General features: G+C 42.0%; 63 protein-coding genes and 2 tRNA genes (2 of these 65 running past the window's edge). 30 read left to right on the top strand and 35 right to left on the bottom strand.

Features of this window, described 5'->3' with window-relative positions; genetic code table 11:
• The 3 genes from QXW63_01550 to QXW63_01540 form a co-directional block, all read right to left on the bottom strand.
• Positions 1-78 carry the start of a hypothetical protein gene (locus QXW63_01550; protein ID MEM3460584.1) on the bottom strand. It extends 210 nt beyond the left edge of the window, so the window shows 78 of its 288 coding nt (coding positions 1-78); the start codon lies at positions 76-78; its stop codon lies beyond the left edge, outside the window.
• Between the two features lie 96 nt (positions 79-174).
• A complete protein-coding gene (locus tag QXW63_01545; GenBank protein MEM3460583.1) occupies positions 175-705 on the bottom strand; it encodes a hypothetical protein in 531 nt (176 codons plus the stop codon).
• A 47-nt stretch (positions 706-752) separates the two neighbouring features.
• Positions 753-923 carry a ribbon-helix-helix domain-containing protein gene (locus QXW63_01540; protein MEM3460582.1) on the bottom strand — a complete coding sequence of 57 codons (171 nt, stop codon included), beginning with the start codon at positions 921-923 and terminating at the stop codon, positions 753-755.
• A gap of 144 nt (positions 924-1,067) precedes the next feature.
• On the opposite strand from QXW63_01540, the gene QXW63_01535 reads away from it, so the two are divergent.
• Positions 1,068-1,490, top strand: a complete 423-nt coding sequence (locus tag QXW63_01535) for a hypothetical protein (GenBank protein MEM3460581.1) — start codon at positions 1,068-1,070, stop codon at positions 1,488-1,490.
• Positions 1,491-1,689: 199 nt separating this feature from the next.
• On the opposite strand, the gene QXW63_01530 is transcribed toward QXW63_01535, so the two are convergent.
• Positions 1,690-1,869 (bottom strand): hypothetical protein, encoded by a 180-nt coding sequence (locus tag QXW63_01530; protein MEM3460580.1) that lies wholly within the window; start codon positions 1,867-1,869, stop codon positions 1,690-1,692.
• A gap of 200 nt (positions 1,870-2,069) precedes the next feature.
• Between QXW63_01530 and QXW63_01525 the strand changes: the two genes are divergently transcribed.
• On the top strand, positions 2,070-2,726 hold the full coding sequence (locus QXW63_01525) for a zinc ribbon domain-containing protein (GenBank protein ID MEM3460579.1): 657 nt from the start codon (positions 2,070-2,072) through the stop codon (positions 2,724-2,726).
• Between the two features lie 9 nt (positions 2,727-2,735).
• Here QXW63_01525 and gatE read toward each other — a convergent pair whose 3' ends face one another.
• From gatE to QXW63_01500, 5 genes are all read right to left on the bottom strand, one after another.
• Positions 2,736-4,637, bottom strand: coding sequence for a Glu-tRNA(Gln) amidotransferase subunit GatE (gene gatE / locus QXW63_01520; GenBank protein ID MEM3460578.1), 1,902 nt, complete (start codon positions 4,635-4,637; stop codon positions 2,736-2,738).
• A 16-nt stretch (positions 4,638-4,653) separates the two neighbouring features.
• The gene (gene gatD / locus QXW63_01515; GenBank protein ID MEM3460577.1) at positions 4,654-5,994 is read right to left on the bottom strand and encodes a Glu-tRNA(Gln) amidotransferase subunit GatD; all 1,341 of its coding nucleotides are present in this window, start codon (positions 5,992-5,994) and stop codon (positions 4,654-4,656) included.
• A 307-nt stretch (positions 5,995-6,301) separates the two neighbouring features.
• Positions 6,302-6,595: a winged helix-turn-helix domain-containing protein gene (locus tag QXW63_01510; GenBank protein MEM3460576.1), complete on the bottom strand. Its 294-nt coding sequence runs from the start codon at positions 6,593-6,595 to the stop codon at positions 6,302-6,304.
• Between the two features lie 87 nt (positions 6,596-6,682).
• Positions 6,683-6,865 (bottom strand): hypothetical protein, encoded by a 183-nt coding sequence (locus QXW63_01505; GenBank protein MEM3460575.1) that lies wholly within the window; start codon positions 6,863-6,865, stop codon positions 6,683-6,685.
• A 336-nt stretch (positions 6,866-7,201) separates the two neighbouring features.
• Positions 7,202-10,039, bottom strand: coding sequence for a M28 family peptidase (locus tag QXW63_01500; GenBank protein ID MEM3460574.1), 2,838 nt, complete (start codon positions 10,037-10,039; stop codon positions 7,202-7,204).
• A gap of 186 nt (positions 10,040-10,225) precedes the next feature.
• Between QXW63_01500 and QXW63_01495 the strand changes: the two genes are divergently transcribed.
• The 3 genes from QXW63_01495 to QXW63_01485 all read left to right on the top strand — a co-directional run bounded on the left by QXW63_01495 (position 10,226) and on the right by QXW63_01485 (position 11,842).
• A complete protein-coding gene (locus QXW63_01495) occupies positions 10,226-10,684 on the top strand; it encodes a hypothetical protein (GenBank protein ID MEM3460573.1) in 459 nt (152 codons plus the stop codon).
• A 74-nt stretch (positions 10,685-10,758) separates the two neighbouring features.
• Positions 10,759-11,049, top strand: coding sequence for a hypothetical protein (locus QXW63_01490; protein ID MEM3460572.1), 291 nt, complete (start codon positions 10,759-10,761; stop codon positions 11,047-11,049).
• A gap of 73 nt (positions 11,050-11,122) precedes the next feature.
• Complete coding sequence (locus QXW63_01485; protein ID MEM3460571.1) at positions 11,123-11,842, top strand: hypothetical protein; 720 nt, start codon at positions 11,123-11,125, stop codon at positions 11,840-11,842.
• 83 nt (positions 11,843-11,925) lie between these two features.
• Here QXW63_01485 and QXW63_01480 read toward each other — a convergent pair whose 3' ends face one another.
• Both QXW63_01480 and dapA read right to left on the bottom strand, forming a co-directional pair.
• Complete coding sequence (locus tag QXW63_01480) at positions 11,926-12,726, bottom strand: tRNA (adenine-N1)-methyltransferase (protein MEM3460570.1); 801 nt, start codon at positions 12,724-12,726, stop codon at positions 11,926-11,928.
• Between the two features lie 10 nt (positions 12,727-12,736).
• Positions 12,737-14,215, bottom strand: a complete 1,479-nt coding sequence (dapA, locus tag QXW63_01475) for a 4-hydroxy-tetrahydrodipicolinate synthase (protein ID MEM3460569.1) — start codon at positions 14,213-14,215, stop codon at positions 12,737-12,739.
• Positions 14,216-14,378: 163 nt separating this feature from the next.
• On the opposite strand from dapA, the gene QXW63_01470 reads away from it, so the two are divergent.
• Both QXW63_01470 and QXW63_01465 read left to right on the top strand, forming a co-directional pair.
• On the top strand, positions 14,379-15,311 hold the full coding sequence (locus QXW63_01470; GenBank protein ID MEM3460568.1) for a hypothetical protein: 933 nt from the start codon (positions 14,379-14,381) through the stop codon (positions 15,309-15,311).
• 37 nt (positions 15,312-15,348) lie between these two features.
• Complete coding sequence (locus QXW63_01465) at positions 15,349-16,641, top strand: hypothetical protein (protein MEM3460567.1); 1,293 nt, start codon at positions 15,349-15,351, stop codon at positions 16,639-16,641.
• Between the two features lie 17 nt (positions 16,642-16,658).
• On the opposite strand, the gene QXW63_01460 is transcribed toward QXW63_01465, so the two are convergent.
• Positions 16,659-17,345, bottom strand: coding sequence for a hypothetical protein (locus tag QXW63_01460; protein ID MEM3460566.1), 687 nt, complete (start codon positions 17,343-17,345; stop codon positions 16,659-16,661).
• 125 nt (positions 17,346-17,470) lie between these two features.
• Entirely contained in the window at positions 17,471-17,710 is a 240-nt protein-coding gene (locus QXW63_01455) for a hypothetical protein (protein MEM3460565.1), read from the bottom strand.
• 176 nt (positions 17,711-17,886) lie between these two features.
• Here QXW63_01455 and QXW63_01450 point away from each other — a divergent pair, with 176 nt between their 5' ends.
• Positions 17,887-18,363, top strand: a complete 477-nt coding sequence (locus QXW63_01450) for a hypothetical protein (GenBank protein MEM3460564.1) — start codon at positions 17,887-17,889, stop codon at positions 18,361-18,363.
• A gap of 98 nt (positions 18,364-18,461) precedes the next feature.
• On the top strand, positions 18,462-19,241 hold the full coding sequence (locus tag QXW63_01445) for a GNAT family N-acetyltransferase (GenBank protein ID MEM3460563.1): 780 nt from the start codon (positions 18,462-18,464) through the stop codon (positions 19,239-19,241).
• 9 nt (positions 19,242-19,250) lie between these two features.
• On the opposite strand, the gene QXW63_01440 is transcribed toward QXW63_01445, so the two are convergent.
• Both QXW63_01440 and QXW63_01435 read right to left on the bottom strand, forming a co-directional pair.
• Positions 19,251-19,616: a hypothetical protein gene (locus QXW63_01440; GenBank protein ID MEM3460562.1), complete on the bottom strand. Its 366-nt coding sequence runs from the start codon at positions 19,614-19,616 to the stop codon at positions 19,251-19,253.
• 12 nt (positions 19,617-19,628) lie between these two features.
• Positions 19,629-20,381, bottom strand: a complete 753-nt coding sequence (locus QXW63_01435; protein ID MEM3460561.1) for a hypothetical protein — start codon at positions 20,379-20,381, stop codon at positions 19,629-19,631.
• Positions 20,382-20,602: 221 nt separating this feature from the next.
• Between QXW63_01435 and QXW63_01430 the strand changes: the two genes are divergently transcribed.
• Positions 20,603-21,988, top strand: a complete 1,386-nt coding sequence (locus QXW63_01430) for an NADP-dependent malic enzyme (protein MEM3460560.1) — start codon at positions 20,603-20,605, stop codon at positions 21,986-21,988.
• 116 nt (positions 21,989-22,104) lie between these two features.
• Positions 22,105-22,557, top strand: a complete 453-nt coding sequence (locus tag QXW63_01425) for a hypothetical protein (GenBank protein MEM3460559.1) — start codon at positions 22,105-22,107, stop codon at positions 22,555-22,557.
• A 40-nt stretch (positions 22,558-22,597) separates the two neighbouring features.
• Here the strand turns inward: QXW63_01425 and QXW63_01420 are convergent, their stop codons facing one another.
• On the bottom strand, positions 22,598-22,891 hold the full coding sequence (locus QXW63_01420) for a hypothetical protein (protein ID MEM3460558.1): 294 nt from the start codon (positions 22,889-22,891) through the stop codon (positions 22,598-22,600).
• A gap of 93 nt (positions 22,892-22,984) precedes the next feature.
• Between QXW63_01420 and QXW63_01415 the strand changes: the two genes are divergently transcribed.
• Positions 22,985-23,410, top strand: coding sequence for a DNA-binding protein (locus tag QXW63_01415; protein ID MEM3460557.1), 426 nt, complete (start codon positions 22,985-22,987; stop codon positions 23,408-23,410).
• Here the strand turns inward: QXW63_01415 and rimI are convergent.
• Positions 23,402-23,854, bottom strand: a complete 453-nt coding sequence (gene rimI / locus QXW63_01410; GenBank protein MEM3460556.1) for a ribosomal protein S18-alanine N-acetyltransferase — start codon at positions 23,852-23,854, stop codon at positions 23,402-23,404. The genes QXW63_01415 and rimI overlap by 9 nt on opposite strands.
• Positions 23,855-24,910 (bottom strand): lysylphosphatidylglycerol synthase transmembrane domain-containing protein, encoded by a 1,056-nt coding sequence (locus QXW63_01405; protein ID MEM3460555.1) that lies wholly within the window; start codon positions 24,908-24,910, stop codon positions 23,855-23,857.
• 139 nt (positions 24,911-25,049) lie between these two features.
• On the opposite strand from QXW63_01405, the gene QXW63_01400 reads away from it, so the two are divergent.
• Positions 25,050-25,955, top strand: a complete 906-nt coding sequence (locus QXW63_01400; protein ID MEM3460554.1) for a radical SAM protein — start codon at positions 25,050-25,052, stop codon at positions 25,953-25,955.
• Positions 25,956-26,011: 56 nt separating this feature from the next.
• On the opposite strand, the gene QXW63_01395 is transcribed toward QXW63_01400, so the two are convergent.
• Positions 26,012-26,374 (bottom strand): hypothetical protein, encoded by a 363-nt coding sequence (locus QXW63_01395; protein MEM3460553.1) that lies wholly within the window; start codon positions 26,372-26,374, stop codon positions 26,012-26,014.
• Between the two features lie 143 nt (positions 26,375-26,517).
• Between QXW63_01395 and QXW63_01390 the strand changes: the two genes are divergently transcribed.
• Positions 26,518-27,072 (top strand): HDIG domain-containing protein, encoded by a 555-nt coding sequence (locus QXW63_01390; protein ID MEM3460552.1) that lies wholly within the window; start codon positions 26,518-26,520, stop codon positions 27,070-27,072.
• 3 nt (positions 27,073-27,075) lie between these two features.
• On the opposite strand, the gene QXW63_01385 is transcribed toward QXW63_01390, so the two are convergent.
• Entirely contained in the window at positions 27,076-27,939 is an 864-nt protein-coding gene (locus QXW63_01385; GenBank protein ID MEM3460551.1) for a DUF362 domain-containing protein, read from the bottom strand.
• Positions 27,940-28,137: 198 nt separating this feature from the next.
• Here QXW63_01385 and QXW63_01380 point away from each other — a divergent pair, with 198 nt between their 5' ends.
• Together QXW63_01380 and QXW63_01375 are read left to right on the top strand one after the other, a co-directional pair.
• The gene (locus QXW63_01380) at positions 28,138-28,998 is read left to right on the top strand and encodes a 3-hydroxyacyl-CoA dehydrogenase family protein (protein MEM3460550.1); all 861 of its coding nucleotides are present in this window, start codon (positions 28,138-28,140) and stop codon (positions 28,996-28,998) included.
• Positions 28,999-29,012: 14 nt separating this feature from the next.
• On the top strand, positions 29,013-29,795 hold the full coding sequence (locus QXW63_01375) for an enoyl-CoA hydratase-related protein (protein ID MEM3460549.1): 783 nt from the start codon (positions 29,013-29,015) through the stop codon (positions 29,793-29,795).
• 180 nt (positions 29,796-29,975) lie between these two features.
• Here QXW63_01375 and QXW63_01370 read toward each other — a convergent pair whose 3' ends face one another.
• Complete coding sequence (locus QXW63_01370) at positions 29,976-31,040, bottom strand: hypothetical protein (protein MEM3460548.1); 1,065 nt, start codon at positions 31,038-31,040, stop codon at positions 29,976-29,978.
• Between the two features lie 336 nt (positions 31,041-31,376).
• A complete protein-coding gene (locus QXW63_01365) occupies positions 31,377-32,822 on the bottom strand; it encodes a tryptophanase (GenBank protein ID MEM3460547.1) in 1,446 nt (481 codons plus the stop codon).
• Positions 32,823-32,971: 149 nt separating this feature from the next.
• Here QXW63_01365 and iorA point away from each other — a divergent pair, with 149 nt between their 5' ends.
• Together iorA and iorB are read left to right on the top strand one after the other, a co-directional pair.
• Positions 32,972-34,855 (top strand): indolepyruvate ferredoxin oxidoreductase subunit alpha, encoded by a 1,884-nt coding sequence (gene iorA / locus QXW63_01360; protein ID MEM3460546.1) that lies wholly within the window; start codon positions 32,972-32,974, stop codon positions 34,853-34,855.
• A gap of 13 nt (positions 34,856-34,868) precedes the next feature.
• Positions 34,869-35,477, top strand: coding sequence for an indolepyruvate ferredoxin oxidoreductase subunit beta (gene iorB / locus QXW63_01355; GenBank protein MEM3460545.1), 609 nt, complete (start codon positions 34,869-34,871; stop codon positions 35,475-35,477).
• A gap of 15 nt (positions 35,478-35,492) precedes the next feature.
• On the opposite strand, the gene QXW63_01350 is transcribed toward iorB, so the two are convergent.
• The 3 genes from QXW63_01350 to tuf all read right to left on the bottom strand — a co-directional run bounded on the left by QXW63_01350 (position 35,493) and on the right by tuf (position 37,991).
• Positions 35,493-35,840 (bottom strand): hypothetical protein, encoded by a 348-nt coding sequence (locus QXW63_01350; protein MEM3460544.1) that lies wholly within the window; start codon positions 35,838-35,840, stop codon positions 35,493-35,495.
• Positions 35,841-35,849: 9 nt separating this feature from the next.
• Entirely contained in the window at positions 35,850-36,560 is a 711-nt protein-coding gene (locus tag QXW63_01345) for an ERCC4 domain-containing protein (protein ID MEM3460543.1), read from the bottom strand.
• A 126-nt stretch (positions 36,561-36,686) separates the two neighbouring features.
• Positions 36,687-37,991: a translation elongation factor EF-1 subunit alpha gene (tuf, locus tag QXW63_01340; GenBank protein ID MEM3460542.1), complete on the bottom strand. Its 1,305-nt coding sequence runs from the start codon at positions 37,989-37,991 to the stop codon at positions 36,687-36,689.
• A 173-nt stretch (positions 37,992-38,164) separates the two neighbouring features.
• Between tuf and QXW63_01335 the strand changes: the two genes are divergently transcribed.
• Positions 38,165-39,340: a TGS domain-containing protein gene (locus QXW63_01335; protein MEM3460541.1), complete on the top strand. Its 1,176-nt coding sequence runs from the start codon at positions 38,165-38,167 to the stop codon at positions 39,338-39,340.
• A gap of 18 nt (positions 39,341-39,358) precedes the next feature.
• On the opposite strand, the gene QXW63_01330 is transcribed toward QXW63_01335, so the two are convergent.
• On the bottom strand, positions 39,359-39,946 hold the full coding sequence (locus tag QXW63_01330) for a 30S ribosomal protein S7 (protein ID MEM3460540.1): 588 nt from the start codon (positions 39,944-39,946) through the stop codon (positions 39,359-39,361).
• A gap of 5 nt (positions 39,947-39,951) precedes the next feature.
• Entirely contained in the window at positions 39,952-40,392 is a 441-nt protein-coding gene (locus tag QXW63_01325) for a 30S ribosomal protein S12 (GenBank protein MEM3460539.1), read from the bottom strand.
• 183 nt (positions 40,393-40,575) lie between these two features.
• Between QXW63_01325 and QXW63_01320 the strand changes: the two genes are divergently transcribed.
• The gene (locus QXW63_01320) at positions 40,576-41,367 is read left to right on the top strand and encodes a biotin/lipoate A/B protein ligase family protein (protein ID MEM3460538.1); all 792 of its coding nucleotides are present in this window, start codon (positions 40,576-40,578) and stop codon (positions 41,365-41,367) included.
• Between the two features lie 22 nt (positions 41,368-41,389).
• Here the strand turns inward: QXW63_01320 and cysS are convergent, their stop codons facing one another.
• The 4 genes from cysS to QXW63_01300 all read right to left on the bottom strand — a co-directional run bounded on the left by cysS (position 41,390) and on the right by QXW63_01300 (position 46,894).
• The gene (gene cysS, locus QXW63_01315) at positions 41,390-42,814 is read right to left on the bottom strand and encodes a cysteine--tRNA ligase (GenBank protein MEM3460537.1); all 1,425 of its coding nucleotides are present in this window, start codon (positions 42,812-42,814) and stop codon (positions 41,390-41,392) included.
• A 531-nt stretch (positions 42,815-43,345) separates the two neighbouring features.
• Positions 43,346-44,938, bottom strand: a complete 1,593-nt coding sequence (locus tag QXW63_01310; protein ID MEM3460536.1) for a tRNA uridine(34) 5-carboxymethylaminomethyl modification radical SAM/GNAT enzyme Elp3 — start codon at positions 44,936-44,938, stop codon at positions 43,346-43,348.
• 61 nt (positions 44,939-44,999) lie between these two features.
• On the bottom strand, positions 45,000-46,568 hold the full coding sequence (locus tag QXW63_01305; GenBank protein ID MEM3460535.1) for an amidohydrolase: 1,569 nt from the start codon (positions 46,566-46,568) through the stop codon (positions 45,000-45,002).
• Positions 46,569-46,732: 164 nt separating this feature from the next.
• Positions 46,733-46,894: a 30S ribosomal protein S30e gene (locus QXW63_01300; GenBank protein ID MEM3460534.1), complete on the bottom strand. Its 162-nt coding sequence runs from the start codon at positions 46,892-46,894 to the stop codon at positions 46,733-46,735.
• A gap of 71 nt (positions 46,895-46,965) precedes the next feature.
• On the opposite strand from QXW63_01300, the gene QXW63_01295 reads away from it, so the two are divergent.
• The 4 genes from QXW63_01295 to QXW63_01280 all read left to right on the top strand — a co-directional run bounded on the left by QXW63_01295 (position 46,966) and on the right by QXW63_01280 (position 48,811).
• Positions 46,966-47,050, top strand: a tRNA-Leu gene (locus tag QXW63_01295).
• Between the two features lie 195 nt (positions 47,051-47,245).
• Positions 47,246-47,512, top strand: a complete 267-nt coding sequence (locus tag QXW63_01290) for a cupin domain-containing protein (GenBank protein ID MEM3460533.1) — start codon at positions 47,246-47,248, stop codon at positions 47,510-47,512.
• Positions 47,513-47,932: 420 nt separating this feature from the next.
• Complete coding sequence (locus QXW63_01285) at positions 47,933-48,400, top strand: flavodoxin domain-containing protein (protein MEM3460532.1); 468 nt, start codon at positions 47,933-47,935, stop codon at positions 48,398-48,400.
• A 6-nt stretch (positions 48,401-48,406) separates the two neighbouring features.
• Complete coding sequence (locus tag QXW63_01280; GenBank protein MEM3460531.1) at positions 48,407-48,811, top strand: hypothetical protein; 405 nt, start codon at positions 48,407-48,409, stop codon at positions 48,809-48,811.
• Positions 48,812-48,859: 48 nt separating this feature from the next.
• Here QXW63_01280 and QXW63_01275 read toward each other — a convergent pair whose 3' ends face one another.
• On the bottom strand, positions 48,860-49,351 hold the full coding sequence (locus QXW63_01275; protein MEM3460530.1) for a hypothetical protein: 492 nt from the start codon (positions 49,349-49,351) through the stop codon (positions 48,860-48,862).
• Positions 49,352-49,574: 223 nt separating this feature from the next.
• Here QXW63_01275 and QXW63_01270 point away from each other — a divergent pair, with 223 nt between their 5' ends.
• On the top strand, positions 49,575-49,991 hold the full coding sequence (locus QXW63_01270) for a hypothetical protein (protein ID MEM3460529.1): 417 nt from the start codon (positions 49,575-49,577) through the stop codon (positions 49,989-49,991).
• A 95-nt stretch (positions 49,992-50,086) separates the two neighbouring features.
• On the opposite strand, the gene QXW63_01265 is transcribed toward QXW63_01270, so the two are convergent.
• On the bottom strand, positions 50,087-50,278 hold the full coding sequence (locus QXW63_01265; GenBank protein MEM3460528.1) for a hypothetical protein: 192 nt from the start codon (positions 50,276-50,278) through the stop codon (positions 50,087-50,089).
• A 130-nt stretch (positions 50,279-50,408) separates the two neighbouring features.
• Here QXW63_01265 and QXW63_01260 point away from each other — a divergent pair, with 130 nt between their 5' ends.
• The 3 genes from QXW63_01260 to QXW63_01250 all read left to right on the top strand — a co-directional run bounded on the left by QXW63_01260 (position 50,409) and on the right by QXW63_01250 (position 51,864).
• Positions 50,409-50,525, top strand: coding sequence for a desulfoferrodoxin FeS4 iron-binding domain-containing protein (locus QXW63_01260; GenBank protein ID MEM3460527.1), 117 nt, complete (start codon positions 50,409-50,411; stop codon positions 50,523-50,525).
• A gap of 36 nt (positions 50,526-50,561) precedes the next feature.
• Positions 50,562-50,834: a hypothetical protein gene (locus tag QXW63_01255; GenBank protein MEM3460526.1), complete on the top strand. Its 273-nt coding sequence runs from the start codon at positions 50,562-50,564 to the stop codon at positions 50,832-50,834.
• Positions 50,835-51,168: 334 nt separating this feature from the next.
• Complete coding sequence (locus tag QXW63_01250; GenBank protein ID MEM3460525.1) at positions 51,169-51,864, top strand: hypothetical protein; 696 nt, start codon at positions 51,169-51,171, stop codon at positions 51,862-51,864.
• 229 nt (positions 51,865-52,093) lie between these two features.
• Here QXW63_01250 and QXW63_01245 read toward each other — a convergent pair.
• Both QXW63_01245 and QXW63_01240 read right to left on the bottom strand, forming a co-directional pair.
• Positions 52,094-52,171, bottom strand: a tRNA-Ala gene (locus tag QXW63_01245).
• A 39-nt stretch (positions 52,172-52,210) separates the two neighbouring features.
• Positions 52,211-53,632: a glutamine synthetase family protein gene (locus QXW63_01240; protein MEM3460524.1), complete on the bottom strand. Its 1,422-nt coding sequence runs from the start codon at positions 53,630-53,632 to the stop codon at positions 52,211-52,213.
• A 307-nt stretch (positions 53,633-53,939) separates the two neighbouring features.
• On the opposite strand from QXW63_01240, the gene QXW63_01235 reads away from it, so the two are divergent.
• Both QXW63_01235 and QXW63_01230 read left to right on the top strand, forming a co-directional pair.
• Positions 53,940-55,415 carry a kelch repeat-containing protein gene (locus QXW63_01235; GenBank protein ID MEM3460523.1) on the top strand — a complete coding sequence of 492 codons (1,476 nt, stop codon included), beginning with the start codon at positions 53,940-53,942 and terminating at the stop codon, positions 55,413-55,415.
• Between the two features lie 333 nt (positions 55,416-55,748).
• Positions 55,749-56,000: the 5' end (the start) of a hypothetical protein gene (locus tag QXW63_01230; GenBank protein ID MEM3460522.1), read on the top strand. It continues 303 nt past the right edge of the window; 252 of the gene's 555 nt are visible here — the first part of the coding sequence; its start codon is at positions 55,749-55,751; its stop codon lies off the right edge, out of view.

The following is a 56,000-nucleotide window of genomic DNA, read 5'->3' as shown; positions in this document are numbered from 1 at the left end:
AACGCCAATTACTCCGCCGCCGCCCATAGGTGCCTCAGCCCTCTTGTCTTCGAGAAACTTCCTCAGTTTTTCAAACACTATGCTGTTTCACCTCTCTTTTTTTATGTTTAAAACTTTGACTGTTCGAAAGGTTTAAGCGTGATAGTAGTGAACTATAATACTATAGCGGCTGGTTTATGGACTATTCTCCAAAACCTTTGAAGCTTCCCTAAGCAAAACTGCACAGGCTTTGCGATACTTTGGATAAAGTATTTCCAAAGCTTCCAGGAATTCTCGGAATAAACCGTCACCTTCACATTGAACGTTTAAACTTTGCGAATGCGCCATTCTCCGCTTCAGTTTCTTCATTATCGTTGTGTGAGCTACCTTAAACCCGAACTCTTCCATTTTAGCAGCTATTTTGTAGTAGCTTAACCCTTCCCTACGAAACTTTTCAACCAGCCTTAAAGTTTCCTCGTTCCACACGATAGGCTTCAACTCTTGACGCTTAGGCTCTTCTGGAGACTTAACCGCACCATTCCCGTCGGATTTCTTTAAGAAAAAGAAAAGTTTGCCATTATAAGCTTGCTGAAAAACCTTAACGCCTTCCTTACTTAACTGTTCATTCCATTCAGGCTTAAAAAGTGCATGTGGAATTAGAAGGCAAGAACCGAACACGGTTTCCTCTAAGGGAAAAGATTCGGTTAATGATTCGTATAAGCCCATTTTACCCTTACCATAATGATGGCGTTTCCAAATTTAAACCTTAACCCTTACTGCTTCTTTTCTTTTTGTTCTTGCATTTTGTCGTAGATGAGCTTTTCAAATGCGTGGCTTCTATCCTTAAAGATTCGCTTCTCAACTTGACTGTCAATCCATTCTAGAACGTCTTTGCTTATGCTGACTGTAACTCTTTGTTTCGGCATTTCATTCTCAACATTCATACTTTCTCACATGGGTATAATTGTTATCCACTGATTTAAGAACTTTTATGTTTAAAGCATATTATGAAATTTTAAATAGTTAATCGTGTGAAAACTGCATACGCTAAGCGTCTGCTTAGCAAAACGGAGTGGAGAATAAGGAAAATGAAAACAAAAGTTAGCAAACTCACGGTTGCAGCTTTAACTATCGCTCTGCTTTGCCTCGCCTTAACCGCCTACGCTTTAGTCACTTTGAAAACCATAACGAACAACATGCAAGTCGCAGGCATAGCCGCACTGCAAGTGGAAAGTCCACCTGGAACACCTATAAGCTCGTATGATTGGGGAACGTTCAGCAATATCGGAGAAACAAAACAAGCAACATTCTACCTACATAACATCGGCAACACAGAGTTAAGCTTCAACGCAACCGTAACAGACTTGCCAGACGGCTGGACAGTCAGCATGGACAAGACAAGCTGGATTCTAAGCCCAGACGCAACAACAAACCTAACCGTGACACTTCAGCTAACAAAAGCCTTGCCAATTGGCTCGTACAGTTTCAACCTAGCCTTCTACATACCATAACTCAAAAGAACACTACGAGCATCTACCCTAACCTTCCCTTTTTTCTTTATCCAATGAGATAATACGCGGAAATATCTCACTCTAGGTTAATTTTGCATGGAAAAGCTCAATTTGAGCTTCTTTTTGCTTTACTATTTAAGTTAAGTTATTGTTGTTGTCGAGTGTGGTAAAGAAATAATGTTAATGGTTGCGTATTACTCTAAGTTATGTAGTCCCGCGGATTCCTTTTACGCTCTAACAAGAAAGCTTCCTGAGTCATGCGTGAATGAATGGTTTCGTTGTAGAGCCAAAGCTCGTTTAACGCTAACTCTCTCTCCATGATGCGCTTTTCAAGTGTTTTGCGCTTATGCTTTTTCCTTTTCACCTTTACTTTTTCCACGTTCATAATCACCTACCATAACGATAAACACTAACAACGCAAAAATCAAAAAGAGAAAATCGCCATTATCCATTAACGTTTACCTCACAATAAAAAAAGGGGTTGTGCGGGAGAAGTCACCATGGTTTTTAGATTTTACGATTGCCGATATATGTCGGTTTCAGAAATAGCGTATTAAATATTAAGATGCACTATACTACATGTTGAACCCAAACCGGGGAATCTACGTGGCAAAAAAAGGAATACTCGTATGGCTCTTCAGCACCCTAACCTTCCTATCCCTCATACACTTCATAGAAGCCATATACGCCTTAGCCTTCAACGGTCAAATCAGACTTTTAACATTATACCCGCTAATAAACGAAAAACTGCAAGCCATAACGCCAATGGTATACTGTCTCGTAAGCGCAGTTGCAACTTTCATCTTTTGGGGAATCACATGCGCAGTTGCTTTCGAAAACCCTGTTGATGCTTTCCTGAACAAGATACTTTCAGACGCTAAAACACAAACTGCGGTTGAAGCTCAATTGTTAGAAGAAAAAAGCGAGATACTTGACATGATGAACGAAACAATAGAGTCAAACAGCCAAAACTTGGCACAAGTCAAAGACATAATCTACAACGTTAGAACCGAGGTGAAGGAGCTTCAGCCACTAAAAGAGAATGTGGAGAAGATAAGAGCTGAATTGAGCAGTTTGAAGAAGGAGATTAAGAAAATTGAGGAGAAAGTGCAGTTTCCGAACATTTGTCCAGCTTGTGGAAAGCCATTGCTTCCTGAATTTAAAATATGTCCTTACTGTGGCGAACCAGTGAAGGTGCCATCAACGCCTGTTATTGCGCTTAAGGATTACAAGTAGCCGCGTAAACTATTTCGCTGCCGTCTTCAGCTTCTCCTTTAACAGTTTACTTGCTTGAGCAGCGTCGATTTTGCCACGTAAATTCTTCATTATCATGCCCATGAGAATGCCGAAACTGCCTTCGCCTCGTTCTTTAATCAATTTTTCATTTTCTGCGATTATTTTGTCGATTAGGGCTTTCAGTTCTTTTTCAGAAAGCGTCTCCAACCCCAAAGCGCTAATTGCTTTTTGTAGGCTTTCGTTTTCGTGTTTTGAAAGCCAAACGAACACATCTTGTAGTGCCTCTTTTGTTAATGTGCCTGTGGCTACGTTTTTGAAGACTTCTCTTATTTGTGTGTCAGAAACTTTGTCTGTTTCTATGCCTTCACGTTTTAGGGCTTTCAGTGTTTCTGTGAGGAATGCTGCGACTGTTGTGGGTGAAACGTTGCTTTCTGTTACTATTGTTTCGAATAATTGGCTGTATTCTGAGTCCATAATTTGTTTGGCTAGTTTTTGGTTGAGCTTGTATTCTTTCATTAGGCGTTCGAGTTTTTGTTCTGGAAGTTCTGGCAATTGCGCATTAATTTTTTTTATGTAGTCTTCGGTTATTTGTGTTGGTGGTATATCGGTTTCTGGGTACATCCTTGCTGCGCCTGGTCTGGGGCGCATGTAGCGTGATGTGCCGTCTTGGTTTGCGTTGCGGGTTTCTTCCGGCACGCCTTTTATGGCTTCTTTTGCTCTTTCTATGACTGCTTTTAGGGCGTCTTTGGCGTTTTCTGGTGTGTCTGCGACGAATACGATTGCGTCGTCGTTTTCTGCTTTGAGGGCTTTTTTTAGTGCTTCAACTTCTTGGGTTGTTATGCCGTAGGCGGGTAGTTCGTCGGTGTGGAATATTCCGCCGACTCTTCCCCAGAATCGTGCTCTGTCTGCCATTTCTGTTCCTAAGCGTAGGTTAGGCGCTAATTCTTGTTTGAGTAGGTCTTTGAATTTTGGAAGTTTCACCGCTAGGACTTGTTGTTTTTTGTCGAGGGATTTGCGGATGACTTTGCATTGGGTTTGTTGGAAGATGTGGGTTACGTTGTGAATTTCTTCTGTTAGTTGTGTCTCTTTGACTCCTTTTTTTTGGAGTTGTTGGCTTATTTTTATGAGGTTTAGTTGACGTTGGATTTCGTATTCTATGACTTGGGGTAGTAGTTCGAGTTCTTGGACTCCTTTGATTTCTATGAGTGCTCCGTTTGTGATTGATACGTTTAGGTCTTGGCGGATTGTGCCTAGTCCTCTTTTGGCTTTCCCTGTAGCTCTTAGTATTCTTCCTATTGTGAGTGCGATTTCTTCTGCTTCTTTTGGTGTGTTTATGACTGGTGCGGTTGCGATTTCGATTAGTGGTATGCCTAGGCGGTCTATGCGGTAATGTATTGTGTTGTCTTCTCGTCCCATAATTCTTGCTGCGTCTTCTTCTAGGCTTATGTGTTGGATTGGGACGGTTTTTTCTCCGATTTTGATTTCGCCGTTCAAAGCGGTTACGCATGTTCTTTGGAAGCCTGTTGTGTTTGAGCCGTCTATGACTGTTTTGCGCATTACGTGGATTTCGTCGACTGGTTTGGCTTTCATCATTAGTGCGACCGTTAAGGCTATTTCAACTGCTTCTGTATTCAATGGATGAGGTGGTTCTTCGTCCATTTCTACGAGGCATGATGTTGCGCGGTTTGCTTCGTATTGGATTTTTACGCCTTTTTGGAATTCGAAGTATGCGGCTGGGTCTACTTGTCCTAGTTCGCTTTGGGTTGGGCGTAGTCTGCGTGTGAATGTGATTTCGGGTTGTTCTTTGAAGAGTTCTGGTTTGCATTGGCAGAACAGTTTTGCGGATGTGTCGAGTTGCTGGTGGATTTCTAAGCCTACTTTTAAGCCGATTTTTTTATAGTCGATTTCCATGGGTTGTTGTTCCTCCTTATTCTATGCCTATTTTTTCTGGGATTGTTCGTGGTAAAAATTCGCCGGCTATGTTTGTTTTTAGTAGTTTTTTTGCTTCTTCCAGGTTTTGGGTTTGTCCGAAAATCCACATTAGCTTTACTAGTGCTGTTTCTGGGAGCATGTCTTCTAGTGGAATTACGCCTAGGGCGAGTAGGTCGCGTCCTGAATCGTAGACGTTCATGTTTACGCGTCCCCAGATACATTGTGAAGTCATGGCAACTACGACGTCATGTTTTATGGCGTTTCGTATGGCATTGAAACAGTATTTTCCAACGTGTCCTAAGCCTGTTCCTTCCAGAACGATTCCTTTGTATTCGTTATCCACGTAATAATCGATTAAAGCGGGGTTCATTCCCGGGTAAAATTTGACCAGTGCGACTTTTTCGTTGAATTTTGGTTTTAGCATTAATTTGTTTGTTGAGTCGCGTTTTTGGTAATTTTCTGTTAACATGGTTATTTTTTGGTCTTGTACACGTGCTAGTGGCGTTGTGTTGACTGATTTGAAAGTGTCTCTTCTGCTTGTGTGGCATTTTCTGACTTTCGTTCCTTTATGGAGTATTATGCTGTCGTCTGATGTTGTTTCGTGCATTGCTATTGAGACTTCGGCGAATGGAGCGTTTGCGGCTGCGGTTACTGCGCCGATGAGGTTGGTTGCTGCGTCTGAGCTTGGGCGGTCTGCTGAACGTTGCGAGCCTACGAGGATTACTGGAACGGGCAAGTTTTGCAGTGCGAAGCTTAGGGCTGCAGCTGTGTAGCCCATTGTGTCTGTGCCGTGGGCTATTACGATGCCGTCAACGCCTTCAGAAATTTGTTTGGCGGTGGCTTCTGCAGTTTCTGTCCAATGTTTTGGCGTGATGTTTTCGCTGAAAAGGCTGAAGAGTATGTGCGCGTCTATGCGTGCTATGTTGGCGAGTTCTGGAACGACGCTGTAGAGGTCGCTTGCTGTTAAGGCTGGGCGTACTGCGCCTGTTCTGTAGTCAACGCGGCTAGCGATGGTTCCACCTGTGCTTATTATGGCTACGCGTGGCAGTTGTGGGTTTTGTTCTGGTGGCGCTGGCGGGACGAATGTGGGTTTTGCGCCTTTGCCTATTCGTTCTATTTTTGCGTCGGGTGTTATGCGGACGCCAATGTTGTAGCCACTTTTCAATTTTATTACGATGTGCTTTTCGTCTCCATATTCAGAACGTGGAATAAGTATGCCTTCATAGACTTCATCATTTCGTGTTATACGGATTACATCGCCTATCTCAGCACCTATCTTTCTGATAGCATCTAATGCTTCACCTTTGTAGCCAGAAGACTCTTCTTCTCTACTCATTTCCGAATTCTCCAAGGTTTCAATTGGTAGAGAGAGCGGTTATTGTGTTTAACTTTATCGCATGCACAAACATTGGAAAGGGCAAGCATCATAGAACGGTAGAGTCAATAGTTGTTTCAACCTATTTATAAGGGAGGGGCTAGTCTTTGTCAAGCGTAAAACTACACGTTTACTTTAGCTTTTTTGACATGTATGCGCCTTCATAGTCAAGACCAAGCCAAAAAACGATAAAAGAACAAGCTATATTCTATGTTTTCAGAAATATACAATTTGATGAAAACTATTGTAGTTAAAAAATTTAAGATGGTTAGTATGGTACAGGTGCTCTGTTTCTTAATTCTTCAACAATTGGCAAGACTTGCTTGAGTTCGCGGAAATACTTGAGCACTGTAATGCCTCTTTGTGTTATGGCGTAGACAACTCTGCGCTTTCCGATTGTGCGTTCTTCGACAAGTTGCTGTTTTATTAAGAAGTCTAAATATTGCTTCAGCACGCTGCAATTAACATTAGCCTTGTACATAATATGCGTTAGCTTTAACGGGCCGCGGTGGGCAAGCACCTTAAGGATGTCAATATACATTTCAAGTTTGGATCGTCTCATTATCCTAAACCTCTTGGCGATATTTTCACCCTTTTTATATAAAGCTTTTATGGATTCAAACTACGTCTTTTTCCTCTTTAGTCCCCATTAGTAGCTTCTTTTTGCTTGTGCTCTGTTTAACACGTTTATTCTATTTTGGAAAGCGGTGACCATATCATCTACCAATATTTTTTGCAATTCTGTCCGAAGCCCTTTCATGTTTTCTTTGAAAACCTTAGCCATTTTTGCTTGTAGTTCTTTTCTTTGTTTTGGCGTTATGTTATGTTTCAAGGAGTTTCCTCCAACGATTATGCACACAAATAGGCTATGGGTATTTAACTGTCTTATGAACAGAAAATATGAATTCAAAATCCACATTCCTGACTATCCCTTTGCAGCCTTAGAAGAAGGATAGCCCATCCATAAATAGACAAGTCTTAATCTGAAAAACATATGCCAAACCAGTTCCAACAAGAAATATGGCATAACTGAAGAACATTTTTATTTTTGCCCTCCTAATATTTTTGTTGCCGGATGATGAGAAGGCATTAGCTTGACAATATAAGCGGATGAAATCTCAGAGTTACTCGGACGGCATTCAATTGAATTTCACAATCGCGCGAGATATCATAGATAAGTTTTTCCGAAGTTATCACATGCAATAATTATGTCGCCCATGTCTACTTTGCTGTTTCCGTCTACGTCGTAGTTTGGATTATGGGGACATAGTATGCAGGGTGGCGTGTGCCAGTACCATCCGTCTGCTCTAAGCGTTGACCCGAAAGCACCAACAATAAGCACTATATCATCCATCTTCACTTTAAAATCACCATCAACATCGCCAGGAAGCGTTATTAAAACAAAGCCATTGAATGTGCAGTTATTGTCTGTTGTGGAGGTTTCGTCTGGAAAAGGCCAAGCGTAAGCCCGTATGGTGTAATTGCCTTTTTCAAATTCTGTAGTGTTCCATGTGATAGCAACTGTAACTGAGGTTCCATTAGCGACAACAATATTCACGAGTGTCGCGATAACTGTAGCGTTTGCATACGCTGTGACATTTACATATTCTATGTATCCTCCTTGATTCTCTATCGTTACTTTAATTTGCATCAAGAAGGATTGCCCAGAAACAGTTTTACTAGGTTTAACGCTTGTTAAGGCGATGTTACGAGGCAATGGAGGAACATTAGGTGAAATACGTACTGTTGTAAGCGCGGCTATTTGAATGTGCTTTTCAAGATCCACAGCTTCAACCCAGTTTAGTGTCAACGTTGAAGTTGAATTGTCATATTCTGTGTGAATCCAGCCGGGGCTGCCCATGTACCAAGCGTCATTATAGAGAAGAGGAAATGAAATCAGCAAGACACTGGACGGAATTGGTGTCGCATCAGAAATGTTTGCATCTAAACCCCAATATTGATAATAAATGCTGTTGGCCCACAATGGGTTTCTAAAGGTCTCCTGATCGGAACCACCCGGCGATTCCAATTCACCAGATACACCAAGTTCCAAAGCAGCTTCCAACACAACTTGGTCCAAATCAAAACCGTTCACCGGCTCAGTTTCGGTAACTCGAAACTCATCACTACCTATGCAATCCAAATTAATAACTGCCTTAATATTTGCCATGTCGCTTTTGTGCTGTTTCACATAGTTTATCGAGCCTACCAGATAAAGCTCCTCACTTGCAAAAGCTACAAACAGAAGAGTATATGCGGGTTTATAGACGCCGCTTGCAACAGCATCAGCAAAAACTTTTGCAAGCTCTATTACCCCCGCAGTTCCCGCACCGTTATCACAGAAGCCCGCACACATAACAGTGTCATAGTGACCGGAAATAATTATCATTTTATCCGGGTCTATGTAGCCTTTAATTCTTCCAACAACATTATAATGAGTGCCCATACCAATAACTGAATTGATGGAAACGTTCGCAGAGACATCTATGCCACTTTCTCTATTTCGAATCCATAAGCCATCTTCATAGTTTACAGAACCTACAGGAATGCCCAAATCCCAATAATAGTCTCCAAAGGAGCTTATCGGGCGTCCGCCGGCAGAACTGTACATGGGAGGTGTGAATGACATCCATTCATACCACCACGTGTGAACGATTGCGGCTGGCGGTTGCGCCGTCAACTTATTTCTGTATGTATTATGCCAACTAGAACTCCAACGAACTTCTCTTCCAATCAATACTATCTTCCCTGTGGTGTTTATAGCGTTCCATGCGGTTGTGTTAATTGGATTCACACCTATTTCAAAATAACTTGCTGCCTCAGGCAGAGGTAAAATCACAAGATCAGCAAAGGCTCCATTTGGAGAAGTTGGCCAACTGTAATGTTCGCATTGAAAAGAACTAAGAACAGTTTGGTCATAAGTTGTATTTGGATTTCCATCATCATCAATCACGAGAGAAGGCTTACTCGTCACGTCCCAAGTTGTAAATTCAAAAGGTTCAAGCCATGCTTCTAATCCAAAGCTTTCGAATTTTTCTTTAATCCAGTATACAGTTTCGTTTGCACCAGCAGACCCGCCTGAACGGAAGGCATAATGTTCAAGTGCCATGTTCTCTAACTCTAAATCGTGGTTGTAGGCTCTTGAACCGTTAACAAGAGAGACTATTTGCTGTTCGCATGGGTCTCGAGGATAAACCAAAGGATAGCGGTCTATGTTGTTTTCGTCTATTATGCGTGGCGTGTCGCCTATTCCATCGCTTCTTGTCTCGTTTTGATAAACACCACTGTACGAATCCACGCCCCAATAATCACTCCACAAGTTGCCGCCGGATGGGTAATTATCGTCCCAAGCATTTGCTGAGTCGTAAATATCGACTTGGTTATCATTGAATAAAAAGCTGTTGTGGTGAATTGAATTGTTATAAGAAGACTGTAAATAAATGCCCGCGGAGTGTTTTGTTACATTGTTTTCGCGAATAACATTATAGTTTGACGCATGAAGTCCGATGCCTATCCAATTATCTGTTAGGTTGTTTCCAACTATAGTGTTGTAGGACGAATCAACAAGGTCAATGTTAGCTTTGCCATAAAGCATTGTTTGATGTAGGTTGTTTCCAATGATGCTGCAGTTTTGGCAAATGTCAAGTCGGATACCATAATAGAATTTCGTGATCTCCATGTTTGTTATTGTTACGTTGTGTCTAGCAACAAGGAGCACTCCTGCTTTATGGACTTCACCGTTTCCTTGAACTATGCAACCAGCCCCGTCTAACTTCATGTCGTCTCTTTCTATAACAATTCCGTCGGCATTGCTAGTGATATTGCCAATTAGGATATAGACATCTCCGTCACGTAATATTGGTGCATCAGCCGGTTCTATAGCGCCATCTGCCCTAATGTAAACAGTTCCAATCCATGCTATTACTGAATGAAAATTTGTCGCCATAACAAAAATGCCGGTGAATAATAATATGCACAAAATAACTGAAGATATTTTGTTAAACATACCCCCTCTCTCCTATCATTTTAATGAGCGAATCGGTTAAATTAATGCTACTCCTCAATTATTCTATTGATAAATACGTTTAATCTATTTTATACCAATCATTAGTACAGCATTCAGAACCACTCAAGGGGCGCCTTGATTAGGCTTTTAAATACATATTTTATTAATGCTGATAGGCGATGCTTAATGTCAAAGGCTCCACATGAATTTAATTTGGCGTTCTTGGAGTCTGAATTGAAAGGTAAAACTCTTCTTGTTTACTGGTATCTGCTGCAGCAGCCTAACCACATGGTTGGCGTTCGGGAGGTTCAGCGTGCTTTAGGCTTTTCTAGTCCCAGCATAGCAGTGCATCATCTTGAGAAACTGCAAGAGTTAGGGCTTGTTAACAAAAAAGGAACAGGCGAATATGTGTTAGAAGAAGAGGTGAAAGTGGGAATTTTGCGTTTCTTCACACGTATGGGTCGCTTTCTTGTGCCTAGATATCTCTTTTATTCTGTCTTTTTTTCTACTATGCTTGCTGCTTATTTAGCCATCTGTGTGATAAGCCAGATAACCCCCAGTTTTTACACCGTAATGTTTGGTTTAATCGCCACTGTGATTCTGTGGGTTGAGACTGTTCGGTTGTGGAGGGCTAGACCGTTATGAGCGTTTACCATGCTGTTCTAAAATGTAGAATTAAAAGACTTATGAATGTATTACTGTTTGTGGAGGCCTCTTGAATGAGAAAAGTGCTGCTTTACATAATAACCGCAGTGGTTCTTGGACTGTTAATGACGTTGGTTCCGCTAATTACGTTTGCAAAGATAACACCGACACATACAGATGCAGAAGCATATTTATTTTCCAAATCGTTGAGAGCACTGGAAGGCATACGTGCAAGTACGCCTACATATTCTCACGCAGACGTTGAAGTCTTAGTCATAAGTTTTGTAGTAGCATTGATTGTGTACATATTGTTTAAGCGGAGAACACCTCACCACGAACTCCCAACGTTTAGGCCACCGTACTAGATTTAGTACAATAATGTTCTGAAACGTAGCATTATAGCAATTAGGCGCCTATTATGTTATTCTGGTGTTAAATATGTTGATAAGAAAGAAGGAAATTGCTGCCGCAGTAGTCTTATGCACGTCTGTTTTGCTTCTGACTATTTATCTTAATACGAGACAAGTACAGCAGCATTCTGCGTCATTGTACTTACGCAGTGCGAACACTGGGAAGGATTTAAGCAGTATTCAGAGCGTCTCTCCAACATCGCAGACACAGTATCAAGTGATTACAGAAACCATAGAGGGCGAACTAGAAAAAGGCGCGTTTGAAGACGCGGTTGATAGGCTTACTGTTCTTGCTGACGAAAAAGATGGCTACGTAAAATCCTTACGCATGACTTACCAAAACGACGCGTGGAGTGGACAGATGCTTTGCAAAATTCCTCCTGCGAATGTGACATCCTTCACGTTTAACGCGAGAGCAATAATTGACTCGAATGGAACAGTAACTTACATAAACATCAGCGTTGAAACAGTAAACGCGTCAGACATTACGCCAGAAGAAGAGTTTTCATCAATTACAATAAACTTGAAAGAGAAGAAACCTTCAGATGTTAATGTAGGCGCTTCGTTAGAACCTGTCGTCAAGATTCTTTCTGCAAGCATGTTGTGGATTGCTCAAGGGCTAATAGTTGTCTTGCCGTTATGCTTTGTTTCGCTTGGAATAGTGTTGCTGTTTAACAGAGGAATTATACCAGTGTGGAAAAACGTGTTGAAAGGTTCAAAGCAAACCACTAAAAAAGAAGCGACATAATCCACAGAATCTCCTATTTTTTCTTTTTTGACACTGTGTTAAGATAAGAATAAGTGAATAGAAATTTAGCGATAAGTGATTGCTTATTCTTTTGTTGAAGTGTCAAAATGGCGAATTATTTTTCTGGCGAATGTTATGTATCCCGTGTGCGCTGTCATCAGAGTTTGCGGTCTTGTTTTACCCCTTTCAGTCTGCATTCCCCGCATTAGGCATTCTATGGTTTCTGTGTCTACGAAGTAATTTTCCTTTAAGGCTTCAGCGGTTTTGACTACTTGGTCAATTGTTGGGCTGAACGAGACTAGTGTTCCACAAGGTTTCAGTGCGTTATACGCATGGGGAATAACAAGCCATGGAGTGGCTAAATCAAGAATCAAAGTGTCTACATCGTTTTCGTCTATGCCAGCGGTTACATCTTTGTTTTTTAATTCCACAAAGTCGATTAAACCAGCGCGTGTTAGGTTTTTCTCTGCAGTTTTTATGAATTCTTCGCGGATTTCGTAGCTGTAAACTTTGCCTTCTGGCTTAACATAATGCGCTAGGGCTGTTGTTAATGCACCAGTGCCAGTTCCAGCTTCTACGACACGGCTTCCAGGCCCTATCCCGCTGAACATTACTATTAAGGCAATGTCTTTCGGATAGGTTATCTGTGTTTGCCTAGCTGACTTCATTATGAAATCGCGGAGAAGAGGCTTCAACACTATGAATTCAATGCCCAAACTGCTGATAATTGTCGTGCCGTATTCTTTGCCGATTAAGTCGTCAAATTTTATGAAGCCCTTGTGCGTGTGGAAAGTTTTGCCAGCTTCAACTTTAATCATGTAAGTTTTTCGTTGGTTTAAGTAGAGGAGTATGTAGTCGCCTTCGCGTATTTTCTGTTTTGTCAATTTTCATTCACTATGGTGTGTATTTGAATGGGTGTTTCGAGCGGTCTTTGTTCTCTATTAATTCGTCAATGTTGGGTCTGCCTTCTATCGCTTTGCGGATTGCGTGGCGCATGGCTTTGTAATTGTTTATGTAAACTCTTTGTCTGTCAACGGCTGTGGGATGCACAAACACGTTCGCGATGATAATCAAGTCGTCAACTGCTTCTTTTGGAATAGTTCCATCTGCGACACTGTCAATCACTGCCTTAGCAACTGCTGTTTGAGCTGGACCGTAAACCATGCTCGCTTGACGCATGCTTGTAATGGTAACTGTTGGAACGATAAGCGTCACCGGTTTCACGGAGAGATTTGGCTCCAAAATGGCTAATAGTGGCTCATGTCCTGGTGTTGGTGCTGCTTTAGCCTTTGCAAAAGCTTCGCCAACTGGGCCGTCGCTTTTTCCGATGATAAGGTCTATGTGGGCTACTTCTGCGCCTCCTCCTGCTAAGGCTTCACCGACGCGTAGTTTGAAGTCTTTTATTACGTCTGGCGTTATGTTTACTGCCATGAAGCGTTGTTCTATTGGTTTTTCGGCGACTTCGAACGTTACTGCTTTAGGCTTTATTTTTCCTATTTTTTCTAAATCTAAGCGTAATTCTTCTCTTGCTTCGTAGGTTAACTCGCCGCCTACGCTTAATGGCTTTCGGACTGGTCCTACTTTGATTTTCATCATGTTTAACGCTTCTTTTGTACCCACTGCTCCGCTTCCAGCGATTATTCTGGCTATTTTCTGCACTTTATATTGGAGTTCGCGGGCTTTTTGCAACTCGCCGTTTCTAATGTGATTGTAGACTTGCACCCAAATGTCAGGTATCACGTTTGCGCTTGCAAGAATCGCTCCACTGCATCCTGCGGCTAATGCTGCCACAACTACTTCGTCGTGTCCGCATAAGACGTTTATTTTGTCTCTGACTTTTTCCAGCACTGCCAATATGAAGCTTAGTTGTCCGCTGCTGTCTTTTACGCCTACTATGTTTGGGATTTGAGCCAAGTCTTCAACCATTTGCCAAGGCAACGGTAAGCCTGTGCATTGTGGAATATTGTAGAGAATTATTGGCATGTCAGCTTTGCTTGCTATTGTATCGTAATGTTCATAGATTCCACGATCTGCAGGCTTCAAATAGAAAGGGGTTACGATTAAAACAGCGTCGGCGCCCACATCTTTCGCGTATTTTGTCATTTCTAAAGCTTTGTCTGTTCCGCTTGCGCCTGTTCCAGCAACAACTTTGACCTTGCCGTTGACTTCGTCGACGACGGTTTTTATGACTTGTTTTTTCTCTTCTGTTGTCATGTTGACAAATTCGCCTGTGGTGCCGCATGGGACGACCCCATGAACGCCTAATTCTATGCAGTGGTTAACTAAAGCGCGCAGTCTTTCTTCATCAACCGCTGTTCCATCATCCGTGAATGGTGTGACTAAAGCAGGTAGGATTCCTTCGGGTTTAAACATGGTTTATCGTCACCTACTAGTTAACCATGCATTTATATCATTTAAGCTTTGAAAAGAAGCGTATACCATTGCGATTTGCTAAGTTTTAATTGAAGCTAATTTTTGGGTAAACTTTTTCTGCACGTAAGAAGTAACGTTTTAATTACGATGAGATAGGCGCCAGATGTCCCGCAGTAAAATCTTCATATTCATCATTGTTCTCTCAGAAATTCTCATAGTGGCGCTTCTTCCCTACGCACTTGTCATAGAAAGACAAAGCGTACCCTTTCCGTTTTTGCGTGCCGAGTATTCCTATACTGTAAACATTCCAGGATATGGCTCTGCACAAGGACAACTTGTGCTGAGCACTAGCAACATTGTTAATGCAACATATATTGAAGTTACAGAAACAATTAGGACCGGGGGAATAGTCTCAACTTCAATGACATTTTATGTAAGCTTAATCAACCGCTCAGCAATTTTTGTAAAGGAACTTTTGCCTACGCCGGAAATTCCGCCTCACGGTGAATACTTTGATTTGTGGATTGGCGAGGAGCATACAGCTGGAGATGTGCTAAACATTTTGAATGGGACGGTTACTTTGGCTGACTCTGGCTTGAGGTGTTATGGAGGGATGTTCTTCAACACGTTGGCGGCGCATGACGTGGAATTTAACTGTTCCCAAAACGTCACACTCTATGGAAGTATAATACCCGCTGATTATTATGGAAAGCTTGAGATAATATATGACCGTGAAACTGGGCTCATGTTGGAAGATAGGCAATATTGGACGGTTAATTACGTGGAATCGGGTTCTACAAAAACGCTTTCTTATAATATAGTTCTCACGTATAACACGTCAAATGTACGTTTTACTTACTTCACTTACGCTTTAACAACGGGCATATACTCAGCACTCATCCTCGTAGTAGCTGCACTCATATACCTTGCAGTCCACGTTTACCGTAAGAAAAAAGCAGAAAAACTAGCACTTGAAAAACCACCAACAATAGGCGAGGAACCTTCGGCGCCTGCACCTCCTCCAGAAGAGCCTCCACCTCCACCACCTGCGCCGCCAACAGATACGCAATTTTTCAGTTTTAGTGAAAATGCTTAAATTACGAGAGCCTCTGAAGACTAACGATTGTTCGGAAGTGTCTATTTTGGATAAGATTCGGGAAAGATTGCGAATAAACGAGGAAAATTTGAAAGAAATTAACGAGTTCTTACTTAGAAAGGATAATCCCCTTACGAATGGTCTGTTTAAGATTGTTGAAAAATATGGCGGTGTGGAGGAGATTAACCGTAAGGCTAAGGAGTCCCGTAAGCTTGAAAACCTAATGGGGCGTCTGGAGAAAAAGAAGTCGCCTTTTGTTAAGGACCTTGAATGGCTGATTAAGCAGCGAGATAAAAACTCCTTCATAAGCATTCCCGAGTATAGAAGAAAAATTTTGGGAAAGAAAGTGGATTCAACGAAGTTTGACGATTCTTTCGCGGTGACTTTAGAAATTAGTGCTTTCAACTTTTTCCCATGGCTGATTGAAGAGGCAAAATACGCAATAAAACAGCAAGACCTCATGCCTGGCAGATACATACGCGTTCGTAACATGAAAGAGCAAGTGGAAGATGATGACGTGCTCGCAACTATGGCGGCAATGCAAATCATAGGAGCTTCATTCGTGGAAACACTTGACACAAAAGGAACCATGCCAGGGCCAGACGGCAAACCAGTAAATGTTCACTTGAGCGGACCGGAAACTATTACGGGTTATTTTGGTGGTGTTGGCGCTCCAAATGAGTACGCTTTGAAGTGGGTTGACGAACTGCTTTACTATTATACTGAGTATGGTGTGCAGCAAGTTTTGAACACGAATTCGGGTACTGTTCTTTTGGGGTATTTGCTGCACAAACTTGGCGTTGACGTTGAATTCAAGATTTCCGTGTTTTTAGGCAACGATAATCCTTATTCGATTTTGTGGACTCTGTTAACTGCGAAGCTTCTGAGTCGAAATGATGGCACAACACCGCTTATTGGTTTTAACCTTTCAAACTCTGTCAACAACGAGACAATTGAGCTTTCAGCTTATGTTCGAAAAGCCTTCGATTTCGAGGACATTGTTCGCATCGAACACCACATAACCGAAGCCTACAAGAGCATTGTTAGGCAACCATACGACCGACTTAATGAGTTAGTGGAGTTGGCAGACCACGTCAAAAACATCAGTGCCAAACATGAAGGCGGAGACCCAGAAATCGAGAAGACCAGAGACCACCCGTCAGACATTTTGGACTATTTCATTCCAAAAAAGGATATTCTTGAAAAAGGGTTGATGCCAAAACTGCTTCGCAACTATTTGGACAAGCACGATGCTGTGAACCGAACGGCTAAGGCCCTAACCAAAAAGGGTTTAACATTCATCGCTGCACAAAAATTGCACAAAAAATAAAATGAGGAAGTAAGAAGCTACCACGTCTGTTTTGGCTTTCGCATAATCAAGTAGACGGTTGTGGCTACAAAGAAAATGGTGACAACCGCCAAAGCGATTACTGCTTGTCGTGTGCTCTCAAGCTGACCTAAGTTTCCTTTAAGTGACTCGTAGTCTTGCTGAAGGCTTGTATAATTATTGCTTAACTGTTGATAAGTCTCATTCAAACTTGCAAGTTGTTGCTCAATCTCACTTAGATAGGTATTTTCAACAATCGTCATTGGAAAACCTGCATTTCGTTTGTAAGAGTCGTCTGCGATTGCATAACTGAGGCGTAATTCGCCGAAAGTTGCGCTCCAAATGTCGTGAGGTATTAGAATGTCATAATGGTATTCTCTTGTTTCATCAAAGGATAAAGACTCATCCATTAGTATACTCGTGGTGTTCAGCGGAATTTGTTCTTCTCCCTTTAAGAAGCCATAAACTGTAAAGTTTAAATAGTCAATTTTAACGTTGGCAGATGTGCACTTGACCCATAGGTGAACTGTTACATTTTCGCTTGGGAGAGTTTTCTGCGTCGCGTTTATCATTATTGAAATACCGACATACTCTTCTGAGAAAAACATCTGCAAGTCAGTTGCCGACTGCACTGCTGAACTACGAGCAAATGTCGGTGCGAAAGTCAAGATAATTATGACTGTTGTTAAATGTTTGAGTTTTTTCATTTTTTCACGACCTAACAAAGGAATTAATGATTGAGTTTTATGGATGACAATTTAAGGTTTATCATCATTTCCTTGTAGCCTTGCAGAAACTAGAGAAAAGCTTCAAAAATTAAGTTGAAACTTGTTCATCTTATTGAGCGTATAAAACGTTGATATATGTATATGAAGTAGATAAGCGCAAACGCTGTTAGGATAATCTCGAACGTTAAGATTGCAGGATTCTTTTCCACCGCCATAAAATATCCACGGTTTGCGATATCTGCGAAAACCAGCACTTGCAAGAATATTGCGCCGCCTAGGCAGCTTAAGCCTAACGTGTGGAAGAGCATGCGAATTCGGCGGTTGATGTTTGCGGTGGCTTTCATTTTCTATCGTGAATATCAAGAGACTATACTTTAACTTATAACTTATGAATCCCAACACACGACAAAACCTAATAATTACGCCTCAATACTTTAACATCAGAAAAAAACATAACCGCAAGCCTTAAGAGTCAATGTAATGTTATGTGTTTTGTCAAAATATAAGGTGTTGAAAAAATTTGGCAGTTGAAGGTTTTTCAGGACCTAAACAACCCGTAGACGTGAAAGTAGGCGAATTAACTCCCGCCTCAAGAGCAGTAAACGTCACAGCAAAAGTTGTCTCCAAAAGCGAAATCAGAAACATAGCAGCAGGCAGAGACGGCGCGCCACACCGCGTGTGCGATGCGTTAGTGGGCGACGAAACAGGATGCGTATACTTGACATTATGGGACGATAACATCGAAAAAATCAACGAAGGCGACACAATAACCGTTGGAAACGGCTACATCACACTGTTCAAAGGTAACATGCGACTAAACGTTGGCAGATACGGCACGTTGGAAGTTGCAAAAGAAGCATTAGCAAGCGAAGTTAACACAGAAAATAATCTGTCAACGAAAGTCTATGAGCAACCAAGACGCCCCTTCAGAGGACGCGGCAGAAGGGACTTTGGCGGACGAGAAAGGAGAGGCGGCTACAGACAAAGACGATACTAAACGCTTTGTCTGCAACGTAAAGAAAATTTCCCAAATGTTTTCTTCTTTTAACAATTACGTGTGAGTTTAGTTTCCATTGAAACGAGATGTCAACCGAATTGAAGACAGCTAGACTTGAAAAGTCGAACGGAGAAGATTTCTTAAGGTTTCTTCAAAAAGACGAGATTCGACATGTCTTCACAATCTGTGACTTAAGATACGATAGAAACAAAACTCAAATTTGGACCGCCACTGAAAATCATGAAGTGCGTGGTTATCTTTTTGAATTTGACAAGAGAATAATTCACACTCATGGAACAGTAGAAAGCATAGACAAGCTCATACAATATGTTGCCTTAAGCGAACCAACATTCGTTATAGAACCTCACCATCTCACAATCGTAAGAAAGCTCTTTGAACCAATAAAGCCAACTGACAAAGCAAGCAAGGACAAAATCACCGCATATCTAATCATGAAAGCAACCGTAAAAACTTTCAAGCCGTCAATTCAGCATAAAGTCAAAAAATTGGATATAGAAGACCTTAAAGAAGTAGCAAAGAATTTTGGAGAAGAATGGGCAAACAGAATAAAAGACGCCATAGAAAGAGGCATAGCCTACGGTGCATACGACAACTGCACGTTAGCATCTACCGCAACTACTTCAGAAATATTAGACACAATGGCGCTCATCAGAGGTGTATACACGGTTGAGTTTTCAAGAGGAAAAGGGCTCGCAACTTCAGTAGTCTCCGCCATCGTAAAAGAAATACTCAACTTAGGCAAAGACGCTGTTCTTTGGGTCGCAGAGGACAATATTCCAGCAAGGCGCGTATACGAGAAAATAGGCTTCCAAAGAACACAACATGTTCTTTTAGGGTTGAAGGCAAGAAAACTGTGAATATGCTAATTAAGAGAGAATTCCACTAGTACCGGAAACTTCTACAATCTCTGTGGGATTCCTTCTAACTGCGTTTTTTGCCTCGTTCAAGTATGCTGCAAAATCCCAATTTTTATCTTCTTTGTAATCCAAACCAAGCTTCTCATAAAGACTTTTCAAAATTGCTTTTTCGATTACTCCAGCGCCCATCCCAAAAATCTTTCTTAAACTTTCAACAAAAACGTCAGGTTTTTCAAGAACATCTTCTTTCCTCAGCGAATACAAACTTTCCAGATGAAAATAAACTGCATCTCTTCCGCTTTTTCCGAGCACTAATAAGCCTTCATCGACAGCTTCGAACAGAAGGCGTTTGAAATTAGTGGAGTCTTCAGTCAAGGGTTATTTCTCCTAAAGCTCCTTTACGTGTATGTAGAATGCCAGTAAAAAGAACACATATGACACCGCATAGAGCAGTTCTATCGGATGCCCCGCATAATAGGTTCTTCGCAATTCTGTGTAGCTAAAAAGCACGTCAGCCCACGCGTTCAAGAGCACGCCAGAACAGATAAACGCCCACGATTTGCCAAGGCTTCCTTTAAGAAAAATTAAGAGACCCAAAAAAGCCATAGACAACAACGCCATGTCCAATATGGGATAAAGAAAACCCACAATTCTTGTAACCGCATCTTCCGTTCTAACAACTGGAGTTATCACGCTTACGGAGACGAAAAGAGCCAAGCCTAAAGTAACCGTCATAGAAGCAGTTAATATTCCACGAGAAAGTACTGATTTGAAAATTTCAACATACAAGTATAACGCAATAAATAACGGTATGCAACCACCCAACCAAAAAACATCAGCCAGAGACGGATAAGGCATCTCCACGTTCCACACAAGCGTATAACCAACTCGTATGGCTTCTCCAACAAACCAAAGGAATAATCCTAACGTGAAGAAAAGCCAAACAATTGAAAACTGCTCCTTAGCCTTGTGCCAGTATTTTTGCAGAGAAAACCCCGAGCATACAACTGCTACGCCGGCTATTATAGCGAGAAAACTATTTGAAAACACGTAAATAAACGCAGGATAATATGCTTGAAACGCAAACAGCACTATTAAACCAGTAAGCAGTATCAAGGTAATCTTGTAAACTGATGACACGAGGTGCACCCAATGATTTATTCAATTAGAGAATGTTAAAAAGCATGACAAGTTTAAAGTTAAGTTTTATGACCTACAAATACTTATCTAAAATAATCAGCCTACACTCAAAGGGCATGCGCAAATGCGCAATTCGTGTAATACTTCATTATAAAATCAACCGCAACCTTTAAAACCAGTTTTTAAAACACAACAACATCTCATTCAAAGAGGATGATAAAATGTCTAAACCAAAAGAAGAAAGAAGAAAACTAACCGTGGAAGAACTGCTAGCTAAAGCCAAAAAACCCTCCCAATTAGCTCCACCCTTACACAAATTCTACAGCGGAAAAGTCCAAATCATGCCAAAATGCGCCGTTGCAAGCCCAGATGACTTCGCAATATGGTACACGCCCGGCGTAGCAGCAGCATGCAAAGAAATTCAAGCCGATAAGGACAAATCATTCGAACTTACAAACCGCTGGAACTACGTGGCTGTAGTGTCCGATGGCACCCGCGTTTTAGGCTTAGGCGACATCGGTCCAGAAGCAGCCATGCCAGTAATGGAAGGCAAAGCTCTACTATTCAAGTATCTCGGCGGCGTGGACGCTTTCCCGGTGTGCCTAAAAACTAAAGATCAAGACGAGATAGTCCGCGCATGCGAACTCATCGAGCCAACCTTTGGCGGCATAAACCTGGAAGATATAGAGAAACCGAAATGTTTCTACGTTCTAGAAAAAGCTAGAGAACGCCTGCAAATTCCCGTTTGGCATGACGACCAGCAAGGCACAGCCACAGTAATATTGGCTGGCTTAATGAACGCCTTCAAAATAGTAGGCAAAAAACCAAAAGAAAGCCTCATAACCCTCGTGGGCGCTGGCTCAGCCAACCTCAGAACCGCCTACGTCCTAATAAGATGGGGAATCAAACCAGGCAACATCTTACTAGTCGACACCAAAGGCATAATCTACCCAGGCAGAAAGGACATAACAAAAGAAGAAGACCCATGGAAATACGAGCTTTCCCAAAAAACAAACGCTGAAGGCAGAAAAGGCGACATAGCCGAAGCCTTCAAAGACGCAGACGCAGTGGTAGCCGCATCAAAACCAGGACCCGGCACAATAAAACCCGAATGGGTTAAAACAATGGCTGACGATGCAATAATTTTTGCTTGCGCAAACCCAATACCAGAAATATGGCCATGGGAAGCAAAAGAAGCAGGAGCACGAATAGTAGCCACAGGCAGAAGCGACTTTCCAAATCAAGTCAACAATAGCCTCGGTTTTCCAGCCATCTTCCGAGGAGTCTTGGACGTGAAGGCGAAAACAGTCACAGATGACATGTGTATTGCAGCTGCTCAAGAACTTGCAAAGTTCGCTGAAGAACGGGGAATGCATGAAGAAGACATTTTGCCAAGAATGGAAGAATGGGAAGTTTTCCCAAGAGAAGCGGTGGCATGCGCATTAAAATCCATTGAACAAGGCGTAGCACGAGTCAAACCCAGCAAGCAAGAGCTCTACGAAAGAGCAGTTGCGATAATTCAAAATGCCAGAGAATCCGTGAAGTTGCTGATGAAAGAGGGATTAATAAAGAAACCGCCGCCAGAAGAGAAACTGCTTAAGCAGTAAGGCTGAAACGGGCAGAAAGACAAAAAAACAACAAAATTTCCATTTTTCACCTTTTAAAATTCAGAAAATTATTTAAACCAATCCATAGAACATAGAGGGTTAGGGAGAAGACTAGTATGCGTTCAGATTACGCCCTTTACGGAGTAGCAATAATATTGTTCATTGTGACCGGAATATTCGCCGTCTATCCATTTGAATTAAGAGAGCTGTCAGCTGTAACTACAGCAGTATTCGGTCTTCTATTCTTAGGGTTAGGCTATACGCTAAGACCAAAAGCAAGAGCCGCGACCATCGAAGCTCCACCACCGCCACAAGTATCGGCTACTACGGAGGTTGTGCAAGAGACAAAACCCGAAACGGTTGTCGAAGTGGCACCACCAAAAATCGAGCTTACAACGGTAAAAGGCATCAAAGAAAAGAGAGCAGCACAATTAAAAGCCTTAGGAATACACACTGTTGAAGACTTAGCTAAGGCTTCAGCAAACGATTTAGGCGCAAAACTGAAGATTTCGCCAAAAATCACTGAAAAATGGATTGCAAACGCAAAGGAACTCTTGGAAAAATCCTAGAAAAAAGGGCTTTTCTAATAGTATTTAAGTTTACGGATGGTCAGAACTTCAAGATTCTTATTATATTCCTTCTTTCCAACCGCCTAATCGCGTCTAAAAATTCGTTCTTCTTTTTGCCTGTCACTTGGAAAGTTTGAAGCATGTCTTTCACGGGCATTTCAGGTTTTCCAAATCCCGCAGTTCTTTTGTGCAGGTGGTTAACTATTGAGCGTTCTAGTCTTCCGCATCGCCAAGTGGTGTTGCGAAGTAAAACTACAATAGCCCTAACTAAGCCTTGCGTGTCGCTACTCTTTCTCCCAGTCAAATTGCCTTCACAACCAATAATCTTAGGCATTGAGCCTTTTAGGGTTTGCGCTCAAAACCTTTAGAAACACCAAAACACAAAAGAAGAACCCTAAAATAAACAAGCCTAGAAATGGTGGAGAATATGCTTAAGGGACAAGTTGGAAAAATTTATTTTTCGCGCATACTGGAAGATGAGGATTTAGCTGAAGCCATAAAGAAGCGAGTGGAAGAAAGCGGTGTAAAAGCTGGAGTTCTCATCTTTATTGGAAGCTTAAAAGATGCAGTGCTGGGATATTACAAAGAAGGACAATACAAGTCTATTCGATTGGATGGCCCATTAGAAATTGCCTCGGGTATGGGAAACATCGCTGTTAATGAAAAAGGCGAGATAATAGTTCATGCGCATCTGGTTGTTTCAGATGAGGAAGGCAGAGCTTATGGCGGACATTTGATGAAGGATTCTCATGTTGGCGCCACAGTGGAGCTTGTGATAATTGAGGGCGCTGGAGTGAACTTACAGAGAGTCTTTGACGAAAAAACAAAGCTGAATCTGTTAAAGTTAGGTTAAGCTCTTTCTTAGGTATATTCCATTTGCATCTTTATAATAGCCTTTGAGACGCGCAACTTTCTTGTATCCAAGCTTCTGATAAAGCCTCAACGCGGCGATATTGTCTTCGCGTACTTCAAGATGGCATGTTTTAGCACCTTTTTCCTTGAAGATTTTTTCAAGTTCATGTAAAAGTTTTTGTGCTATTCCTTTTTTTCGGTAGACGGTTGAAACGTCTATTGTTAAAATATGTCCTGCCAATGCTGTTCTTTCCACGTATAACATTCCTATGACGAAGCCGACTATCTTGCCGTTTATTTTTGCAACCAAACCTACAGAATTGTAATCTGTTAGTAAATCGGCAATTTGCTGTTTTGTAAAGGCTTCTTTGTCGAAGCATTCCATTTCGATTTCATATAGCCTATCTAAGTGTTGGATTGACGCGTCTTCTATTGTGACTTCCATTTAGGTCATCTTTTTCGTTGTTATTGCTTTAATTTCAAGCCACTGCTGCACGGCGAACCCTATGAAAAACCTGAGCCAAACAGTTAGAATACGTATTAAGATTGTTGCGGTTGCCGCGATGTCCATCGTCATATTAGGGGTTAGCCATTGAAAAAGTGACGCCATCGTTATTTCTGGAAGCCCAGCCTCAAACGGAACGCCCAAAGGAATGGATTGAATGGCGACAATTATTGAACATGTAACAACTATCACGCTCCAACTAATCGGGAAATGCATGGATAAAAACACGAGATAGGCTACTCCGAAACTGGAAAGCCACGATAAAACGTTAAAGACTAAGGATAGAGAAAGGCTTTTAGGCGCATGACCGTACTCTTTGATTGACCCGTGAAACATTCTAGTCATTTTTGTCACTTCATCCTTTATTCTTGTAAGTTTCCAGTGCCCACGAGTCAAAAACTCAATTAGTCTTATTCCGCCTTCAACAATCTTCAGCGTCCACGTCTCCTTAAAACACAAAAGAATCAGCAATACAAGAAAAATAGTAATTACAGCGGTCAACAGTAACGTTAGGTTGATTAGGACCCCACTAACGCGTTCTTGCAATACTAGGACGCTTATACCTAGAAGCAGACTTATGATGTTGACAGCCATACCCATGAGTCTCTGAACAACAACAGAAGCAACAACTTTTCCAGTGGTTCCGTTCTGTTCTCTCTCAATTAGGTAGACTCTTGAAACTTCTCCACTTATCGACTCTGCAGGAATGATTATGTCAATGTAAATTCCATACCAAACATACATGAAAGCCCTCACAATGGAAAGCTTCACCGAAAGAAACGTGACCAAAAAATACCACGACAAAGAAAAGAAAAACGTCTCAAACAAAACCGTCACAATCGCCAAAAAATAAACAGAAACATCAATACGCTGAGCAATTGCAATTATTTCTGGAATATCCACATTAAAGAAATACAGATACAGAAAAAAAGCCAATAGACCTGCTGCTGGCAAAACAATGTTTTTCCAAGTGATTTTAGGCTTTGTCAAAGTCATTAATGCTTTACACCTAACATTGAAAGCAAAAGGAATCCAACCGCAATTATATATTTTGCCTATATTTCCATCTTCACAACAAACGCTTTTCGGCAAGATTTACATATTCTACCATGTTAAACTCTAATTGGTGTAATTGTTGAGTTTAAAAGGAGTTCATTTTCTTCTCACTTACAAATGCGACCTAGAATGTGACCACTGTTTTGTCTGGGGAAGCCCCAAAGCAAAAGGTACCTTCACACTTGAACAAATCAGAAACATCTTGGCAGAAGCAAAAAAGCTACAAACCGTAAACTACGTCGCCATAGAAGGCGGTGAACCCTTCCTATACCACCCTATAATGGTCAAAGCGGCTTCAGAAGCTGCAGAACTTGGTTTTCGCGTTGAAATTCTTTCAAACTGTTACTGGGCTACGTGTATAGACGACGCTGTGGAATGGTTGCAGCCAATAGCAAAAATCAAAAATGTTGAGCTAACCTTAAGCAGTGACCTTTACCATGGAGAAAACTGGGAAACTGAAACAGTAAGAAACGCTGTAAAAGCAGCGCATACGCTACAAATGAAAGCAGACATACTTGCCATCAAAGACCCACACGCCACGAAACCGTGCCCGAAAGAGATTGAAGGGGCAAAAGTTGATTTATGCGAGTTAATGTATAAAGGCAGAGCATTTTCAAAACTGCCACAAAATGTAGTCCTAAAGCCTTGGCATGAATTCACTAAATGCCCATATGAAAACTTCGCTAACCAAGAAAGAGTACACATAGACCCCTTCGGATACGTACACGTTTGTCAAGGCATCTCAATCGGCAACGCTTGGCAAAAGCCCTTCGCAAAAATAATTGAAGAATACAACCCCTACGACAATCCAATCCTTGAGCCTCTGGTTCGAGGCGGTCCTGTAGCTTTGGTTGAAAAGTTCGGTTTATCACATGAGGAAGCTTACGCTGATGCGTGTCACCTGTGTTATGCAGCACGTCTTCTCCTAAAAAAGAGACATCCGGATATTCTTGCGCCTAACCAAATATATGGTGAGTTTGAATAACACAACACCCTAACACTCTTTAGCTATAGTAAAAAGCACCAAGCAATGCCCAGAAATCAACCTAAATATAAGACCGCAACAGCCAAAAGCACTAATAACGCTCCAACAAACATGCAGACTATTCCAAAGGAAACTTGCTTTTTACGTTGCTCCCTTAAATAATCTGCATATCCGCCAGGACTTGCGTACAGAGATTGCCAACGTTCCATGCGTAGCGCTGAATAGCCGGATGCGATTAAAGCGCCTATTCCAAAGACTATTATTCCCTCAAAGAAAAGTAAGTCGCTGAAAACAACTTTTGCGGGTTTGTTTCCCCAGAAAGAGCTTCCGCTCGTAAAAAGAACAATGAGAACATCAAAAATAAATATGCATAGAACAACTATGCCTATTTTCTTCCATGATTCAAGATTTAGATCCATGTTCACTAATTTATGTGCATTCACGAGACATATATCTTTATTGCATGAAACTCTTTTATATCTAAGAAAATCTGCAATCTTGTTATATATTACTTCATGCTTCTTTTCTTTTGAAATGTTTAAATTAGGGTTAATGTGATGTTATGTTAACTCGAAACGAAGCGCTTAAGCTAGTTAACAATAATGTTTCAAAAAAGAATGTTTTCTTTCATATGCTTGCAGTTGAAGCCATAATGCGGGGTATAGCGAAATATTTGGGCGAAGATGAAGAGCAATGGGCACTTATAGGATTGCTACATGACATTGACTATGAAAAGACTGAAGCGACACCAGAAACGCATAGTCTGCTAACTGAACAAATTCTCAAAGGGCTCGTTCCAGAAGAGCTTATTAAGGCTATTAAGGCGCACAACTTTCGCTATACTGGTGTTATGCCTGAGACAAAGATGGAGAAGGCGTTAATTGCCAGTGATGCAATTTCGGGGTTGCTGGTTGCATGTGCCTTAGTAATGCCGTCGAAGAAGGTGGCGGACGTAAAAGTGGAGACTGTTGCGAAAAAGTTTAAGGACAAGGATTTTGCGAGAGGGGCTGAAAGAGAACGTATACTTGTCTGCGAAGAAATTGGGATTCCGAGAGAGAAGTTTTTTGAGATTGCGCTTAACGGACTGAAAGCGGTAGCGTCTGAAATAGGTTTATGATTTCTATTCGCTTATAACCGCGTATTCCTGCTCGTTCTTAACGCCCAACCCAAGCTCCACGGCTCTATGTATTTGTGTATAACTCCACGGGTCTTCTTTCAGACTAGCGCCCTCGTAGCCTTCAATAATTCTTAATGCTTCAACATCGATGGCTACTCTGTCGCCAGAAGCAAGCACAATGTTTGGTTCTCGAAGTTCGCCACATGCTGGTCCACCATTTATGAAACACTTTCTTCCATCCATTATTATTAGGCTTGGACGCACAACAAGGTTCAAATCAGCAATTTTCTCTTCCAAATGCCTCATGTGCAAAAGCATCCGCTCGCTCGGCTTCATAAAACCAACAGCCAATTTTAAGCTCAAAGTGAACTTTGCAAACTTATGCGCTTTCATACAGCACACGTAAACAAGTTTCGTTGCATTCAATGCAGTTTCGGGTAAACTGACTGTTTTGAGGCATTTGCCGCCCGTGGGGACTTTAACCCATCTGCCTTCGTCAAAAAATACCAACTCAGCACCTGCTTCTTCTGCCTTACTTAGCATTCCAGTTTCCTTGAACACGTTTCTCGTGTGAAGCGAAAACATAGAAGACTCGCCAACAACAACCTTTCCAGCACCATGCTCAAACAACAATTCAATAACTGCCTTAACAAATTCTGGGTCGCTGGATGCAGGCGGAGGGTCAGCAGTGTTAAAATTAGGCTTCAAAAGAACATCATCGCCTTTTTTAATGGCTTTGTTGAAGCCGCCAATCAAGTTTACAGCTTTCAAAATGCTTTCCTTAACATTTGCGGTACCGCTTACTTTGCTAACTAAAGCTTTGCCGTCTTTCACGTATGAATTCATTTTAGACTTGCCAATCGCCATGTGGTTCGCCATAATAACACTAACAAAACAAATGGTGCTTGAAAATTTTAGCTTTTCCACCAGAAAATCTAAGGACGTAGATGCTCTAACTTACGCGAAAACTTGCGCGTTGACGCTTAAATATTCCGTTTTTGTTTGAAAAACCTTTTTAACAAAACAACCAGCAAATATTTCTCAAACATGAAAGGTGAAAATGTTATGGAAGTTAAGAAAATCGCAGTTTTAGGCGCGGGTTTAATGGGACACGGCATATGTCAAGTAGCCGCGCAGTCCGGATACGAAGTAAACTTGCGTGACATTGAACAACGCTTCGTAGACAACGGCATGCAAATGATAAAAACTAGCCTACAAAAGTTCCAAGCAAAAGGGCAACTAACAGAAGCGCAAGTCAACGAAATCCTTGGCAGAATACACCCTACGGTGGACTTGAAAAAAGCAGTTTCTGATGTGGACCTTATTATTGAAGCAGTGACAGAAAATGTTGAACTCAAAAAAGCCACATACCGCGAAGTGGACCAATACGCGCCATCCCATGCAATAATTGCCTCAAACACTTCGTCAATAAGCATAACCGAATTGGGCTCAACAACCAAACGTCCAGAAAAAGTCTGCGGAATGCACTTCTTCAACCCGCCACAACTAATGAAGCTCATCGAGGTCATTAAAGGCGCAAAAACTTCCGAGGAAACCATACAAACAGTGCTTGCGGTTGCGCAGAAAATGGGAAAAGAAACCGTTCTAGTCAAGAAAGATTGTCCCGGCTTCATCGTGAACCGTATATTAATTCCAGCCTTAAACGAGGCAGTCGCCTTATACTGGGAAGGCGTGGCTGACAGAGATGACATAGACAAAGCCATAAGGCTGGGCTTAAACTGGCCCATGGGACCGCTGATGCTTTTGGATTACATAGGGGCGGACACGACATTGGCAATCGCGGAAATTTTGGAGAAGGAAATAGACCCGAAGTTTCATCCACACACTGGATTGAAGCAGATGGTTAAAGCGCAGTTGCTTGGAAGAAAAACTGGTAAGGGCTTCTACGATTGGACACAAAAATAGGAGTGCATGCAAAAATGGAGTTTAAACTTATAATTTACGAGAAAAGTGAAGGCGTAGCCACAATCACCTTAAACCGTCCGGAAGCATTAAACGCGTTCAGCAGAGAAGTTGTAGAAGAGGTTTTGCAAGCTGTAGAAGACGCTCGAAATGACGAGAATGTGCGCGTTGTTGTGTTAACTGGCGCCGGCGAAAAAGCGTTCTCAGCGGGCGCGGACATTAAAGCCATGAAGGGCATGAACGCGTTGAAAGCGAGAGAGCTTTCTTTGATGGGTGAAAAACTCTGTCTTGCATTTGAAAATTTGGAAAAACCCGTCATAGCCGCAATAAACGGTTACGCTTTGGGCGGCGGCTTAGAAGTTGCCATGTCATGCGACTTGCGTATTGCTTCGGAAAACTCTAGGATGGGACAAACAGAAATCAATATTGGCTTGATTCCTGGTTGGGGTGGAACGCAGCGGCTTACGCGTTTGGTGGGTGTTGGAAAAGCCAAAGAACTGGTCTATACTGGAAAGATGATTGATGCAAAAACGGCTGAGCAGCTTGGTATTGTGAACATGGTTGTTCCCGCTGACAAGTTTCGAGAAACTGTGAGGCAATTTGCTTTGGAGTTAGCGTCAAAAGCTCCTGTAGCGCTTAAGGTTGCTAAAGCATTAATCAATAAGGGTTCAGAGATAAGCTTGGATGCTGCGTTGGCTTTGGAACGGGAAGGCTTCGGTGTGGTTGCGTCGACAGAAGACTTGCAAGAAGGCGTTGCGGCGTTTACAGAGAAAAGAAAACCAACATTCAAAGGCAAATAAACATTTATCCTCATTCTTTTGTTTATTTTGTCAAACAAGATAAAAAGGTGGCAGTCTGTGGTTTTATTGTTTTAGCATGTTGCATCCTTCGATTGTGAAGATGTAGGCTTGTATTTGACTAGTTGGGTATGGCATTAGAAAGGTTGATTATAGTAAAGGCAGATATTCTATGGCGACTTTTCACGCTTCATCACTTTGCGTTGTAACTGTAACAGTGTATATGAATTCGGCTGAGCCTGCATCAATTTTTATATACCACCAGCCTGTTTCTTCGATGTTCAATGTTAGTTGACTTAATGTTTCATTTACACGGCAGACAAGGCATGCTTCAATTTGCTTTTTTGGGCTGTAAACATACATTTCTATTCCTGCTTTGTCAAGATAGTTTAGTTGAAAGTTTGCTGTGGTACCTTTTTGTAGCCAAACTTTATAGTAATCCACAATGTCATTGCCAAGACTATAGTATTCTATGTAGGCTCTGCGGGTTTGGTTTACGCTTAATTCTTCTGCAGTTTCGAAACTGTTGTTGTCATCCGGAAAAACCTTCAGCACGAAAGGCTGAATAACCCTCTTGTAGACCGTGCCATTAAAATATGTAAATTGGATGTCTATTTTCAAAGTGTGAGTTTGATTATATGGACTGTAAAGGATCCAATAGAAGATTCTCCAGAAACTTGCCTCTCTCGGCGCGTTTAGGCCTATCATGTTGAAGTAAGCCTTTTGTTTTCCCCGCAGACCGTGGGCGTAGCTGACTGGGGAAAGCCAGCTAAACGTAAAGGTCATATTGTCATAGTCGTTAAGGCTGCGCTGAAAACTATAAAAGGATATTTTTGAGGATTTTTCACGATCTTCCAGGAAGCTTACATTTCCATAGGTAATATAACCGCTTGGAAGGGAGATGTTTGCTGAGACGCTTATCCAAAGAACTTGGCCACCAAATGGAGAATCCCAAGCGCCATCCCAATCTCCAACGCAAGTATAAATCGTCACCCTCGAACTCATAAGATAATCGCTGCCACAAAAAGCCGCCGTAAGATTCTCCCACTCAAGATTCTCTGTAACCCCAGCAGTGTACGCGGGTCTTTCAAATTCCCACCTAACCGGTTCCAACGTTGCTGTCTCAGCTATTGTCTGCGGCTCGCTTGTTCTCTCTGTCAATTTAAACGTCACAAACAAACCCACCGGCACCACTATTATCGACAACAAAACCACAGTTTTCCAAGTTTTAAAGTTTGGAATCTCCATGGAATCGCCTTTGCCTTCGACAATGGCGCAGCATTAGCAATGAATACAATTGTGCAGTTAACCCATATAAGACTTATGGAACCCACATATAGAAGAATCAAAAAGTAAAATAACACATTCCCAAAACACCACCAAAAAGAAAACTCCAACAAATCACCCTTCTTTTTCGGCTTCTTCAAAAAACATTCTACAGAATATTCCATAGGATATCTCATAGGAAACCAAAGTAGTAGCAAGTTAAACTACAAACAGAAAAATAACCACTAGCAAATTTGAATATAAATAAAAAGAGCGATGCCAGTTTGACGTTAAAAAAAGAATAGTGTTGGAAAGAGTTTAGTGGTCGCCTATTTCTTTTTTGCATACTTCAGCTAAGTTTCTTCCCCAGTTGTCTAAAGCTTCTAGTTTTCCAAGGAAGAAACGCAACACTGGTGGTTCAAAAACGAATTTTAAGCCTTTCACTAAGTTTCTATGCTTATAAAGCCAGTTTATCCTATCCACCGCGTATTCAATGTGTGATATGGTGTAGACTCTTCTTGGAAGCGCAAGCCTCGTCAATTCCAAATCAGCGAAGACTTCCTTTCCATCCTTGTCTCTTTCCATCGAAATTGTGCCTCTTTCCATGCTCCGAATGCCCGAAACAATGTAAAGCGCAGCAGTCAACGCGCCAGCTGGATACTCTGATTGAGGAATGTGCGGCAAAAACTTCTTTGCGTCCAAGTGGCAAGCCAACCCGCCTGGAGGTGTAACTACTGGAATTCCGGTTTCCTTCAGTCTATTTACAAAGTATTTTATTTGTTCTATTGCACAGCCAGCCATTTCTAAGTCTACCATCTCGCGCATTCCTACAGCCATGGCGGCGACTTCCCTTTGAGACATTCCGCCGTAAGTGAAGAAGCCTTCGTAAACTGGAAGCCAAGGCTGCAACTTTTCAAACAGTTCCTTATTGTTTGTTGCTATGCAGCCGCCTCTGACGCACGTGTTTTTCCTTCCACTCATGTAGAAAATATCAGCGTAACTGCACATTTCTTTGACTATTTCCGCGACTGTTTTGTTTTCGTAGCCTTTTTCGCGTTGCTTTATTAAATAGGCGTTTTCGCTGATTAGGCTTCCGTCTAAAACGAGGATTAAGCCGTGCTCCTTACAGATTTGTTTGATTTCCTTGAGATTCTGCATTGAGAATGGTTGACCGCCAAGAAGGTTAGTTGTTGCTTCCATGCGCACGTAAGCTACTTTTTCTTTTCCATACTTTTTAATCACGTTTTTCAGTTTTTGTGGGTCCATGTTGCCCTTAAACGGGTTAGTGCTTTCCGTTTTCAACGCTTCATCATAGTAAATTTCTAAGCATGCGGCTCCACCAGTCAATTCAATGTGAACCTTAGTTGTAGTAAAATGATAGTTTGTCGGAACCACGTCGCCGGGTTTCGCGAACACTTTGGAGATTAAATGTTCCGCGGCTCTTCCTTGGTGAACATTCATCACGTATTTGTATCCTAAAACGTCTTTTACTGCGTCTGCGAACTCGTAAAAGGTCATGCTGCCTGCGTAGGCGTCGTCAACCCGCATCATGGCAGCGTATTGGTTGTCACTCATCGCGTTTACGCCACTGTCAGTGAGCATGTCGAGAAACACGTCTTTAGTCTTAAGCTGGAAAGTGTTGTAGCCCGCCTCTTCTATGGCTTTGAGGCGCTGGTCAACTGGCGGCAAAGAAATTTTTTGCACCATCCGCGTCTTGTGCATTTCAATCGGGATTTCTTTTCCATTAGACAATTTTATGGACATGATGACAAACCTCACGAATGAAAGCTGTGTATCCTAATCGCGTTTTAATAATTCTTTCGGTTCAAGATTGCTTTTCGCGTTGAATCACCAAAAGTTATATTTGAAGCCAAAAGAATGAACGACTTCTACACGAGCTGAGGAGAAAATGTTTGCCTGATTCACGTTTACTATTGCAAGATGCGCCAAATAAACGGGCGCTTTTGCTTGGCAACGAAGCGATAGCCAGAGGAATCTTAGAAGCTGGCATAAGCGTGGTAACCACTTATCCTGGCACGCCGGCGTCTGAAATAGCGGATTCGATCAGTGAAATTGCGGCTGAAGCGGGCGTTTATATGGAGTATTCAATTAACGAGATGGTTGCCGTAGAAGTTGCTGCGGCAACTGCAAACTGTGGTGTGCGGTCGCTTTCTGCAATGAAGCATGTAGGATTGAATGTTGCTGCAGACGCGCTTGTGACGTTGGCGTATATGGGTGTAAAAGGCGGATGCGTAATTGTCACGGCAGACGACCCAGAATGTTACAGTTCCCAGAACGAGCAAGATAACCGTTTTTACGCTTTGCTTGCGAATCTTCCATGTTTGGAGCCTTCAAATGCTCAAGAAGCCAAAGACATGACAGTTTCCGCGGTTGAAATTTCAGAAAAATTAGAGCTTCCAGTTTTGCTTAGAACCATGACTCGTGTAAGTCACACACGTGGACCAGTAATTTACGGCAAGCTTACGAAGCCAAACCTCAAAGGCGAATTTGTCAGAGACATAAAACGCATGAATTTGGTTCCAGCAAATTCCAGACCAATGCATACTGTTCTACTGAAGAAAGCGGAGAAGGCTAAGGAACTCAGCGAAACATTACAATATAACACCATAATACGCAAAAGTAAAAGCGGCAAGCTTGGCGTAATCTCTGCAAGTGCAGCGTTCAACTACGCCATTGAAGCTATAGACGCGTTAGATTTAGACGCCAGCGTCCTCAAACTAGGCATGACGCATCCACTGCCAGAAAAGCTGATAGGAGCTTTCTTGAAGAAACACAAGAAAATCGTTGTTGTTGAAGAGCTTGAGCCTTATCTGGAAATGCAAGTTAAAGCCATAGCTAAGGATTACGCTCCAAACGTGAAAATTTATGGGAAAATGAGTACGCCGTATTTTCCAAGAGACGGCGAACTTTCTACACGTACAGTAGTGGTTGGCTTAGCAAAGATAACAAGAAGAAAATTGCCAATAAACTTTGAAGAGATTGATAAGAAATATGCTGAAGTTTTGAAGGATTTGCCGCGTAGACCGCCAATCTTATGCGCTGGATGCCCTCACAGAGCCTCATTCTACGTGATAAAGAAAGCCACTGATGGCAAAGCAGTTTATCCAAACGACATAGGCTGCTACGCTTTAGGATTTGCGCCGCCACTAAGCATTGGTGATGGCTTCTTGTGTATGGGCTCAAGCGTGAGCATGGCGCAGGGCATAAACAAAGTGACAGGAAAAGACACTATTGGAATTATTGGCGATTCAACATTTTTCCACGCAGCCATTCCAGGATTAATCAACGCCGTCTACAACAACCACAAAATAACCTTAGCAGTTTTAGACAACCAAACAACCGCGATGACAGGACATCAGCCACACCCAGGAACCGGCGTGACAGGCATGGGCGTTCCAACAGAAAAAGTGCTAATTGAAAAAGTCGCTGAAGGATGCGGCGTAAAATACGTCAGAGTTGTTAACCCATTCAAAGTTAAAGAGGCAACGGCAGTTTTGAAGGAAGCCTTACAACATTCCGGTCCTTCCGTTGTTGTTTTTCGTTCTCCTTGTGCCTTAATGGTGGTTAGAGATAGGAGACGCAAGGGCGCAAAAATAATGGTTTGCAAAATAACCGAGGAATGCACGAATTGTATGGCATGCATTAAATTGTTGGGTTGTCCAGCTTTGGTTTTGGTAGATGGAAAAGCGGGCATTAACGAGGCTCTTTGTATTGGGTGCGGGTTATGCGCTTCGGTTTGTCCATACCAAGCTATAAAATGTGAGGAGATAGGTTAAAGAAGTGTTGGAAATGAAGGAATTCAACATTGTTTTGACTGGAGTGGGCGGACAAGGCATACTTCTAGCAGCGGAGATTCTTGGAACAGCAGCTCTCAAAGAAGGGTTGAATGTTCGAGTAAGCGAGATTCACGGGATGGCGCAGAGAGGCGGAGCAGTAGTTTCCAACGTGAGAATTGGAGAAAACGTTTTGGCTTCCACGTTTCTAGATGGAAAAGCAGATGTACTTTTAGGATTTGAGCCTTTAGAGACTCTACGCAGTGTGAATCTCGCTTCGGAAAAGACAACAGTTATAATGAGTGATGAACGGATTACGCCAACCGAACTCACCGCGAAAAAGATGGAATACCCAAGCTTGAAAGAAATAATCAACAAAATTTGCAGTTTCACAAAAAACATCATCATCGTAGAAGCTGCAAAACTAGCGAAAGAAGCCGGAAACATCCTAACAGAAAACGTCGTGTTAATCGGCGCTTTAGCTGCCACGAAAAAGATGCCAGTAAAAGACGAAAGCATCATAGAAGCTTTGAAAGAGCTTGTGCCCACCAAACATTTAGACACGAACATTAAAGCATTCAAACTTGGCTACGAATACGTACAGAAATATAAGCCAAAACTTTAAGCGGCTTCGACCGTTCTATTTTTGCTCGTTTTCGTTTTCATTTTTCAAAATTGCTTCAAGAATGCTCTTGAAGATTTTCATGTCTGAAACGTTAACTATTGGAAGCTGAAGGCTCTTTTCCACTTCGTAGATTTTCTCGTATTTCGGAAATTTCGCGTAGCAGATTTGGCTTATTGGAAATTCTTTCTTCTTCAGCTCATGCTCGAAGGATTTCTCGTAAACTTCCAAGCATAAAACATATCCGTCTATCCAGTAAAGCCTATTCGCGCCGAATGTTGTGGCGCACCATACGATGTCGTTGACTGAGCGTTTATCTAAGCCTAGTATGCTGACTTTTCGCGTCGGAGAAACTTCCACGTCCATATTGCTTTTTCACCCTCTGAAAGGAGTGTTTAGCACTTCTTTAACTTTGCCGCTTATTACTGGTCCAAGTCCATATACTGTTTTAGGCCAATCGTCCACATTTATCAGCGCGTTTAGGGGTGTCTGGTAGGTCTTGAGGATCGATATGGCTTTTTCTCTTCCAACCAGTGGCAAACTTGCAATCAAGTATATTTGAGCATCTTCTATTGTTTCGCACTTTTTGATTGGATGAATCGTTGGATGCCTTTTTTCAACTATTTGCTCTTGGCGGGCGGCAACGTATAGAAAATCCACTGTTTCCTTGTATGAGGTTGTATTGACCATGGCTATGCCGTTTTTTGCGAGGTTAAACATGGCGCCCCAAACCGAAACCGGCTGGATTCGGCTGAACTTGTAAATTATTGGCAGATACCCTTCCAAAACGATTAACGATTTAGGATAAACCTCTTTCAGCTTAAACAATTGCTCGAAAAGGTAACGCCTAGTAAGCGTATAGACAAAGTCTTGAACAGTTTTTCTTTCCACAGCACACATATCAGATAAAATGTAGTCGCCTTTCTCTAAAGTTTCAATTTTAACGTTGACACCGCGTTCCCTAAGACCTTTAACAATTTTTGCCGCCGTATTCGCCTCGCGACTGTCAACAATTATTGTTGGCTGTTCTTGCTCTTCGGTTTTCTTTTCCTTCAAATATGGAAGCAACGTTTCAGTTCCAGACATAGCACCAACTCTCTTTTTAAAGGCGTCACATGAGAACTTAGGGTTACTTATTGATAAAACTTGAGCATAACACGAGAAACTATGAAAAATGTGAAATACAAATATAAAAATAGAAGAAAAGAAATTTTATGGTCCTTTCTTCGTAATCTCTTTAACCACGCCGGCAGCAATCGTTGTTCCCATGTCTCTCACTGCGAACCTTCCAAGCTCGGGAAATTCAGTGTAAGTCTCGATGGCGATTGGATGTAAAGGCTCCATTCTCACCCAAGCTGCATCTCCCGTCTTTAGAAATGTCGGCTTTTCTTCTACAACTTGTCCAGAACGTGGGTCAATCTTCTTTATCAGTTCAGTGAATCGGCATGCAACTTGTCCCGTGTGATAGTGCAGAACTGGTGTGTATCCGGCCGCAACAGCCGTCGGGTGATAGATGACAATTATTTGTCCGATGAACTCTTTAGCTACTGTTGGCGGATTTGTAACGTGTCCACAGACGTCTCCGCGGCGAATGTCCGTTTTTGCAATGCCTCTGACGTTGAATCCAATGTTGTCGCCTGGCTCAGCTTTGGGTATTCTTGTGTGGTGCATTTCTAAAGATTTCACTTCGCCTTGCTTGTTTGCTGGCATGAATATGACAACGTCGTTTTCTTTCAACGTTCCTGTTTCCACTCTGCCTACTGGAACTGTGCCTACGCCAGTAATGCTGTAAACGTCTTGAATTGGAATGCGCAATGGTTTGCCTGTTGGTTTTGGAGGAACCTCGAAAGTGTCTAAAGCATCAATTAATGTTGGTCCAGTGTACCAGGGCATTTTGTCGCTTTTCTTGACAAGGTTGTCGCCCGTCCAGCCGGATGTTGGCACGAAGGGGATTTTCTCAACTTTGTAACCAACCATCTTAAGCATTCTTGAAACTTCATTTTTGACTTCGTTGTATCTGTCTTGGCTCCAGTTGACAGAAACATCATCCATCTTGTTAATGGCTACAACCAGTTGGTTAACGCCCAAGGTGAAAGCCAAGAACGCGTGCTCTCGGGTTTGTCCGCCAGGTCCGATGCCAGCTTCGAATTCGCCTCTTTTTGCTGAAACAAAGAGTATTGCACCGTCAGCTTGGCTTGCGCCTGTTATCATGTTTTTGACGAAGTCTCTGTGTCCCGGCGCGTCGATAACTGTGAAGTAGTATTTTTTGGTTTCGAACTTTAGGAATCGAAGGTCAATTGTTAAGCCTCTTTCTCTTTCTTCTTTTAGATTGTCGAGAACCCATGCGAACTTGAAGGTTTCTTTTCCCATTTTTTTGGCTTCTTCTTCGAAAGCCTTTATTGTTCTGTCGTCTACGGCTCCTGCCAAGTATAGCAAGTGTCCTGTGGTTGTTGATTTTCCATGGTCAACGTGTCCCATGATTACTAGGTTTAAGTGCGGCTTTTCTGGTCTGCTCATTCTTTTTCCTCCTTATTTTTAATTTTTCTCCTCTAAATTTTAGTGAATTCGTTTACACAACTGTTCATTCAATTATTTTAATCTTTTTATGATACTGCGGCTTGATGAGTATGATGTTGTGGAAACAAATATTAGAGTAAAATTTCGAAATCAGTATTGGACGCGTTTGGTTTATGCCGACAAATTTGCCTCCTGACGCAAAAAAGAAATGGGCAGAGGTTGAAGCTACAAAGAACTCACGGGAAAGGCTTCAGCGAATGCAAGAGTTTCTAAGCTTAGTTCCGAAGCACAAGGGCACTTTGAAGCTTCGGGGTCAAATAAAAAAACAGATTGCAGTGATGCGCAAGGAAATGGAAGAGAAGAAGCGAAAGCGTGCTGGAAAGGGCGGACCGAAATATTTTATAGAGAAGGAAGGCGCGGCTCAAATTGTGCTTTTGGGCGTGACGAATGTCGGGAGAAGCAGTTTGCTTGGTGCAGTTACAAACTCGAAAGTTGAAGTTTCAGCGGCGCCTTACACCACGCGAGAGCCTGTTCCTGGAATAATGAATTTTGAGGATGTTCAATTTCAGCTTTTGGAAGCGCCAGCGTTGATGGAAGGTTCTGCAGAAGGTAGAGCGTGGGGGCTTCAAACTTTAGCTTTGGCACGAAACGCTGATGGATTAGTTTTGATGGTGGATTTGTCGCAGAACCCCGTGGAGCAGTTGTCTCTTGTTTTGGGCGAGTTAGAGAAAGCGCGGATTCTCGTTAGCAAACCCAAGGCGAAGGTGGAGATTGAGCGGAAGTTTATGGGTGCTGGTTTGCGGATAATTGTTTTTGGTAGGCTTGTTGACTGTAGTTTCCGTGATGTTGAGGAACTTCTGAAAAGCTATCGGATTGGAGACGCTGTAGTGAAGATTTCGGGCGAAGCTACGCTTGATGAGGTTGAAGATGCCATTTTTGAGAATACTGTGTATAAGCCGGCGGTTGTTGTTGCGAACAAGATTGACTTGGCTGGAGCAGAAGAAAATCTCATGTTTTTAAGGGCTTATGTGGGCGAAAAACTGCCAATTCTTGCAGTCTCGTGCAACAATGGATACGGCTTAGACAAGTTAGGTGAAACTTTATTCAAGACACTTGAGATTATACGGGTTTACACTAAAGAGCCGAACGTGAAAGACTATTCCACGAAGCCCTTCGTCTTAAAAAAGGGCGCAACAGTTTACGATTTAGCCAAAAACATTCACAGCGACTTCAAAGAAAACTTTTACTTTGCGAAAATTTGGGCGAAACGCCTTACTTTTAGTCCACAAAAGGTAGGAGCATCGTTTGTTTTGGAAGACGGAGACATCGTTGAGATTCATCTAAAATAATTAAAAGCGTCCATGTTGCTATCTTGATGCTTGGGCTACTCTTTCTGTTTCGTGACGTTTCGACACCGCGTAGCTTTTCATGTCATGGTTCGCAGCCAAAATAAGCTCCTCTGCAAGGCATTCTTCTATTGAACGCGGATTGTTTATCGACGCTTGTCTTGCTCCTTCGCAAATGTTTCTTAAGGCTAAGTCTACGCGTCTTTGTGGAGCGATGTCTACTGATAAGTGGTAAACTATTCCGCCGTAGCTGATGCGTGTCGTGTCTTCGCAAGGCGCAGAATTCTCCACAGCCCGCACAAGCACTTCTATTGGATTTTTGCCTGTGCGTAAATGGATGATTTCAAACGCGTGTTTTACGATGTTCATGGCTTTCGCTTTTTTGCCCGCGTTTTTTCCCGGACGCATCAAATTGTTTACTAAACGTTCAACTATGTTGACATTTGCTTTGCGAAAACGCGTGTGTTCATGTCTTCCCATACTGTGCGGAACAACAAGCGGTTTCAAAGAAATATACCGTTGTAAACCTAAATCCTTAACCTGAATGTCTTTGTAACTCCATTTCTCAAAAAATTTAATTTCCTTCTCTTCTTGTTGCTTCTGGCTCAACGTTATCACCGTGCAGGTTTCTGCTTTCTTCCGTAAACAAGCTCGTTTAATGAGACACCATTAACCATTATTACTTTCCAGCGCACACCGGGAATGTCTCCCATGCTTCTTCCACGTGAACCGCCGATGCCTTCAACAATTACCTCGTCATGTTCGTCGACAACATTTAATGCGCCGTCTCCGGGCAGAAAAGCAGTTATTGACCGTCCATTCTTTATGAGTTGGGTTCTAACGCATTTGCGTATGGCACTGTTAGGCTGCTTGCTTTCTACACCTACTTTTTCAAGAACTATGCCGCGTGCCATGGGTGCGCCTTCAAGCGGGTCTGCTTTAACGTCCAGCATTAGCATTCGACGTTTATAGTACATGCTACTCCAACGGAACTTGTTCCGTTTTTCTGTGAGTTTTCTTGCGGCGAATTCGCCTTTAGGCGATTTTGAACCCATACTTAGTTTTTCCCTTCGCTACGAGTAATCACAACACTAATATTTAAACTGTAACATGCAAAATTGCCATAGCATCAAAAAATTTTGCAGATAAAACTCATAATTTATTGAGAAGCTCAAACAGACAAAACATAAAAATTAATCATCTAAGCATTAGGGAAATAAAGCAGCGGAGACTTGCAAATGGACAAGTGGCGATTGTTAAAGCTTGAAACCCATTGTGCGTTCATGAATATGGCTGTTGACGAGGCTATATTAACTGCCAGAATCAGAAACTTAGCTCCAAACACTTTAAGGTTTTATTGTTGGAATCCCTCCGCTGTTTCGATAGGCAAATTTCAAGATGTTAGCAATGAGGTTTACTTGAAAAATTGTAGAAAATATGGCGTCGACGTGGTTAGACGAATAACAGGTGGCGGCACGGTCTACCACGACGCTAAAGACGAGATTACCTACAGCGTAATCGCCAAAAAAGACGCTTTAAACGCCAAAGACATAACTGCTGTTTATGCGAAAGTCTACGAGGGAATAGTTGAAGCCTTAAAGATTCTTGGAGTAACCGCTGACTTCAACACGGGCGACGAGAAAACCTGCCCAAACCTTACTGTAAAAGGCAGGAAAATTTCTGGAAGTGCACAGTCTCATAAAAGCAGAGTTGTTTTGCAGCATGGCACTTTGCTTTTGGATGTTGACTTGGAGAAAATGTTCACTTTTCTACGTGTCCCTTGGGCAAGAACGTGCATGCAGGTTGTGAATGTGGCAAAGAACAAGATAACATCGTTGAGGATGGAGCTTGAAAGGAAAGTTTCAGTAAACGAAGCATACCAAGCGTTGGTTAAAGGCTTCGAGAAGGCTTTGAAAGTTCCACTACTGGAAGGTGAACTGACCCCTTATGAGCGTGAACTTGCAGAGAGGCTCTGTAAAGAAAAATATTCAACGGATGATTGGAATATTCACGCCAAAACTAAAGTTTAAAGCATAATTGAGAAATGTAAGCTTAGTGTTTTTCAATTCGCCATTTCACGCCTTGAGGTGTATCTTCAATAATCACGCCCATGGCTTTGAGTTGATCTCGGATTTTGTCGGCTGTTTTCCAGTCTTTGGCTTTTCTGGCTTCTTCTCTTTTGCGGATGAGTTCTTCCGCTTCTTCGGGAAGTTTTTCTTCTTTTTTGGCTTCGCCTATTACTCCCAAGACTTTGTCGAAGCGTAACATTAGGTTGTAGACTTCTTCCGCTTCTTTCTTGCTGAGCAGATTATTATCCATGAGCTTGTTGACTTCTCTGACAAAATCAAATAGTGCGGCTAGTGCGACGCTTATGTTTAAGTCGTCATCCATGGCTTCCTCGAAATTCTTCTGCACTTGCGCCATTAGCTGCGTTATTTTTTCTCCGCTTTCCTTTCCATCAGCATCCAAGAGCCTATGCGTGAAACTTGTTAGGCGGTCTACTGCGTTTTTTGCTGCTTCTAACCCTTCGAATGTGAAGTTTAACTGTTGACGATAATGGGTTGACATTAACAAGTAACGTATAGCCGTGGGATTGTAACCTTTTGCTAACAAGTCCCGCAGAGTGTAATAGTTGCCGTAGCGCTTAGCCATTCTTTTGCCTTCAACAAGCAAATGCTCGTTGTGAAGCCAGTAATTAACGAATTTTTTGCCTGTTGCCGCTTCGCTCTGGGCGATTTCGTTTTCATGATGCGGAAACATGTTGTCCACGCCGCCGCAATGAATGTCAAATGTTTCGCCAAGATATTTCATAGACATTGCAGAACACTCAATGTGCCATCCTGGTCTTCCCTTGCCTAGTTCAGTTTCCCAGAAAACGTCGCCGTCTTCTTCATCCCACGCTTTCCATAATGCGAAATCGCGAGCTTCTTCTTTCTCGTACTCGTCAACTTTCACTCTGGCGCCTGGTTTGAGCTCTTCAATCTTGATTTTTGAAAGTTTTCCATAGTCTTTGAATTTTGAAATGCTGTAATAGATGGAGCCGTCTTCGCCTTTGTAGGCGTAGCCTTTCTCCAAAAGCTTCTTGATTAGGGATATCATCTCGGGGATATGTTCTGTGGCCTTTGGGTAAAGTGTTGCTTTTTGTATGTTTAGAGCTTCTATGTCTTCGAAGAAGGCTTTCGTGTAGTATTCTGTGTATTCTTTTATTGGCATTTGTTTTTTTCGTGAGCCTTTTATTGTTTTGTCGTCAACGTCTGTGATGTTCATGATCTGGGTTACTTGGAAACCGCGGTATTCAAGCCATCGCCGTAGTAGGTCTTCAAAGATGAAAGCGCGGAAATTGCCTATGTGTGCGTAATCGTAAACTGTGGGTCCGCATGTGTACATTTTCACTTTGCCTTTCTCTAAAGGAACAAACTTTTCTTTTTTCCGTGTTAAAGTGTTGAAAAAGTGTATGTTTTCAGTTGAAGTATTCATCGGAGTTTCCCAAAGAAATAGCATAGAAGCCTATTTAAGCATTTTACCTCAAGCCTTTTTCAGTCACATAGCTTTTACTTTTTATGGTAGAAGGGAACAATCTCGGTTAAAAAACAATTCATTTAAACAAAATTCTCGTATCAACAATTCCTAACACGCTTCACCTTAACTTCGAAGGATACAACCCACTAACCATAACCTTGCAACGTCCAAGCAGTACCATCCTGAGGTCATGAAACAGCTGCTCCTTCAAGGAAAACTACCCACTTCTGCATGCGGACTCTGGCAAGTACACATCACAACACCAACTCTACCCCACCTCAGAGATAACCTCTCTACAACAGCGCCACTGGCAACCCACCAGCGTTCACCTATGCCTCAGAGGTATTTACTACCCAAATTACTGACAATCTTGCACGCTAAGAACAATAGAAAACTTCAAAATGACTTGACACTTGGCTAGAACGACAAAGTCAATAGTTATTTCACTCTATAGAGGGGCTATAGCTTTTGCCGAGCACAAAAACACACTTACTTCAGCCTTTTTGACATGTATGCGCCTTCATAGTCGTAGCCAAACCGCATATAATACCGCTTTGTTCCCAAAGCACTGATAACCAAAATCTTTTCAAAACCATACTCTTCCTTCGCTATACGCTCAGCTTCACTTAACAATATACCACCATAACCCTTATGTTGCCACGCTTTAGCAAAACGTTTTCCAACGGGCACTAATGGTCCATAAACATGCAACTCACGCACAACCGCGCAAGGCTCAGCCCTTATTTCTGGTCTATGCGCTTTGGCTGATGGAACACGCAAACGCAAATACCCAACCAGAACGCCATTCTCCACATCCTCAGCCGAAATAAATACTTCCTCACCCTCAGACGCTGCATAACGCCTAACCAATATTTTCACATTGTCAGCATCAGCCTTCACACCATCCACCAACATTCTATGCCCAACCTCCCTACAACGAATACACCCACACCTAATGCCCTGTTCCTTAAGCTTCTCCTGAACCAGCTGACGCAAATTACTACGCTTAACACCAGCAACAATCAGACCAGCAGGAATATCCCGCTGAACACGCATAACACGAACCCAAAAAGGCACCATCTTCTTAACTTCTACAATAAGCTCAGCCGCTTCCTCACTCGTGTATGGCTTATACTCGCCCTTCACATACCACTCATACGCTTTTGTTCCCTTCAAAACCAAACAAGGGTAAATCTTAACCATATCAGGCTTAAACGCAGATTCAGAAAAAACCCTCCTAAAAACCTCCAAATCCCGTTTCCAATCCGAACCAGGCATTCCAGGCATCAAATGATACGCAACCTTCAAACCAGCATCCTTCATTATCCGCGTAGCATCCACAACATCCCCAACACTATGCATCCTACCAACCAAACGATAAACCGCATCATCAGGATTCTGAACACCCAACTCCACACGCGTCACGCCCATGCCAAGCATGTTATCCACATGCACTTCCTTAGCCCAATCTGGGCGCGTTTCTACAGTTACGCCAACATTACGAATTCTACTCGTTTCCGCATTCTTTTTCGCTTTCTCAAGATTCGCAGACTCCTTCTCTGTAATAGCATCTAAACAACGCTGCATAAACCACTTCTGATACTCCAAAGGCGTAGCAGGAAAAGTCCCACCCATCACAATCAACTCCACTTTATCCACACTATGCCCAATCGCCCGCAACTGCTCAACACGACTTTTAACCTGCAAAAACGGGTCAAACCCATGCTGCAAACCACGCATCGCAGCAGGCTCAAAACCCGTATAGCTTTGTGGCACACCAAAAACCGGACCACCAGGACAATAAGCACAAGGCTGTGGTTGTGGACATGCATAAGGCTTCGTCATAACAGCAACAACAGTCACGCCAGAAATTGTGCGTGTAGCTTTTCTCCGCAGAACTGGCAACAACTTACCTTTCTCATCTGGCTTGAGCAAACGGATAATTTCAGAATTCGACGGCACCTTGTCAAGCTGATACTTCGCAGCAACTTGCATCTTAACCCTATTAACATCACCACTAGTAACCTTTGGCATCTGCATCAAGGTGTCAACAAGTTCCCTCAAGACTTTGTTCGCGCTCAAACCCGCAACAACCAAACTAAAATGCATAAAAGAAACAAATAAACCACACTAAACATGCAAGCTACTTTCGCGCGTAAACCACCTTTCCACTAACAATCACCATTTCCACCTTCACATTCCTAATCTCCTCAGGCGAAATATCAAACAAATCATCAGACAAAACAACCAAATCCGCAAACTTCCCAACCGCAATTAACCCTCTTTTATCCTCGTCAAAAGAAGCAAAAGCTGCATTCACCGTGTAAACTCTTAACGCTTCCTCCACACTAAGCTTTTCTTCCGGAAAACTCTTCCTAGCAACAGCAGCCCAAACCCCCAACAACGGACTAATAGGTTCCACAGGACAATCCGAACCAGCAACTACAGTTAATCCTTCTTTCATCAACGTCTTTAACGGGTAAACCCAACGTGCTCTAACGTTGCCAACGCGGTCAACAACCCAAAAGTCCGAAACAACAAAATGCGGCTGCACAGAGGCTATTAAACCCAAACGTTTCATGCGCCTAATCAGTTTTGGATTAAGAACCGAACAATGCTCAATCCTATGCCTATGATTCGCACGCGGAAACGCACGCAAAGCTTTTTCATAAGCCTTCAAAACTGCTTCCACAGCACAATCACCAATTGCGTGAACAGCCAACTGCAAACCAGCCTTGTGTGCTTTCAAAACAAGCTGGTTCAGTTTCCTCTGCGAATAAAGCATAATGCCACACGTTTCAGGCTTGTCAGCATAAGGCTGCTTTAAAGCGGCAGTTCGTGCGCCCAAAGAGCCATCAGCGAAGAGTTTTACAAATCCTATTTTAACCATGTCATTTCCAAAGCCTGAGAGCAAGCCTAAACTGATTATTTCGTCTAAAAGGTCTACTGGAAAGCCCAAATAAACTCTTAGAGGCAGTTTTCCTTCAGCATACAGCCTTTGTATTATGCGCATTTCTTCGGCAGAATTTAGAAGCCAATGAGCACCTGTAAGTCCAGCTTCGACAGCCCTTTTGCATGCCATAATGCATGCTTCTTCAAGTTGCTTTGGGCTTGGTTTTGGAATGGTTCTCCAGACAAGGTCCATTGCATTTTCACGCAATATCCCATTAAGTTCTCCAACAGCTTCGTCTAAGTCTATTTTTCCGCCTTCAACAACAGTTTCCTTAGTTATTCCAGCCAACTGCAAAGCCTTAGTGTTGGCAACTGCAATATGACCACAAATGCGTGTTAAAAAGACAGGCTTGTCTGCAACTGCAGCGTCTAAATCCCAGCGTGTTGGAAAGCGTTTTTCAACGAATTTTTCTTGGTCCCATCTGCCACCCAAGATCCAACTTTTCTCTGCGTTCTTATCGGCATAGTCTTTGAGTTTCTGCTGCATCACTTTTATAGATTGCACATCACGAAGGTCTAAGGTTTGCAGGAACTGTCCGAAGCTTGTCATGTGTACATGGCAGTCAACGAGTCCTGGAATGATTGTTTTGTTTTTTGCGTCGATTACTTCTGTTTTGTTGCCTATGTATCTGCGAATTTCTTTGTTTGAACCTACAGCAGCAATTTTTCTGTTGTGAATGGCTACTGCTTCGGCGTGTGGCTGTTTCTGGTTTAACGTGATAATCTTAGCGTTTAAAATTGCAAGCGTAGCTTTCAGCATGCTTCAAAGTATGTTTAGAAAAGCGAATAAAAGTTTAGTTCTTTCTCGCTACCAAGAATTATTTGTCTATTTTTTTGTGCTGTGCGGAGGTTATAGCCCCTCCCTTATAAATAGGTTGAGACACGTGTTCTAATGTCTTAGGGGGATAGAAATTCAACTATTGTTTAAACCCAGTTTTGTCCAGGTTTTCTCTGCAAAATCAGTCTTTTCTCATAATTGCGCTTGTTTCTAAAGCGTGGGCTGGGGCTTTTCTTTGGCGTAGGCTGAATCTTTGGAGTTTGAGACCTAACTTTTCCAGCCTTTGAAAGCGAACCATGCGTAGGCATCTACACTTCACCGTTTCTAGCAAAAGCCTATAGTAACTCTTAAACCTTTTCATATAACATTTCATTTGCAGGCGGGGGTCGCCGAGCATGGCCAAAGGCGTAGGCTTCAGGAGCCTATCCCGTAGGGGTTCGTGGGTTCAAATCCCACCCCCCGCACTAAATCTCGCTTGAGCGTTTAAACTGTCAACCTCTAGGAATCTAACGTTATAGTTTCAAAGCATCTATGATTTGCTGTGTGGGATAAAACTTAGCCCTTGTGTGCATAAAACTTTACCCCAACCAACCAAATTCAAGGCAAGTGCGGAAAAGTTATAGCTGAACAGAGAGAACTTGTCTAATAGAAGTGAAAATATGGAAAGCAAGGTGATTATGGAAAACGAACGAGTGCGAGTTGTTGACACGCTGTTTAAACCAAGCGACAAAGCACCAATGCACAGCCATCCTGACCATGTAGTATATGTTCTCAAAGGCGGCAAATTGAAAATCACAACTTCGGGAAAAGCGAACGTCTTCGACCTCAAGGCTGGTCAAGCAATCTTCTTCAAAGCCCAATCTCACGAAGTCGAGAACATAGGAAAAACCGATGTTGACCTCTTAGTTGTGGAACTAAAGAAATAGTTCCCTCTTTTTCTTTTATTGCACTCACTAATCTTTAATTGACAATAGAAGAATCTTTCTTTAAAAGCGTCTGTTCGCTACGTTATTCTTGGAGATATCTATGTTAAAGTGGATAACGGGAGATGTCTTCACTTGTCGCTGATACAAACTCGACCTAGACGCGGTGTACTAGCTAGTTCAGCATACGTTTGAACGAATTTGACAGTTTTAAACGACAGTATAAACCTAGCCCCCCGCACCATTTCCGCCAAGTTAAATTCGCTTAATTCTCGCTCGTTTGTAAGCGTAGAATAGCAAAAAATTGACTTCAAATTGCAGGCAGCTTTTGGTTTCAGTTTCAAGTTTTTGTCTTCTGAGTTTTTGTGTTGAGAGTGCATAAATCTTAAAGCTCATGTGATTGATGTAATAGTAGGTGTTGTAATGGTAAAAGTGCTTGTTGTTTATGAGTCGAAGTATGGCAATACTAAGCGTGTAGCAGAAGCAATTGTTGAGGGCATGAACGAGATTGAAAAAATAAACGTTGCAGTTAGAGAACTCAAAGAAGTTGACCTTAAAGAAGTGCCAACATATGATGTTGTTCTGATTGGTTCCCCCAACCACTTTGGCGGACCAACAAGAGGCATAAAGGGCTTTATTGATAAGCTTGGCGAGTTACAGCTGCAAGGGAAAAAGTTCGCTGTTTTTGATACGTATTTGGGAGGAGACTTTGAGAAAGCCGTGAAGAAAATGGAGAAACAAATAAACGAAAAAGCGCCAGGATTAAAGCAGATAATTTCTGGTTTATCAATAAAAGTTCAGGGAATGAAGGGCCCAATTGTGGAAGGCGAGTTGCCTAAATGCAGAGAGTTTGGACGAAAAATATCGGCTCAGCTTAAGCTAGGTGGATGATGGAGCATGGGTAAGGAGAAAGTTGAAGGTTCAAGGTTGCCAACTCGAGGAACCATTATGGTAAGTGCGCTGTGGCTGCTTCAATCTATCGGCAGACTCTATTTTGCATTCGCCGGAATGCCAGAAGGAATGGGTAAGTTTTTAGACGTGCCCATTTCTCCTACAACATCTCAGATATTGTTTGTGATGTTTCTATTCTTAGGCATATGCGGGCTTATTGCTGCTTTCGGTCTCTTGGCAAAACAGAAATGGGGATTTTGGGCTATAATTATGGTTAGCATCGCAACTATAGCCTTTGACATTTGGGGGTTAACAATCCAATACACTGCAGCTATCGGCTTAATTGTTCCAGCCATATCAATCGTTTATCTATACCTTAAAAAATCACAAATGCTAACAAGCACAAACTAAAAACTTCTTATATACACTGGTTAAATAAGAAAAAGGGGAATTTTGTTTTTAACTAGGTGGCGCTGCAGCTTCTGTGGGATATTTCATGAAGGAGACAAAGGCTATTATTGCAGCGACCAAAGCAATCCAGAATCCATAAGACAGATAGGTTGAGTAAGTCACTGTGATTTCTCCAAGGGTTTCTGAAAAACTAGAAAACAAGCCGAATGGTGCACCTAGTCGTGAAAGTTCCATTTGCAAGCCGACTGCAAAAATTATTATTGAAAGCAACGCAAGGATTCCGCCACCAAGTAGAATAGTTTTTCCCTTTGCTATTATACTGCCGACTATTGCTAGTATTCCGCCTATGATAATGAGAGCAAGAGCAGCCCAAACGAACCATGCTTCAAGTGTAAGTCCTGAGACTGTTCCGACATTGTATAGGTATAAGTCGGATGATAGAGAAATTCCTGCTCCGCTGTATGATACTGTCCACCATGGTAGTGCTATGCTGATGAATGCTAGTATTCCAGCGATGATGCCGATGTAGTTTGGTTTCAAATTTTTCCCTCTTTTCTATTAGCATCTTTTATCTATGTATATAAGATTTGCTGAATAATTTTTAACTTCGAGTTTAATTTGCCTCTTTCTTAGCGGTTAGATTGTCAAAAGCGGATATTTTTGAGAGAATTTTGTCTTTTTCGCCTTAAATTTTCTTGTTTTGTTTTTTGGGTAAGATTTAAGTGAACTAGGCATCATTAATATTAAACAGAGTGAAATCGTAATGGTGAACGTTAAAGAAGTCAACCTTAAAGAACCATTAAAAATCGAAAATATCACCATTAGAAAAGATCATTACTTTCCAAACGCATATGTCGTTGACCTTCCTCTGGACTCAGAACCAGATCACGTTTGGCAAGACATTTTCGAAAGAGAATGGCGGACGAGTAGGCATCTTTGGGATAGAAAGCTTTTCTTAATCGGTGACACGTTAAGGCTTGTTGCGACTCCTGAAGACATGGAGGAGAAGATAAGTTGGGTGAAAGAGGTTATTGCAGCAACGAATAAGAGTGTTGAAGACTATAATAGGCGTGTAAGCGTTACAGTGGAAGCTAAGCCTGAAACACAGCGAATAATGATTGAGCATGATGAGATTATAGAGAGAATAAGAGCTGCGCTGAGAAGGGTGCTTCAAGCTTAAGCATTTCTGCAAGTATTATGGCTCAAATGTTGTCTTCATAAACTCTCAGCACTTAGCCTATTCATTTGTGTATAGGGTTTGACTTTTGGCGTGTGTCATTTGAGCATCCATTTTATCCACATGAGCGCTACTATGCCGCATGCAATGGCTCCTGAAGCGATTAGTATTGCTAGTTTTTGCCAGAAGTCGAAACTGCCAGCGAAGAATGCGAGATAAAGCACTATGAAGGCCAGCCAACCTACACCGATTATAACTGTTGCTGCTACTCTTGGGCCTAATGAGTTCATGATAATCATGTTATTTAGAGAGCTAATATGTTTTGTGACTGTTTTTCCTACGCTTATTCGCGTTTGTTAGTTGTGTTAGAAAATAAATACTTAAAGGAACAATAGGTGTTGTGTGCGAGGTGAAACATGAATGACTAAGGTTGGAGAGGTTTTTCTCTGTGAAATATGTGGTAATAAACTCAAGGTTTTGGAAGCCGGAAAGGGCACGCTGGTTTGTTGTGGTAAACCAATGAAACTTGTCAAGTAGATAATTGACACTGAGAAAAAAGGGGCGACGAATCGTATGAGTGAAGTTCGATATTACAAGGGAAAGTATAAGGTTAAGATTTTGGCGGAAAGTCGAGGAAACTGGATTGTGGAAGCTTTAGAACCTTTTGAGGATAAGGTTTACGGCGAAAAAGTGGAAGTTAAAACCGGCGAAAGGCGCATTGTTGCTCCTAACTTGCTTTTTAAGAGAAGAAGTTTGCCTGCACCGCCAAAAGAGCATGTTTACGAGTTAAAGATGGAGAAGAAGCTAAAGCGGTTAATTGCAAAGGAAGAGAAAAATAAGCAATAAGCGATTACGATATGCCTATTTACTGTCTTTTCTTTTGTGCTCTGCGAAAGTTATAGCCCCCCTTATAAATAGGTTGAACCTTGACTTCTAACGTTTTTATGCGTTTATGGAACTGTAATGTGACTTCTGAGATGCGAGAGTTAGGCGTCCCGGAGAATATGTGGAAAGGCTTGGAGAGGCTTAAATGGATTTAAGATAAAGCATATTTGAAAGTGTAGCTTCCAAAGCGCTCTCTTAATCTGCAAAATGAAATTGATATATCTAAAACATTCCGCGCGCTTCCGCAAACGTTTATCTAGATAGTTGAACATACAAGTTGATAGTGTGTCTCAAATTGTCCTCTAAGGATACGAAAAGTGTGATTTTCTTTCGAGTTGGCTTTATCGGCTGTGTTGCGGGTTTCTTAGGCTGGTTCACTTGGTTTTTACTTGTACTTTTGAATTTGATTAGTTATCGGCTTGGTTATGGCTATTCAAGTGCCATCAGCGGAATATTCTTTCAATCAGGAGTTTACTCCATTATTGTTTACGGTTTTTTCTTAGCCTCATTCTTACTTGGCAGTTTTGCTTGCTTTGGATTAAGAATTAGGTATAACTCAGTAATAGCCTTATTATGTGGCTTTTTACATCTTGCTGGCTTCGCAGTGATGTGTTATTCAATTGCCAGCTTTTACCTTTTGAGAAGCTATATTTGGATGACTGCTAACTTTTTGGCAATTCTGAATATTGGAATGTTAGTTTGGGGAGCTACTCTTTTGGAAGTTAGGAAATCTCTTCCATACCCAAAACTTGCCCTATTGAGTGGGGCTATCCTTATCATTATAGCGATTTTAACTTTAACATGGTTTTGGCAAGTAAGCCTATACTGGGGAATTGAGTTTTGGTTCGTCCTTTTGGGTGGTTATATACGATTTGCATGCTTGACATTGCGTTTATTTTCTACAAGCTTTCAAGGTAATTTTCGCACGCGAAAATTTAAGCAGAACTCTTCCATTAACATCTTTGGAGTTTATGCCAAAAAAGAAGTTTAAGAGGAATATGCCTCCAAGCTCATACAATACCCTGCCATACTATTTTCCAGCAGAACAAGTGGATGTTGTAAGAAAGTTAAAGCTAAAACCGAGGACAAAAAGAAGAGTCAAGCATAAGTGACTTACCCTTTGTTCTTGTTTCACAAAACTTTAGACTTAGCTTTTTTATACTTCAGAAAGGAAGTTTAAAAAACCGTTCATAAAAGGACTGGTGTGCCAATGCTGTATCTGGTGGACGGGGCGGGATTCGAACCCGCGGCCTCCACGATGCCAACGTGGCGATCATACCAGGCTGATCTACCCGCCCGTGTTAGAGTAACATTTTTGGATATGCTATAAGTGTTTCTCAACCGTAATGCAGATACTGCTTTAGCATGTTCTCGATTTTGCCTGGTTTGTCTGCTAAGTTTTTCCATAAATCTTTGTCCTTGTAAGCTCTCAGTTTTTCTATTGTCTTGTCGACTAGTTTTTTTGGAAAAACGCCGTTTGCTTCATAAAAGCGTCTATCCTTTTGTAGGTGCTTGGCGGATTCATTGCATGAGCGTGGCAAGACTTTGAGCCTTTTTCTTTTGCTGCCTACTGCTTCAACGTGCAAGGTCTCAGCAATTTTCAACACTTCTTCGGATTTTTCCAGTCCATAGTTAACTGCAACTGCTACTCCAGCAAAAAGCAAGTAAGCGTTTGCAAATGGGTCTGGTGCTCGGTACTCTAATGTTTCTCGACAGTTACCTTTTTCTACGCTTCCTTTTTTGAAGCTCCACCACAATGGAATGCGAATTAAAGCGAGGCGGTTGCGGGCGCTCCAGCAAATGTTCATTGGTGATTCTTTGCGTGCGACAAAACGTAAGTATGATACTGGTGTTGGATTTCCAAAAGCCGAAAGACTTGGCGCAAACTTCAGTATTCCGCCAATCATTTTTAATGCGTCTGCGCTTAAAGTTCCGTTTGGATTCGCAACTATGTTTTCTCCATTTTTAAACCCGCACAAGTGAATGTGCAATCCGTTTCCGGCATGTTCCAAAGCTATTTTCGGCGAAAATGAAGCAGAGACACCATATTTCGCGCATGTATTCCGGATTACCCATTTTGCAATCGCGATTGATTCAGCCATGTCCGTTAGATTCTGTGGCAAAAATTCTATTTCTTGCTGTTCCATGAGCATGTTATCCTTACTCAGCATCCAACCAACTTCGCTGTGACCATATTTCGTGCCAATTCCAATGTTAGCCAGCGTAACTAGAATCTCGTTTCTTAGACTTTCAAATTTCGCGAAAGGCGCAGACTCATGATAATTTTTGTCCGCCGCTCCTGGAAAAAGTATATCGCCTTCTGACTTGGAAATTGCGTAAAACTCTAGCTCAGCCAGAACCTTCAAGGTAACACCGCTTGAAGAATACAATTTTTCTTCTGCCCTAGCCAAAACGTTTTTGGGGGCAACATCCAAAGGTTTACCATGCTCATCCAAATAGTCACAGAGAATATTCAAAGTGGGCGCAGGCGAAAAAGGATTCAAAAATGTTTTGCCAAGTCTTGGCACAATGTAAATATCACTTTTTCCAGGCTCGATAAAAGAGAAAAGGTTTGAACCATCAACTCTTTCGCCGAACTCCAAAATTTTATAAATTCTGTTAGAGTCATTCGCTGAAAAACTTAAAGTTTTTAATCGTCCATCTTCGGGAATGTGGCACAAATTTACTATTTTGATGCTGTTTTCGGTTATAAACTTGACTACTTCATCCTTTTCAGAGAAGTGTAATGTTTTTTGCATGAAACTCTCTCCGTGGGTATCCTACTCTTTTGAAAACCGCTATTTTAATCCTCTCGTAGAGCTCCATGAAAATCATGTAACACCTTTTCAAATTTAAATCTGCCCGCACGTTTTCGCCAAAAATAGAGCAACTTTTGAAATTTATGCCAGACAAGTTTGACATCTTGCTTTTGAGAGAAAGCGTCAAAATACGCTTAAAAAACAAAAGAACGATTTTGGATACGTGCGCTTTCGCATCTATGAACTGCCAAAAAATTATAAAGGATTCATCAGATATCATACGCTTTGAAAAAAGGAGTTAGACAGCTTGAAATTGAAAAACCCGATTGTTTGTATTGGAATACTTATCGGCCTTCTAATGCTTGGGTTAGTTCCATTTAATCGAGGATTTGCAGAAACAATGCCATCTCCATCCTGGAGAATAAAGACCAACATGCCAACCGCAAGATCACAAGCAGCGGTAATAGCTGGAGATGATGGACTAATTTACGTCATGGGCGGATGGGCTGGTGGCTCTGTATTGAATGTTGTTCAAGCGTATGACCCGGTAACAGAGACATGGCGCAATCGAGCGCCGATGCCCATTGCAGTTAGAGGAGCAGCAGTTGCCAAAGGACTCGACGGAATAATTTATGTAATCAGTGGATGGGATGACAGTGATGAAATAGCCGCAGTTCAAGCCTACAATACCACCTCAAACTCGTGGACAGCCAAAGCAGATATACCTATCAGAGCTTGGATGGCCGGAGCTACAACAGGCAACGATGGCAAAATCTATGTGATTGGCGGTGAATCATACAATGTTGGACTATATTACAGCAACCTCACGCAGATATATGACCCTTCCACTGACACGTGGACCAACGGCACTCAGATGCCCACAGGAAGAAGTGAACTAGGCGTCGTGAAAGGTCCAGACGGATTAATATACGCTTTTGGAGGATACAATGGAACCGCGCTATCTGTTGTAGAAGCTTATAATCCATCTACTGGAACATGGGTTAAAAAAGCAGCAATGCCTAAACCTAAACTGGAATTTGGAGTAGCTTTAGGACCAGACAACAGAATCTACATCATAGGTGGAGGAGCTGACTATAGTAATAATGAGGCACCATTCTATGACAGCGTTGAAGTTTACGACCCAAAAACTGACACATGGAGCACGCCAACCTGGCAAGAGTCTTACCTGCCAACACGGAGAAAAGAACTAGGCGCTGCTGTAGGCAAAAACGGAAAAATCTACGCGATAGGCGGATGCAATGGCGCTTACCTTCAAGCAAATGAAGAAGCAACCATTATACTACCTGAAAACGTGAAACCCACAGCCTACATTGACTCTATAACGCCAAATCCAATAGTTACTGGAGAAAACATAACATTCACTGGGCACGGCACAGATTCCGACGGTTCAATTGTTGCCTACGAGTGGAGGTCCTCTATTGATGGGGTGATTGGCAATACTGCAACGTTCAAAACTTCAACCTTGTCAAAGGGAACCCACACAATCTACTTTAGCGTAAAAGACAATTCTGGAGCATGGTCAAACGAAGCAGTAGCCACCGTTACGGTTAATGTTCCAACGACTGAAGACCCACTCTATCAAGAATTGCAGCAACAAAACTCAGACCTAACCGATAAAATAAATGGTTTAACACAGAAACTTGACATGATGACATACGCCCTTCTTGGAGCAATAATAATCGCCATAGTCCTCGGCATAGCCACAATAGCATTGATGATTCGAAAGAAAACACCGCCTCCGCCAAAGCCTCCCACCCAATAGTCTCCACGCGCATATTCCATTTTTTTCTTTCTCGTTTTCAACAAAAACAACATGACATCAACCAGCGAAAGCATAGCTAACCCCAAAAATTGTTTTAAAAATGTTTTTTGCACATGCTATTGATATGAACGGAAAAAAGCTATTCAAAAAACGAAAATGGAAACAATATCCGCTTGAATAAGACCATGGAAAAAGACCATGCCTAACGCCAAGCATCATGCACTTTATTCTTAATAAGTATGGATACGTCTTCCTATGGATAAGTTTTGAGGATTCGCTACGTTTATTTATAAAGAATGGACATTATAGGTTGAAGAAAAGGGAGAAAGAGCGATGTCTAGAAAAGCTCCATCGAAAGACGAAGCCTTAGAAGCACTGGACTTTATAGTCAATGTTCTGAAGGAACACGAGAAAGACTTGGACCGCTTGATAAGCGAGCTGGGCAACATAGCTGAAAAACTGGGCACTGCGGGCGAGTTTAGTGGAAAGATAGAGAAGGTTGAAGAAAGATTAACCACTCTACAGAATGAAATTGCAAACTTAATCACTTACCTATCAACCACGCATGAGACGCCCCAACTGCCA

This window comes from Candidatus Bathyarchaeia archaeon (assembly GCA_038873195.1).
Classification (GTDB): domain Archaea; phylum Thermoproteota; class Bathyarchaeia; order Bathyarchaeales; family Bathycorpusculaceae; genus DSLH01.
Note: the sequence above shows the minus strand (reverse complement) of the source record. Positions and strands in the feature narration are given on the sequence as shown.

Coding starts and splice junctions, on each gene's coding strand:
- QXW63_01255 (MEM3460526.1), top strand. CDS start 50,562: ATGAGTGAAGTTCGATATTACAAGGGAAAGTATAAGGTTAAGATTTTG.
- QXW63_01270 (MEM3460529.1), top strand. CDS start 49,575: ATGGTGAACGTTAAAGAAGTCAACCTTAAAGAACCATTAAAAATCGAA.
- QXW63_01335 (MEM3460541.1), top strand. CDS start 38,165: ATGCCGACAAATTTGCCTCCTGACGCAAAAAAGAAATGGGCAGAGGTT.
- gatE (MEM3460578.1), bottom strand. CDS start 4,637: ATGGAAATCGACTATAAAAAAATCGGCTTAAAAGTAGGCTTAGAAATC.
- QXW63_01305 (MEM3460535.1), bottom strand. CDS start 46,568: ATGCTGAAAGCTACGCTTGCAATTTTAAACGCTAAGATTATCACGTTA.
- QXW63_01545 (MEM3460583.1), bottom strand. CDS start 705: ATGGGCTTATACGAATCATTAACCGAATCTTTTCCCTTAGAGGAAACC.
- QXW63_01290 (MEM3460533.1), top strand. CDS start 47,246: ATGGAAAGCAAGGTGATTATGGAAAACGAACGAGTGCGAGTTGTTGAC.
- QXW63_01325 (MEM3460539.1), bottom strand. CDS start 40,392: ATGGGTTCAAAATCGCCTAAAGGCGAATTCGCCGCAAGAAAACTCACA.
- QXW63_01345 (MEM3460543.1), bottom strand. CDS start 36,560: ATGTCTGGAACTGAAACGTTGCTTCCATATTTGAAGGAAAAGAAAACC.
- QXW63_01460 (MEM3460566.1), bottom strand. CDS start 17,345: ATGAAAAAACTCAAACATTTAACAACAGTCATAATTATCTTGACTTTC.
- dapA (MEM3460569.1), bottom strand. CDS start 14,215: ATGTTTAAACCCGAAGGAATCCTACCTGCTTTAGTCACACCATTCACG.
- QXW63_01390 (MEM3460552.1), top strand. CDS start 26,518: ATGTTAACTCGAAACGAAGCGCTTAAGCTAGTTAACAATAATGTTTCA.
- QXW63_01320 (MEM3460538.1), top strand. CDS start 40,576: ATGGACAAGTGGCGATTGTTAAAGCTTGAAACCCATTGTGCGTTCATG.
- QXW63_01425 (MEM3460559.1), top strand. CDS start 22,105: ATGCGTTCAGATTACGCCCTTTACGGAGTAGCAATAATATTGTTCATT.
- QXW63_01485 (MEM3460571.1), top strand. CDS start 11,123: ATGTTGATAAGAAAGAAGGAAATTGCTGCCGCAGTAGTCTTATGCACG.
- QXW63_01490 (MEM3460572.1), top strand. CDS start 10,759: ATGAGAAAAGTGCTGCTTTACATAATAACCGCAGTGGTTCTTGGACTG.
- QXW63_01525 (MEM3460579.1), top strand. CDS start 2,070: ATGTTGAACCCAAACCGGGGAATCTACGTGGCAAAAAAAGGAATACTC.
- QXW63_01535 (MEM3460581.1), top strand. CDS start 1,068: ATGAAAACAAAAGTTAGCAAACTCACGGTTGCAGCTTTAACTATCGCT.
- QXW63_01395 (MEM3460553.1), bottom strand. CDS start 26,374: ATGGATCTAAATCTTGAATCATGGAAGAAAATAGGCATAGTTGTTCTA.
- gatD (MEM3460577.1), bottom strand. CDS start 5,994: ATGAGTAGAGAAGAAGAGTCTTCTGGCTACAAAGGTGAAGCATTAGAT.
- QXW63_01540 (MEM3460582.1), bottom strand. CDS start 923: ATGAATGTTGAGAATGAAATGCCGAAACAAAGAGTTACAGTCAGCATA.
- rimI (MEM3460556.1), bottom strand. CDS start 23,854: ATGGAAGTCACAATAGAAGACGCGTCAATCCAACACTTAGATAGGCTA.
- QXW63_01510 (MEM3460576.1), bottom strand. CDS start 6,595: ATGAGACGATCCAAACTTGAAATGTATATTGACATCCTTAAGGTGCTT.
- QXW63_01420 (MEM3460558.1), bottom strand. CDS start 22,891: ATGCCTAAGATTATTGGTTGTGAAGGCAATTTGACTGGGAGAAAGAGT.
- QXW63_01495 (MEM3460573.1), top strand. CDS start 10,226: ATGTCAAAGGCTCCACATGAATTTAATTTGGCGTTCTTGGAGTCTGAA.
- QXW63_01430 (MEM3460560.1), top strand. CDS start 20,603: ATGTCTAAACCAAAAGAAGAAAGAAGAAAACTAACCGTGGAAGAACTG.
- tuf (MEM3460542.1), bottom strand. CDS start 37,991: ATGAGCAGACCAGAAAAGCCGCACTTAAACCTAGTAATCATGGGACAC.
- QXW63_01350 (MEM3460544.1), bottom strand. CDS start 35,840: ATGGACGTGGAAGTTTCTCCGACGCGAAAAGTCAGCATACTAGGCTTA.
- QXW63_01260 (MEM3460527.1), top strand. CDS start 50,409: ATGACTAAGGTTGGAGAGGTTTTTCTCTGTGAAATATGTGGTAATAAA.
- QXW63_01265 (MEM3460528.1), bottom strand. CDS start 50,278: ATGAACTCATTAGGCCCAAGAGTAGCAGCAACAGTTATAATCGGTGTA.
- QXW63_01365 (MEM3460547.1), bottom strand. CDS start 32,822: ATGTCCATAAAATTGTCTAATGGAAAAGAAATCCCGATTGAAATGCAC.
- QXW63_01280 (MEM3460531.1), top strand. CDS start 48,407: ATGGGTAAGGAGAAAGTTGAAGGTTCAAGGTTGCCAACTCGAGGAACC.
- QXW63_01455 (MEM3460565.1), bottom strand. CDS start 17,710: ATGAAAGCCACCGCAAACATCAACCGCCGAATTCGCATGCTCTTCCAC.
- QXW63_01240 (MEM3460524.1), bottom strand. CDS start 53,632: ATGCAAAAAACATTACACTTCTCTGAAAAGGATGAAGTAGTCAAGTTT.
- QXW63_01300 (MEM3460534.1), bottom strand. CDS start 46,894: ATGCCTACGCATGGTTCGCTTTCAAAGGCTGGAAAAGTTAGGTCTCAA.
- QXW63_01470 (MEM3460568.1), top strand. CDS start 14,379: ATGTCCCGCAGTAAAATCTTCATATTCATCATTGTTCTCTCAGAAATT.
- QXW63_01285 (MEM3460532.1), top strand. CDS start 47,933: ATGGTAAAAGTGCTTGTTGTTTATGAGTCGAAGTATGGCAATACTAAG.
- QXW63_01500 (MEM3460574.1), bottom strand. CDS start 10,039: ATGTTTAACAAAATATCTTCAGTTATTTTGTGCATATTATTATTCACC.
- QXW63_01415 (MEM3460557.1), top strand. CDS start 22,985: ATGCTTAAGGGACAAGTTGGAAAAATTTATTTTTCGCGCATACTGGAA.
- QXW63_01405 (MEM3460555.1), bottom strand. CDS start 24,910: ATGACTTTGACAAAGCCTAAAATCACTTGGAAAAACATTGTTTTGCCA.
- QXW63_01385 (MEM3460551.1), bottom strand. CDS start 27,939: ATGGCGATTGGCAAGTCTAAAATGAATTCATACGTGAAAGACGGCAAA.
- iorB (MEM3460545.1), top strand. CDS start 34,869: ATGAAGGAATTCAACATTGTTTTGACTGGAGTGGGCGGACAAGGCATA.
- QXW63_01375 (MEM3460549.1), top strand. CDS start 29,013: ATGGAGTTTAAACTTATAATTTACGAGAAAAGTGAAGGCGTAGCCACA.
- QXW63_01370 (MEM3460548.1), bottom strand. CDS start 31,040: ATGGAGATTCCAAACTTTAAAACTTGGAAAACTGTGGTTTTGTTGTCG.
- cysS (MEM3460537.1), bottom strand. CDS start 42,814: ATGAATACTTCAACTGAAAACATACACTTTTTCAACACTTTAACACGG.
- QXW63_01380 (MEM3460550.1), top strand. CDS start 28,138: ATGGAAGTTAAGAAAATCGCAGTTTTAGGCGCGGGTTTAATGGGACAC.